Here is a 57671-nt window from a genome sequence, read left to right on the forward strand (position 1 = left end):
TTAACCAGCATATCTGTTGAAGCTTGGGGTAAATCGTAGTCATAGACAATATGAGGGAAGTAGTCTTTATTGTCTCCACTGCCATAAAAGGGAGTTGCTGAAAAATCAATCTGCTGAAAAACTCGGTATGGTGCTGATTCATGACGTTCTTGTTGGCATTGCTTTAAGAAAGTCATAAACCGTCGCCAGATTAGCTCCTCATCTTTTCCTGTGTCAGAATTAGGTTTTTTGGTAGCGTGGACGTGGTGAGCCTCATCATTAAGAACGCAGATATCAGGATATTCAGTCAGTAAGTCTGCAATAATTTCTGCTTTGGGAATTTCCTCACGTTCCCCCATAAATTCTTCCCACAGTGACGGTTTATCCTTGGCAAACCGGAACTGCTGCCAGTTCGTCACCATTAAAAACGGGCCATCGGTGAGAGTAAGATTTTCTCGAAAGTCATCGGGGGTATATAGCTCATAGTAAAAGCGATCGCGCCATCGCGTACCAGGAGGAACGAATAAGGGCTGACTTAGGTCAAATTCAAGAGACACTAAAATTCGTTTCTGTACTTCCCGTCCAGGGGTGACAATCAAAAAACGGCTGGTAAATAAACCAGGACGTTCATCGTTTAGAGCATTGAAGTAGTGCCAGACTATGAGCGCATTTAACACCCAAGTTTTACCACTACCCGTTGCCATTTTTAAGCAGTATTTGGGGAAGCTAATCGGGTTTAGTTCATCCTGCAAAACCTTTGAGCGAGTAACTGCTTGAACTGTGGGATTTTCGGAAGCAAAATTCTCATACAGCTGATACGGGTTTTCAATCCCTAAAATTTCATGGCAGTAGATGATAGTTTCAATCGCCTGCTGCTGGCATTGATGGAACTGCGGGCCGTCTCTGTCCTCTTCAAACCAATAGCTCAAAAGTTCTGATGTAGTCTGTGTAACACCAGCCCAGCCCGTATTTCGCCATCCTTCAACCTCACCTTGCAGCAGCGTCGGAATCAGTAACCCTATAGTGTTGGCAGTATTTGCTCTGCGTTTGGCTTGCACCATGTAAATAATCCCCGAACTAATTTGGCAAATACTTCGCTAGCAAATCCCGCCCTTGTCCGCCTATCTCCCCTAACATCCCCTCAATCTTTTGCATAGCTAAAGATGAAGGCTTGGCACGTCCTTTCTCCCAACGATTGACCGTCGAATAAGTTATACCTAAAGATGCTGCAAACTGTTCTTGCGTAAGACCAGTTATGCCACGGAGTTCGCGGATGAGCTTTCCAACTTCCGGTTGGTTGATTACCAAAGGTTTCTTAATGGTCATCTAGCTCAAATTAATCTGGCGAGTGATATGTATTCCGCTACATCCTATTGGGGCTAATCCTGAATTGATAGGCGAAAATATACTCGAATCTTATACTTGCTTGATTGTTCAACTATGTAATTACACAGTCAAAGTTAGTATATTGTTTTTAACCTGCGTAGGCGCTGCCCACCATAGGCATCGTATGATCCACTCAAAAGTAACCGCTCTATGTTCGTTACTAATGTCACTTGGGTACGATAATTTTGTACCTCTGGCAATACTGCCAAAACTATAAAGAACTCAATTTATGACTGAAGCTATACTGCTTTTTCTAGATATTAATGGTGTAATTGATGTTGAAGAAGACGGTAAAACACCAGAACAGATTTCAAAACATGAGACAGGATACCCTGTCCCTGGAACCAAAGAATTCTTGCAGGTGATAGATAACTGTCCTTGGATTCATCCAATGTGGATTTCTTCGTGGGAATTGCAGTCACACGTTTGGAACAATTGGTCAAAAACCCGCTTTTGGCCTGTTGCTTATTCGCTTAAAGAAACTGAGAAAAAACAAGCAATAAAATTATTCCCAGATGCAAGCGATAAATATTTAGCAGTACGTTGGCATAGTCGAGACTGGCAGCATCGCATTGTATGGATTGAAGATGGATTCTGGCTTTCTATGGGTGCAGGTAGTTCTATGGGAGCAGCAGTGAAATGGGCAGAGTCCAATTCTATAGTTCAATTAATTGACACCGTACCGACTGTCCAACAGCATCGTCAAGGCTACAAAAAAGGAATCAGGCACTGGAATATTGAGCGAATATGTGATGCTTTAGATATTCAGGAAAACCGAGAAATACTGTTAAATCAAATCAAGTTTCTTATTCCAGATTCCACAGATATTTCAAGTCAAAATATAATTCCCTGCATTGAGGAAAATCAAAAAATTATATCAAATCAAATTAACATTTCCACGGCACATTCTGTAGAATCATTAAATCAACAGATAATACATTCAAACAAAGACATTAAAAAATTGCAAAATCCAACATCATTTCTCTTAAAGATTCGTAATCTGTTTAAGTTCAGTAATCACACTTAAAATAAATAAATTGTTCATGAGACTCCTATTTCAAACTCCAAAACACTCAAGACTTTCTCTTCCAAATCTGTCAAATAAGCACGATTCAGCTTCCCCAACGACTCCAAAAACCTCTGCACCGATTCCTCCAGCCCACTCGAATATACCCGACTGATGCGATCGCAAATCACCCGCATCTGCTCACACTCGGCAGGCAGGTAATTGTAAGATTTAAGGTACTGCAAACCAACCGTGTACTCGCTATCCCAGAGTTTTACAGTGCAACTGAATTCGCCCACATGGTTAACGATACCCCAACAGCCACCTTTGCCTCTCAGTTCGGGATTGTCTTTGGTAATGATTTGGCATACTTCGCCCAGTTGGTAGGTATTGGGTACTTTTATCCTTTCCATGATGCGCTGCACAACATCTTTCACGATTCTACCAGTTGGCACTTTCCCGCCAGCTTCTTCCACAGCAGCCTGCTACACCTCCTGCTGTTGTTCTAACGTTTTATGTCAAAATCAGTTCTATACTAAACACACTTCGCCTTAACTGGTAAATGTGCGGATTCTGACTGACTTAACTAAGTTTTTTGGTAATAATATCTATTACTTGAGTTTCTTCTGGAGTGATTACTCCATCCATTTGAGCTATTTTATGGCATTGAGCTAATAGAGGGACAGCAAAATCCCTATTGATTTGATTCAGCAAGTTCTCTAAAGGCACTGGTGATTCAATGTTTAAAGAAATAGCTTCTAATGATGCTGGGCTAAGGTTTAGAGCTTGTAGCTCCAGTAAAATCTGTTGTCGTGTTTTCTCTGGATTACCAGCTAAAACAACATGAACTAAAATTTGATCCATAATCGCTTCTTGTGCGATGGCATCTGTTAAATATTTATTGCTCTGTGCTTGAGAAGCAGCTAGTGTTGCTTGTGAAGTTAAAGGATTAATCTTAGCTTCGTAGAACCGACAAGCACCATATCCCAGCGCATAAATCATTGCTGCATTAGCACTAGCTCCAATTACAGATCCAGCAAACGGTATGCTCTCTAGGAATACAAGACCTGCTTTCATTGCTAAACCCGCTCCAGCTTTTAGTGCTTGACCACAGCCAAGGGACAAGCCAAAGATTGTTAATATCTCTCCTTTTCTTGCTGGATCTTGTAAATCAAGCCCATAAGCACAGGCAATTTGATAGACCATTTCCGCTTGTAACGCACAAGTGGCTAGTAAATCAACTGCAAACAGGGCAATAGCTGCACCAGGAACTGAACTACTGGCAAAACCCATTCCTCCTGCAACAAGTGCTTTATCTAACATTAAACGATGAGCAATTTCGCTTGCTTGTTCTTTAGGGTACTGCTGTTGTAGTTTTCTAACTTCAGTTTCAGCTTTAACAACATCTACTTGATCTATAAGAGAAATTAACCAATCGACCTGTAAAGCTTTTGTTATCTGTTGAAATTGAGGATTATTACCAAACATGCTAATAGCATGGCCTACTCCTTCAGTTGCTTGAGATGCAACACCACCAACGGCACTACCAAAACCCACAGCAGTTTCAGCCACAGCTTGCCCTGCTTGAGATGCTGCACTACCAAAACCTACAGCACTTTCGGTTACAGCTTGTCCTGTCTGAGATGCAACACCACTAACGGCACTACCGAAACCCACAGCAGTTTCAGCTACAGCTTGCCCTGCTTGAGATGCTGCATCACCAACGGCGCTACCGAAACCCACAGCAGTTTCAGTTACAGCTTGCCCTGCCTGAGATGCAGCATTACCGATATTTTCACCTGTCTTAGCAACTGTTTCCGTAGCAGATTGAATTGCTTGTTGAGCAAATTTAAAAAAATCTGTCATAATTACTGAAATAGAAATCCAAGTAGTTTTCTATCTATTAGGGTTCCCTTTTTCAAGTCAAAGCCTTCTATACACAAGTACTCTTCAGCGATCACTATCTGTACAACCACGCTTCAGTTAAGAAATAGCCTGATGTAATCCACTGTGAGCATTAGCTACGCTTGCGATCGCTGCTTGTAAAACCATGCTTTAGTTCAATAATGGCTTGTTACCTTCCAGTGTGGGCATTAGTTAAGCTTGCGATCGCTGTCTGTAGAGCTGTGGTTTTGTTGTTTGACCCTAGTATCGTCTCAGCTAGAGTTTGACTGAGCTTTGCAGATATCTTGAAACCTTATCCAGCAAGTATTGACCACCTTTGTTTGGCAGGCTCCTTGAACTTGCTTTTGTTCCAATGGTTTGACGGTAATAACTGATTTTGTCCTTATATTTAGAAAATTACCTTTGTTCATGAATAAGGCATTTTCTTTTTTGGGAATACTAAAAACTAACGGTTACACCCCATATCCTGAATTGATCCAACTTAAAAACTATATGAGCAAAATTAGTGATTTTAACCCGGAAGCTTTGATTAAACGTTTAGATAAACAACAAGAGGATTTAGCAACAAGAATAGGTAGCGGTCATCGTTTGCTTTCAGGTGTCGCAGGTTCCGGTAAAACACTTATCTTACTGACGCACGCCAGAATCCTAGTTCAACAACATCCAGACTACAAAATTTTGATTTTATGTTATAATATCTGCTTATCTTCTTATATTAAATCTATTTTAAAAGAAGATAAATCATTTGCAGAAAGCACTAGAATTCAAGTTAGCCACTTTCATGAATGGGCAGCAGAAGTTTTACAGTCGAGATATTCAACAATCCGTAATAGGCTTGGTCATAAATTAACTTTGGAATTAGGCCGAGTGCCGACTAGTTTAGAAATTGATGAGAGATGTGAAGATTTTTTAGGAGAGCAGTTATTATTCAAACTGCAAAAGTTTCCTCTAGAGGCTAAATGGGATGCTATTTTAATAGATGAAGGTCATACCTTCTACCCTAACTGGTTTAAATCATGTGTATCTGCATTGAAAAAACCTGATACAGATCACCTCTTAATTGTATCTGATGCTAATCAAAAAATATATAACAGACCCAAGTTTACTTGGTCATCAGTAGGTATAAAAGCTCAAGGTAGAACTTATGGTAAAGACTTTAATTTAGACCAAAACTACCGCAATACTCAAGAAATACTTTCAGCCGCTTGGAGTATTATTCAGCCTTTAACTATAGAAAAAGCTACTGATAATGATACTTTTCCATGTATTCAACCAAAGGCATATTTGCGTCAAGGTTTATCTCCAATGCTTGAGATAGCTGACTCGCCAATTCAAGAAGTAGAGTTAGTTATTAATAAAATAAAAGAATTGCAAAAATCAGGTTATCAATTAGAAGATATAGCAATTTTATATAAAGCTATTACAAAAGATGAAAAAGAGAGTTTTTCTATACTTAGAAAAAAATTAAATGAGTCAAGAATAAATAATTTCTGGATTACAGAGAGCAATCATACAAAAAGAAGATATGGTATTAATACGTCTGGAGTGAGAATTCTTACTACACTTTCGTCGTTAGGGTTAGAGTTTAAAGTTGTAATAATTGTATGGTTGCAACAATTTAATGGGTGCCTTTCTGATAGTTATGATATATCTGCCATAGCTCGAAGGCAACTATATGTAGCAATGACACGCGCACAGAATGAATTATATCTTTATGGATCTGGTAATTCATCTTTTTTGACCTATATTAGCAACCTTAAAACTATTAAACTATCAAAAACTTTAATAATAGAAGATAGCCTTCTTGACCTTAACATTTTAAAAATATCTCAATCCAATTTTCAACAAAGGTTGAAGATTGGTCAATTGATAATTTGTGAAGCTGAAGGTTATCATAAAGAAATAATAGAAATAAAAAATAAGTCTGAATTAGAACTTATCAGTAAATACTCTTGGCAAAAGGTCGATGACTATAAACTAATTAATCACAGTCTTTCAGCAAAAGAAATATATGAAAATAATATGAAGGGTAAATTAGGGGAATTAGCTTTGAAAAAATATTTAGGTAATTTAATAACTTCTATAGATTTTAGTAATAGAGAGTACGGAGACGGAGGTTTCGACTTCGCTTTAACTTCTAATTGTAATATATGTATACAGGTCAAAGCACGTTGTCATAAGGATATTGATAAAGTAGATTGGAAAATAACCCAAAAAGAAATTGATGTAAATGCTGCGTTGGTATGTATTTATATTCCAAATAAAATTGATGAAAGCAAAAATAAATACACTTTAATTTATGCTGGATTTCGCCCAACTAAAGATATTGAGTTAAAGGGAGAAGCAACTTTTCTAAAAATAGATGACTTACTATATATAGGGGGTTTACAAAAATACTTGAGGTTAATTGGTTAAACCCATTCAAGTACTTAAGTTTCCTAGAGCCTGCAAGTTGTTTCAACTCCCTTGCAGGATAATAGTTTGTGGAAACGAAATATTAGATCCTATCCTATTAAATTTTTCTATAAGTGTTTGACTGCCCTTGCAGGGTAATAAGGTGCTGATTACCGAATCATAAGAAGAGTATCCATCTATTATTGAGTTTTTTACAAGCTGCGTCAATCCGTGATTCCGTATTCTTGCTCTATCACACCCAACAGCTTTTCTTCTACCGCAGTCAAATATGGTCGCTTCAACTCCCCCAAGTGCTTCAGCACAGCACGGGCTGCCTCTTCCAAGTTCTCGTTTTCCCGTAATATACTGATGCGATCACTAATCTGCTGCATCTGCCCACACTCCTGGGGCAAGTAGTTGAAGGACTTCAGGTGCTGCAACCCAATCGTGTACTCGCCATCCCAGGTTTTGACCGTGCAACTGAATTCGCCCACATGGTTAACGATACCCCAGCACCCACCCTTACCCCTGAGTTCTGGATTCTCCTTAACAAGAATTTGGCATACTTCGCCAATTTGATAAGTGTTGGGTACTTTCGTGCGCTCCATGATCCGTTGTACTACATCGCCTACAACTCTAGCAGATGGTACTTTACCTCCAGCTTCTTCCACTGCCGTCTGCCATACTTCCCATTGCTGTTGAGGTTCCAGCTTTGTTATCGGTCTAACCTGACGTTCACTCGTAGGCAAAATTTGTGTCCCAATGGGACACATTTCCTCATTTTCAGTTTGTGTCCCACTGGAATAAATTTCCGCATCGCTTGATTCAGTTTCAGTTTGTGTCCCATTGGGACACATCTTCATCAGATTATCAAACACAGCCGAAGCTTCGATTAATCTGTAAGGATGACGACGTTGAAATCCAAACCTGTCTTTGCAATACTCCTCAAAAGTGCTGTGGGTGGAACGGTACAGCCGACGATCGCGCAATTCCATCAGCGCTTTGCCAGCTTCAAAAACTGCTCTTTCTACACGGCGCTCTAAGTGCAGGCGATCGCTTTGTTCCTCGTCGGTCAATTCCTCTACTTCAACAGCACTAAGCGTAATTGTTGCTGTAGATGGATTTTCCTCAACAGAGATATCTTCATTTGCAGAGTTACTGAGTGATTTTGAATTTATCTCTGCGGCAGAGGTGGCTTTTTTACGCCTAGAAGATGGTTTAGCCATCATTCCACCCCTTTAATTCAATAGTATTTGCTCAAAATCAATGGCAAATAGATTAAGTATGTGGTGAGTTATGGTAATAATGCTCTGGGATTGAACTTGGTGGAGCATTATCATCTTCACGAGTCCTCTTGAATTTTCACAATGTCATTGACAGTTACTAACTCTCCAGACAGCACAGAGCAAATCCTTGCTAGTTTTACCAAATTATCGATATCCGCTTTTTTTAGCCTGCCATCACGGGCGACAGTCAAGGTATGTCTAGTGACTTCATTCGGGCTACCCTCAAACTGCCTATGAACTGCGTAGACAGACAAGAGGCTACCATCTTCTGTTTTGGGCCACCATTGCGAAATATCAATATATGCTTCCATCCAAACTGCTAACACGTTTTTAATGATTAACCTCCATTAACGCTTATCTGATTACAGAATAACAGCCAATCAACATACAGGCTATCAATTAACAGAATAACTGCTAATCAGTATATTGACAATCAGTTAGCAGAATAGCATAATATAACTATCACAAAAGGCAACCGCCCTTAGCCTCGGAAACTTTGGAAGCGATCGCCTTTTGAAAAACCCATACATTCGTACAGGGAATTTTAATTATGACTTATATCATCTACAGCCAACAACAGCTGCAACTGAAATCGATTGCCCGTCTGAAGCAAATCTACAGCGAAATTGCCTGCACAGTCGAAGTAAGCGACAAACGCTGTAAGGATGCGTGGATTTCCGCCATTGTTAACTATCAGGCAAGCAAGATTCAGAAAGTCACCCTCGCTGCTCCCGACGAACAAGCCCTCGCCCAAGCCGAACTCGACAACTACATCGCCGACCAAGCCCAAGCCGTAGCCCCCGAACCCCTCACAATAGTCGAAATCTCGTTTGACCATCACGAATATTACGCTGATGACAAACTGGTAGCCAGCATCAGCCATGACGACAACCATTTAACGCAACGCTGGGTAGTCATGGTCAACGACGAAGAAGTATTTCGTGCCAACACTCTAATGCGTTGCGATCGCTTCATCTGCACTCACCACAAAGATGGTACGCTGCCAGTGCAGGAGAAAGAAGCAACACCCCCCACGACTGAAAACCAAATCATGGCGCATATCTTCAACGAGTGCCAGAATTATGGGTTTGAAATTCTCAATGATGGCATTTACAACAACAACGGCGTGAAACTGGGGCAAGTCGGATGCACTGACGGGAACTGGTGGGTGAAGAGGCGTTATTCACGTCAGCAGCAGTATTCTAACTCCGTGCTTGATGCTGTGCGGTCATTGTCGATGGTGGACGTGTCTACTGATAGTAAATCCATTTTTGATGAATATATTTTAGACCAACCGTTAGAACAGCTAACTGGCGATAGATTGCAACGGCTGCTGGAGAGAACGGAGTTAGTCACAGCGTAAGTTTTGGGCTTCGCCTGGGAAAAGGTTAAAGGGTAAGGGGGAAAAGGTAAATTTCTTCATTCCCTTCCCCTTTGCCCTTTCCCCCTTACCCTAATTATTTATTCACCAATCCCCAATTAAATCAATGCAACCAATAATATCCATTCCCCAACACTGGGCATACCCTCGCTTTACTTTGGAACAGCGTACAGAACAAGGCACGATTCTTGGACTTTACTACTACCCATCTGGTACAGAGTTGGCTGAACAATTTGATGATGGTTGGCGTTATGCTCTGATGCCTAACAAGAATTCTGATGAAATATCGTACTTGAAAGAGGATCAAATTAAACCGCTCACACCAGAAGAATTATTTCAGCAAATTACCGCAGAGATTGACTTTTATCAACAACAGATAAGCATTCTCAATCGACAGTTAACCGTATTAACTAAGGGTGCAAACAATGGCTAAGTCTACAGGTAACTTTGACCGTAGAGCCAATCATTTGCTGCGTTCGATTCGGCTTTGTGGCGGTTGTGTTCCATTGCACCGTCTCCAGTGTCAATTCTCCGATTCAGTAATTCAAACTCTGCTGGATAGAGAACTAGTGCAAGTACAGAATACAGGACGCGGCTTTTTGTTGGAGATTGCCGAGGATTTTTAGGTTGTTGACCTTATTGAAATTAAAATCAACGAGGAGAAAGCATGATTGACTACGTTAATACCCTGAAAAATAGTTGGTATATTTCCCCACCTTGGGGCAAAACAATTCCAACGGTTGATGTCAATTTATTAGAAAGAGTTTACCTGAAAACCACAAGAACATTCGGCTATTGTTCTGGTGTGCAATGGAAATATGAGTGTTGGCTTTATACAGTCATCTGTGGTGATGAAATTGTCCACGCTACAGAACATCAAATCATTGGGACTGGGCAGTTAGAAACCCTCACTGTGCAAAAACCTGCTTTCATTTTGGGGCAGAAAGTAATCTTGTGTTCTTATGGTGATGACACAAAACAACGGCTGATTCTGGGGGTTGTACTTATAGATAAGTTTTGGTTTTACCTTGTCGAATTGCTATCGCCAACATTGACTGAAACACCAACCATACTTAATCGCTTTTCGTTGGTCGGTGAAAAAAGTTTGGTGCGCGTAAATGCCTAAGTAATTTTAAAGCAGACAATTATGATATCTAACTTGATAAGTCACCAAACCAATCATAACAGTAGCCCGTTCAACACAATTCGTCACCTAGACGATAATGGCAATGAACACTGGCTAGCTAGAGAGTTAATGGCATTACTCGGCTACAAAAAGTGGGAACGTTTTGTAGATGCCATTGACCGCGCCAAAATTGGTTGTCAAAACACCGGAGTATCAGTACAAAATCACTTTACCGACGCTGGGCTTTATACTAGGGATGTACCCAGTGACTATCGCCTTTCCCGTTATGCTTGTTATTTGGTAGCGATGAACGGCGATCCTAGAAAACCAGAGATAGCAGCAGCCCAAAGTTATTTTGCTGTCAAAACCCACGAAGCAGAAACCCGTTCTTACTACCAAGAAAAATCAACCGTAGCTCATGAAGCTGCACAGTTAGCCCTGCTGGTGGGTGAATTCGCTGGGTTAGAAAAATCCCTCACCGCTCAACTTGCAGTTAACGCTGCCACCAAAGTTAATCCCGCACTTAAACCAGCAGCCGATGAACTCAAGTCAGCGATCGCAATTACCAACCTCAGTGATGACGCATACCTCAAACCTACAGATATTGGCGAGAAAGTTGGAATGAGTGCGGTAGCAGTGAATAACTGGTTGGTTCATGCTGGCTTGCAATACAGAACACTGGACAAGAAAATCCCATATCGTCCAACCGACTCAGGTAAGCAATGGGGGCGAATGGTTTCAGCAATGGCCAAAGGATCAAATCAGACTGTTTTTCAACTGCGGTGGTTGCCAACCATTACACAATTGTTTAATGAACGCAACTGAGGTGAAACAGTGGAAGAACAGATTGATGAAATTGGTAAAGAGATTAGCCTTGCCTACAGATTTTATCAAGGTTATGGCTATTTCCTCTCGGCTACTGTTGCCGAATGGTTAGGTATTGAGTCTTTAGTAAATTGGCAGTACAAAACAATCTTGGATCTGTGTGCAGTCGATTTAATTAGGGATGCTGTTGACAACTTGGGAAATCAACGAGGCAGACGATACCTTTCATACTTCATGCTACATGGAACTTACTCAGGCAGACAAACAGTTTTTGGGGATGGCGTGAATGTAGCTGACATAGAAAGATTGGTCGTTATGATTAACCTGCAAAAAGCAATTGCACCTCAATTTATAAAAGACTTTGAGGTTACGTAACTATGAATAACTGCCCCAAGTGCAAAAGTAAAGAAATTTATAGAAAAGCTCTTGATGATTTAGTAGTTTATTGCGATTGCTGTCATCACTCTTGGGAAGATAAACAATCGAAAAGACCGATTCTTGAAACCAACGTTTACATGAGCCGAGGAGCAATGAAGGGTAAACATAATGTGACAGTTTGGTACTGTCCTACTGACCCAGAACATTATTCTTTTTCTCTAACCTACGGTGGTGGAGTTTGTATGTTTAATGAGTTTTCGGAAGACCCGTATCTAAGCGGCAGTTATAGCACCCCAGAAGAAGCATTAGAAGCAGGTATCGCAGAGGTGAAAAATGATGAATAAATTTCATGACCCAAGAGCAGCAGCGCTGGCCCAACAAATAGACACTATCAACGTAATCGGTTGGGAATCGGCGTGTGACTTAGCATTACAAAACCACATAGTAACAGGCGGACTCTCACCAGTAGAAACAGTATTGCGTTTCGATATGTTTCTCGCTAGATCAAAAGACACAGCCGATAAAAGACAGGCAATTTGGGCTGAACAAATAAGCCAGGGCATTAGCGGAATCGAATGGTACACCGTCAAGTATGGTGGTGTCACTATAGAGATGCCAAGACTGTGCGAGGAGCTAACGCTTGTAGCCGATGACAAGGAAATATTAATGCAGTCCAAGCCAGTAGCCCTCGACTTCCTCACGCACTGGAACATGGTGTTTAAACTGTGGCGTTACGACCGTGAAGCTGAATCACGTTGGAATCAAAGTCGTTGGAGTCAATTTTACACTGAATACTTGCATGGGGAATGGTTAGAACTTTGGGCAGAAGATGAGGTTTGCCAGATTCAATTAAAAGACGGAACACTTCAAGATAAGCCCACGTTTGCCATCAATGCTTGCTGTTGCTGGGGTAATCCGCTAGCCATCCATCGCACCACTGCATACTCTGATTCTGGCTCAAGCTGGTTTCAATGGAATAATTTTACGCCTTGGAGATAAAAAATATGAAAGCCATAGTCACGGTAGTTGAAAAAATCTCATCTGAAGCTCACATTGATATTCCTGAAGGTTTAGCAGAATTAGGCATTAGACAGCACGTTGTAGACCATTACAACAGTGGCGAAATGCTTCCTTTACTGAATATTTTCCACGTTGATTTTGAATCTATGAGCGTTCACCTTGGGAAAAAACTCCAAATCACTTGGCAACCTGGAAAGCCTTGGAGTTCAAAGCGTCCCTATTACTTTTGTAAGCTTGGAAGATTTACTTTGACTCTGTTAACTGACACAGAGCAAAACTTAACTCGTACAGAAGTTTACTTTGGGCATCACAAGCAACTTATTTATACGTCAGAAAAAGAGATATCCAAAGAATTGGCAACAGTCGAACTCCAAAATTTCTTAAGCGGATTAGCTGTTGAACTCCAGATTTTAAGCCACATTGAATTTCCAGAACAAGTTTGAAAATAACAGGAGTTAAACATGAGACTAACAACATTAGAAGGTCAATACCAGTGCATCGTGATTGACCCTCCCTGGTTCTATCGGCTGAGAAATCAGGATAAAACTCACCGAAACCGCATTAACTACAAGCCAATGCACATAGGAGAAATACTGTTATTGCCTGTTCCAAACTTAAGCGATCGCACAGGGTCAGTTCTTTGGCTTTGGTTCACCAACAATCACATGATTGAAGCCGCACACTGCTTAGAAACATGGGGATTTGAACTCAAAACCATCCTGACTTGGGAAAAAGTTACCAAGGATAACACTAAAACACATCTAGGTGTCGGTCATTGGTTGCGGAATTCGACTGAACATTGCGCTTTGGCTGTTCGTGGGAATGTGAAGGCTTTTGCTGGACGGACACTCACAAACCAGTCAAGCATTTTACACTCACCCCGTCGTGAGCATTCACGTAAGCCCGAACAGTTTTTTGAACTTGTAGAAAGGCTGTGTCCTGATATGACCAAGCTGGAGATGTTCGCACGCGAGTCTAGAGTTGGCTGGGATTGTTGGGGTGATGAGGCTCTGAAGTTTGATCGGCCTGTTGAGGAACGTGATGGAGATACTTCGTTAAGTGCTTAATTAGAGCTAATTTAAGCACTTAAAGTGTACTGAACCTAGAAAACTAAATATTAAATTCTTCAATGCTAATTTTCTGGCAGATTGTCAGTTGTAGAGGACTGGTATATTTGACGCAATTCATCGACTGTAGTTGCTGTTTTTATCCCATTTCTCACTGCTCTTAATAGTTCAACGTCTTCCAAAGATGAAATTTCTGGCACTAGGTTTAATGCTTCAGGGCCAAACTTGAGTTCCAAGCCTAATTTTATTGCTTCTACCAATTCTTCCATTCGGGCAATTCGCTCAAATGATGTCACGTACTGCATACGTTGTTCTGCCTCTAATTGTTCTACTTCCCGTTGAAATTCTCGCTCTAAATCTAATGGTAGCGTCAACATCCAGTCAATAAAAGCCAAGAGGTTGACAACAGCCTCACGTTCAAAACCCTGCTCGTATAGCCGACGTACTAAAGCCAGTTTTGATTGCTTTCTTTGTAACCTATCACTCAAGGTTTGCATTGCCGCCAAGTGAGCCATTACCACTGTAGCAAACGGATTATGGCTCTCTTCAAGCTCCGGCAACCTTTGTTGATAGTCTAGCAGCTTGATCACAGGAAACTGAAAATCAACCGTACAGCCAAACAATTCATAACCAAATTGATTTGGTCGCCAGTTGAAGTTTTCATCTCCCAATACCGCGCATGATGCAACAGAACGATTGTAACGATCGAAGATTCGATAGTTGTAGACAAACATACGTCTGGGAAAATCGCTGTCTTCTTGGCTTTGGACTTCGACATGAATCAATAGCCAAGATTCTTCACCCCCAGTGCGGTAAATTTTCACCAATTTATCTATCAGTCGCTTTCCTAGCTCGGCATCACGGACTACCTGTTGGAATTCTTGATCAAGAAACTCAAAGCCTCTACTCCAATCAATTTCACTGTGCGCTTGGGGAAAAAAGAACAACATAAAGTCTTGAAAATACAACTGTAGTATTTGCTTCCACGGAGAGTCGTATTCAGTTTGGGGTGCTTTATTACTCATGGTCGAAAATCTCAAAGTTTAAAGGGCGCTTTACAACAAAAAGATTACTTTAGTAAGTTTATTCTGAGGGTTTTATGAAATTAACAGATTTTTTGATAGACCTTGGTAATTCTGTTGCTTATTATCCAAAACTAGTTGAAGTCACTGGTGGCGTTTTACCAAATTTGTTTTTATGCCAAATGTATTACTGGCTGGGTAAACAAAAAAATCCTGAAGGTTGGATTTATAAAACTCAAGCCGAGATTGAGAAAGAAACTGGACTGACTCGAAAACAACAAGAAACAGCTCGAAAATTTCTTAAAGCCAGAGGATTACTCCAAGAAAAATATACCGGATGTCCCAGACGCTTAGAGTTTTGGTTGGATAAAGATGCTTTAAATCAACGTTGGTCAGCTTTTATGAACAATCTGGAGCTACCAATTGCGAAAATTACTTCATCTTGGACTCGCAGAGCAAAAAAATCTCAGGATAACGCTGATCAAAAACCCAACATAATGCCCAATTCGGGCAATATAGACAGCACCAATAGTGCAATATGTAATGACCAAATAGAGCAATATATATTGCCCCAATCATCCAGTACAGAATGCCCCGATAGTACAAGCTATAATGCCTTCCTTGGACATACTGTAATGCCTCCTTCGGACAATCTATCTATATATACAAAGAATACTTCAAAGATTACTTCAGAGATTACACACAATGCGCCCCTGGCTTCGCCACCCGCGCCCCCCACCCAAGAGAGTGTGTGTGAAAAAGAAGAACTTGATTTAACAACGAAAGAAATTGAACTTGAAAAACCAAGCTTAGAAAAACCAACCCCACAAGAACCAACCCCACAACAACCCACTTCGTTGTTAAAAAATTCCGAGTCTTCGCAACAAACCGATAATCCCTCAAGAGGATCAACTATTGCGGGGGGGTCGTTCGAGAAACGCGAACAATCGAATAAGCGGCAACTAACCTGTCCCTACAAGACAGCCCGGAACGTGAAAGAACTGATTGATGCCTGGCTAACAGACCCGACTGCTATGAGTGATGATTGCGTGCCCCTGCTTGTTAGAGACTCAATCAAGTGGAATTGCTGGGTTTTACCTTGGCGCAATGGAGAGCGAAAACTCAATAACTTGTACCAGAACTTCAACCCGGTAGTCGTGGATTTCCTAGCACAAGAATTAGCCACTAAGTCGAAACGCTCCGCACGACTCGAAATAGATCATGCGATCGCAGTCATGAACACCTGGGAGAAAACCAAGGGTGGGTGGACGAACCTGATGCAGCGCTATAACCAAGCATTGCAAACAGAGAAACAGCCCCTACCTCAACAGCGCACTGCTTTGGCTCACAAAGTAAAAAATATCACTAGCAGTTCGCTCGAAGATGCCTTGGCGCAAGACCGGATACGCCGTCAGCAAGAGCAATCTATTCGGGTTCCATCCAATGGGTATCAACACAGCCCACAAATGCTGGAGCTAAAAGCGAAACTTCAAGCCAAAGCAAATGAGCCAAAAGTTCCGAGCAACACCAGACCATCTTCCACGAATTTGCGAGAAGTTGAAGCGCAGTTAAAATTAGCACTAAGAGCATAAAATTATGCACCCTAATCAAGACAACGTAGTTTCTTTCCATCCTGACAGATCACTTGACAACTTGCCTCCACAAAACATCGAGGCTGAAGAAGCGATTTTGGGCGGGATTATGCTTGACCCAGAAGCAATAACCAGAGTCAGCGATCGCCTAAGCGTTGAAGCCTTTTACATCAGCGCCCACTCATACATTTATCAAGCTGCAACAACGCTTCACGCTTTGTTTCAACCCACAGATTTACTAAGCGTCACCGCATGGTTGTCTGACCACAATTTGCTCAATCGCATTGGTGGCAGAAATAAGTTAGCAACTCTGGTAGACCGCACTGTGTCCGCCGTCAACATTGATGCTTTGGCTGATCTAGTGATGGAGAAATATCGACGGCGGCAGTTAATCAAAGTGGGCAATGAAATTGTCCAACTCGGTTACGAGACCCAAACCGAACTACCACTTATCCTTGGGCAAGCTGAGGCGAAAGTTTTCACTGTAACCCAAAATCAAAGCGATGAACGCTGCAAAGTTTTCTCAGCACAAGACATGGGCATTGAACTTTTTCAAAAGTTGGAGATGGGGAATATGGCAGGTGACAGAGTTGGCTGGTACGACCTCGAAAATATCACCGGTGGCATTTATCCAAGCAGCTTAGTTGTAGTGGCTGCTGAATCCCACATGGGGAAAACTCACTTCATGATTTCTTACGCTTACGAAATCATGACCAAACTTGGAAAACCAGTTCTGTACGTAACTCCAGAAATGGATAAGAATCAACTCAATGCCCGAATGCTAGCCCGAATCACAGGCGTAGATGCTTCTATGATTCAAACCAATACTCAATGCTATTGGGAGCAAATAGCACAAGGTATAGGACAGATGGTGGAACTGCCTTGGAAGGTCTATGAGCATTCCTCCCCTACAACCACAATGATTGCTTCTGCTGTGCGTCGTGCCATTGCCGAATTTGATGGTTCTATTGGTGCTGTGTTTATTGATTATTTGCAGCAGATTCCTTTGGAATCCGGTGGAAACATGGCTTTTGAAGTCGGCAAGATTACCCGCCAGATTCGGGATATTGCCAAGTCTCACAAAATCCCTGTTTTCTTGGGCTGTCAAATCAATCGGGGGAATCAAACTACGGCTGATAAACGCCCTAATCGTCATTTACTTCGCAACTCTGGTGAAATTTTTGAGGTTTGTGACCAGTTAATCATGCTTTACCGGGATGCTGTCTACACAAAAGACCCAAGCGATCGCACTATCGAGTTGATTGTTGAGAAAAACCGCCTTTACGGTAAGCTCGGCACTGCGACCATGCTGTGCGATTTATCCACATCAAAATTTTTGAACTTGGCGAGGTAAATTTGGTACATTCTCTCAATTGGGCACTGATAGATGTATTTCTTACGCTTTCGTAGAAAGTAAAGTTAATATTGCCCCTGTTAAATCTACATTCATTGATTTAAGGAGATAAGTACATTGAAACCAGTAACAATTATTAACTTTGGCTGGAGCAAAAGTAAGCATCGGGAAGGATTATCTTTAGATCAGATGCAAGCGTTTGATTTAATCCATGACTGGTATGGTTCTAACCCTGATATGCCGTTTGTATTGCGCGGTTATGCAGGTACAGGAAAAACGTTTTTAGTACAGCGAGTAATTCAATCGTTTCAGGATTGCTTCAAAACACGAGACTTAGATAAAAAGAAAAATGTTGGTTTAAGAATTGCTTTATGCGCTCCAACGCATAAAGCAAGACATGTATTGGATGCAATGGCTCAAGAGGCAAATCTTACTGTACATATCTCAACTCTCCACAGCTTACTTCATGTTATGCCTGGAGGAGAATATGATGAAAATGGAAAGCAACAACTTAAACCAAATACTTACTCTAGAGAGCCTTATTATCACGAATTTGACTTAGTAATAGTTGATGAAGCTTCCATGTTAGGGCAAGAACTTTTTAAACTAATTCCCTCGCGGATTCCTACTATTTTTATGGGAGATCCAGCACAATTGCCACCGATTGAAGATAATGTTGATTCTTCGCCGATCTTTCAGTTGCCTTTGGGAATGGAATTAACGCAAGTCATGAGATATGAAGGGGCAATCGCTACTTATGTAACTGCACTCCGCCAAAATTTAAATTCTCAATTTCCACCACGATTACAGAGTCAGGGGAATATTGAGAAAATGCAATTTGATACTTGGATAGCAGCAGCTATCGACGCTTATAAGTTTTCTCGCTCCTCAGCCAAGATTTTGGCATGGACTAATAATCAAGTTAACAATTTGAATCAGCAAATTCGAGCTGCACTTTATCCGGGTGCTGAACCAATAGAGATTGGAGAAATTCTTTTTGCGAAAGAACCTATTTTCTTAAATGCCGACTCTGGGGAACAAAAAGAAATTTTTATGCATTCCTGTGCTGAATGCGAAGTAAGAGATTTTAAAGAATACTCTGGTAGTAGGCATCATCTAGTACATAGTCCGTTTAAAACTTATCGGATTGAAATCAAGAATGATCTGGGTAAAGAAGCATCTTTATCAATAATTCACCCTGATTCTTGGGATTTAATTAAATATGCAGTGAATAATGCCAAGAAAGAAATATTTAAGTTAGCTACAAATCAAAGAAGCTATGCTTGGCGAGAATATTACGAGTTCTTAGAGACTTATAATTTATTAGTAAAAGGTAGCTTAATGAATCGATTGCAATACGGTTATGCAATCACTGTACATCAATCTCAAGGGGGAACATTTACTAATTGCTTTGTTGATACATCAAATATCTTTGGCTGCCGAGATAATGTGATGCGTAATAAGTTATTGTATGTTGCTTATAGTCGGGCTTCGCAACAACTTTACTGCTATAGTAAATGGTAAGACTAAAGACTTTACCTAAATTCTGAATTAGCATACATTCTCATGTCTAAACACCTCATTAAGAACATGAGAATGCCTTTATTTTTTAAAAAGCACTTTTCTTTTATTTTCAGGCTAACAGTAATCAAATTCACTATTACATGACTACGAAAATATCTGAATTCCAATTTAAATAATTAGATTTATTTTTTGGAGCATCCACATGAAAGCGCTATCTGTTCGTCAGCCTTGGGCATGGGCAATTATTTATGCTCTTAAAAATATTGAAAACCGTGGCTGGCCCATTCATTATCGCGGCGACATTCTGATTCATGCAGCCAAGACTTGTACCAAAAAAGAGTATCAGCTAGCGAGAGAATTTTGCCAAGGGATGGGGGTAGAAATTCCAGAACTAATCTCTCTACGTCGCGGTCAAGTTATTGGCATTGTCACAATAGTAGATTGCAAGTTTTCACAAGTTGCTTCTGGCTGGGGAATGCCTGAGCAATACCACTGGAAGCTGGAGAACCCGCGAGAAATCACACCAATTCCTTACATTGGGCGATTGGGGATCTTTGAAGTACCCGATGATTTGGTCATGGAGGTGGCTGCATGACTAAATCAGTAATAGCTGAGTTATCTGCAATACCCGAAAAATTCTTAGAGAAAGGGATCAAAGCCTCACAGGGGGAATCAGTCGGTTGTCTTTATCAGTACCTCGAAACTAAAAAGCTACTTGATGGGAAGACTGTTTCTTATCCCCGTGTGATTGGTGAACGTGACCCGAATAATCCCTTTCATTGGCGATGGGCATTCAATTGGAAAGAGAAGATAAACGGGGCATGGAAAGGCAAAAGTATAGGTTCAATTCCCCCTGGCGCTGTTCCAATGATTCGGACACTGCAACAAGAGAGGGCAACGCGTGAGAATATCATCGCCTTTATCAAAAAAGCGAAAACCAAAAAAACATTACCAAAATTAGATGTCTGCAAAAATTTTGATAACACATATAAAAAACCAACACTTCCAGATGATGCACCGATCGCCATAGTACTTTTTGCTGGTGGCGGCGGGATTGAAGCTGGCATGGTTGAAGCCGGGATTCGTCCGGTCATTGCAGTAGAGTTTGACCCAAGTAAACCAGAACTAAGTCGGGCGATCGCCAAAACTCATCACCACAACTTTAGCGAGTATGGCTGTAAAATAATCCAGCTAACAGTCCAAGAAGTAGCACAGTCAGGATTTATAGGTTTTACCCGCCGCCCCGATTACCTCCACGCCTCCCCAGTGTGTGCCAACTTCAGTCAAGCTCATACTGCAAAAGCGGGAAAAGGTATTGAAACGGCTGACGATCTGAGTGCAGCGATCGCTATTGCAGAAGCCATCCGACAGTTGCAGCCACGGGTGTTTACTCTCGAAAATGTCCCGCGCTATCAGAACAGTCAGAGTTTTAGTATCATTCTGCAAGTTCTGGAATCAGAGGGATACTTGGTTGATTACAACGTGGTCAACATGGCTGACTTTGGGTTGCCCCAGGCGCGGCGACGGTTAGTTCTGGTTGCAAGTAGGGGGTTTCGGGTTGCCCTACCTACGGGAGCTACACCTTGTGGTTGGTACGAGGCGATCGCGCATTTCATCCCCGGAATGCCTGATTCACAGCTTCTACCTAAACAGCAACAAGCTTTAGGGACTTCCAAAGAATAAATTATTCCAAAAACAAATGATTATCATTATTGTCTATGGCATATTTTATTTTCTGGAAGTCCCTTAGCCTTGGATGCACTAACCCGGATTATAAGTTTTCCCTGACCACTTTTCATAAGAAGCAATCCGAGATTCTTTTTCTTGAGCAATATTCCGATCTTCGAGGTTTGAAACCTTAAAGGTTACTTGCAGGCTGCCTTCGTTATCCGTACAGTTAGCATCATTAGGAGCCAACCACAAACTATCACTTGGGTCAGCCAAACTAGTAGAAATCTTGCACCAATCACCAACAACAAAGGGCTCGCCATTAGAACCGAGCTTGCCAATCAACTGACCACAGAAGCCACGGGGGCCAGTGTAAGGCCAGTTAATATTTTTATCATTTTCGGTTGACAGCATGTATGTAGCACCGGAATTGGGAGTGCGCCCATTCGCATCACGTCGCCCAAAGGCTGGATCTTTAGTATTCACATTCCATTCCCCCTCCGCCCTGACAATTACCCAGCTCCCAGCATTTTTCTGTAAGCCTGGCTTGTAACCTGTATCTTGCCAACCTTTTGACGCATAGATGTCCATAAGTACTATTTTCCAAAATTATTGTTTTTAAATGTATCAGTTCTGCACAACAATGGTCGCCACAAAACATTAGTCCCGTGCAAAACAATATTGCACCAGCACATATAGTTGCTGGCTGAAAGCGTCTAGCTTGACAAATGCTTTAGCAGAAGCTAATCGAAGTGTATGCCGGTACACTTCATGCCTTTAATATTTCAAAACTTTCATGAGAATGCAAGGAAAGTTAAAGCAGTTAAGAAAGTTAAGCAAACATTTAAATAAATTTCATATAACAGCTTGCTTGCTTTACAAAAACTTTATAATATGGGGTAAATATAGCAAAGACACTGTTGGCGAAATATTTTTTCACATTAAAAAGCGATAAAAATTAATCAATTTGGAGAAATCGTGAGTGACTTCTTGCAGCAGTTTTGGCACCAATCAGAAACTGTCAACCAGAAGTTTTATTTCTTGAATAAATCGATTAAGTACTTTCTGTGCTGCTTTGTAAGCTGAAGCTTGCCGTCCCAACTTCAATTCAAATAAAATGCGAAGCGCTAACGCGCCCCTCCGCTAACGCATATCGCCTCAAAATCTACAACATCATGCACAAAGTTAATGGCTGACCGTTTCTTAAGCTCTAAATTTTCTTTTTGAAGATTCTGTACTTGGGCGATGAGTCTCGGAATCTCCAGATCGTCCCGTGTAATACTCGGCAATGGTTCAGAAAAATTCTGTGTATTAGAAGTAGAAATATTTGAATTCTTCCGTGTAATACATGGGGTCAGGTTACTTCTAACTATTTCCTGGCATCTGTACTGCCATCAGCAAATACATTCTGGAACAATTTGTAGTTTATGACTTGCTTGAGCCGGATGCGTTGCAAAGCGCAAGTCCGCTTCTCTTGGGGCGGGATTATAGCGATATAGTCCTGCTACCCGACCACGGTGATGCCGAGATCGCTAGAGGTCTGGGTAAAAAAGCTGAGGAAGCGATTTATATTTCTATTAAGAAATAGTTCTAATAGTTTTGAGAGTATACTTCTTGCAGAAGTGGGGAAAAGGGGAAGGGGAAAAGAATAAGAAAAAACCTTTACCCTTTTCCCACAAGAGTGCAAAAGTTACTTTTGCAAGAGGTTTAGTGATTACAGAGTGAGCGTTCGCCTTTCTCTACTGCTGTGTTAGTTTTCAGATAATCCTGCATCAACTTGCAACCATAATTCAGTGCATCTAGGTGAAGAATTCGCTGCAAATTCCAAAAAATGAGCGTGTTGTCATCACCCCCTGAAGCTAAAAAACTCCCGTCGGGGCTGATAGCAATTTGCCTAATCGCTGCGGATTGATGCTTTTGTGTTCACAGAAATTAATTGCCGAGAAAATTATTGCAGAGTAAAGCGGATTATATTCTGAGCCTGAAAGAGAATCATCCCACACTGCATCACCAAGTCAAAAACTGGTTTGGGGCACTTTTGCAAGAGTTCTACAGCATTTGCGGTTGGCACTCAGTTGAAACACCCTAGATTCTACTACACAGAAGTTTCAATACAAAGTAAGTAATATTTTGACTAAATAAGTTAACTTAGTCCAATTTTTGCCGTCAAATATTGTAGCAGCAACATATTATAAAGTTACTGTAAAGCAATCAAGCTATTATATGAAGCTTATTTAAATATTACCTTAACTCTCTTAACTTTCTTAACTGTCCTTGCATCTTTGTGGTTATTCTGAAAAACTAGTGACTCAATGTACAGGCGTTAAGAACCACTGTAATAGGAGCAAAGAGTCATTAAGCTTCTATATCTTGGCAGTACTATCGTATCTTTAATTCTCAATGGGTTGTTAGAGAGTTAAATAATCTTTACTTTCTCACCCCCTAAGCATTAAATATCATATAGGTCAACTTAGATTACTAAGATTAATCTAGTAACTTTTCAGGATAATCCTGTTTTGTCATTCTTGGAAAACAATAATCTTAGTTAAACTCTGAGGCTTTGATTTCATCAATATTTAAGGCTTTATTTTCTAATATAAACTCAAATTTATAGCCAAGAGATGAAAGCTAAAGCCCCACAAGCCTTTGGGTTATTTAATTCTTCAAAAGTGACAAAACAGGGACAAACTCTAAATTCCCAATCACTAGCTTTTAAATCATGTTCTGATGCTGTAGTACTCCTTGATCATGTTATTAACGCATAATGCCGTAAATCTAATAAAAAAGTGATGAAAAAATTCTTCAGTATCTATAAAGGGCAAGGAAAACGATTGTGGAGCAAGACTAAATTACTAGCTACGGTTGGTATTACTTTAGTATCAGTTAACACGCTATGTCTTACCTTAAGTAACAGAAGTAGTACTGCTTCGGAAACGACAAATTCCTCTTCATCGGGAGACTTTTTAAAGACGGCAGGTATTCCGCCTCTAGGAGCGAATAATCCTGCTTGCCGACCGGATGCTGCTCACCCTCAGCCAATAATACTCGTACACGCCACTGCCACAGTTATGGCTCAGGACTGGTCTGTACTTTCTCCAGCACTGGCAGCTAAAGGGTACTGCGTATATGCTTTAAACTATGGGAACCGTGCAACAGGCCCGATCGAAGATTCAGCACAAGAACTTGCTGTCTTTGTAGATAATGTGTTAGCTCTAACAGGCGCTCAAAAAGTTTCCATCATTGGTCATAGTCAAGGTGGAATGATGCCCCGTTACTATATAAAGTTCCTTGGTGGTGTAAATAAGGTTGACGACTTGATTGCGCTTGCTCCTTCCAACCACGGTACGACAGCTGATGAACTACGCTTTTTATGCGCCAGGGTGAATTTTCCTCTTATAGGCCCCGCTTGCGACCAACAGGTGACAGGCTCCGCATTTATGACAAAGCTGAACCAAGATGACGAGACCCCAGCACCCGTCTCCTACACAGTAGTTACTACTCGTTACGACGAGATAGTTATACCCTATACTTCAGCTTTTTTAAATGGGCCGTCTGAGCGGGTAACAAATATTACTTTGCAAGATTACTATCCGCTAGATATTACAGGTCACGTAGCTATATCTTACGACCTTAATGCCTTCAAATTTGTGTTTGATGCACTGGCCCACCCAGGCCCAGCAGCAGTTAACAATAGGTAATGATGGAATGGTATTAGGGCGTGCCGTCAATTGAGGCAAATCACAGAAGCGGCATATTTTGTTGCTGACGCAGCCAAAAAGCCGCCCCCATTATACCTATAAGAGCCAACGCAGTGGTAGTGCTTGGCTCTGGAATGTTTTTCAAAAACACCTGAATGGTTCCACTGACTTTTGATTTGCCTGTGGTAGGGATATTTGGGTCTAGACTGTATCCTAACCTGCCTAACCAAACGGTTGCCCCCAGCGCTTCCAGTTTTCTTGTTGAAAAGTATAGCCTTAGCCCGCACTTCTACTATTCATAGTTCAATTATGCAATGCCTTAATAGTTATTAAAGTGATTGCAGAGTGAGCGTTCGCCTTTCTCAACTGCTGTGTTAGTTTTCAGATAATTTTGCACTAACTTGCAACCATAATTCAGTGCATCTAGCTGAAGAATTCGCTGCAAATTCCAAAGAATAAGCGTGTTGTCATCACCTCCTGAAGCTAAAAAACTCCCGTCAGAGCTGATAGCAATTTGCCTAATCGCTGCGGTATGTCCTCTAAGAGTAGTTATTTCTGTACCATCAAGTTTCCAAAGTTTGACAGTAGCATCTACGCTACCAGAAGCAAGTATTTTTCCATCGGGACTAAACGCAACTCCCCAAATTGCAGCACTGTGACCAATGAATGTTTTCAGCAACTTTCCATCCAGCGTCCACAACTTAACGGTATTGTCACCACTTCCAGTAGCTATCATTTTGCTGTCAGAGCTAAATGCAACTCTCCATACTGCCGCCGAGTGCCCTACAAGGGTTTTGAACAACTTGCCATCAAGTGTCCATAGCTTAACAGTACCGTCGCCACTGGCAGAAGCAATGAATCGACCGTTTGGACTAAATACAACTTGCCACACTTCTGCAAGATGTCCCTTGAGAATCTGGGGCGCAAGTTGATTGCGTTGCCATATTTTAACAATTTTGTCAGCATTTGCCATTGCGATGGTTTGACCATCAGGACTCAATACTGCTGTCAAGAGCTTACTCTGAGAATCTTTGTAAGTAGCAACATTAGTGCCGTCTGGCTTTTTGAGTTTTACAATATCATTATCAATGGCAAGAGCAATTAACTTATTATCTTCACTGAATGAAACCTCAAAGACCATGCTTCCAGGTTCAGTTAAAGTTTTGAGCAACTTGCCTTGGCGATTCCAAAGTTTAATAGTATTTTCGTGGCTGGCTGTAGCGATGGTCGAACTATTGGAGGTGATAGAAATTGACCAAATCCCGGCTTTATGGGGAATAATAGAGTGTTGAAATGGGTTCTTACTCTGCCAGAGTCGGACAACGTTTTCTGTGCCTGCCGAAGCAATAAAGCTGCCGTCAGGGCTAAAAGTTACTCCCCAAACTGATGCAGTATGTCCTCTAAGCGTCCTCTGTTTTGTACCATCAATGTTCCAAAGTTTAATCGTTTTGTCGAGACTAGCAGTGGCAATCGTTTGACCATCGGGGCTAAAAGCTACTCCCCAAACACCGGCACTGTGACCAATAAATGTTTTATACTGCTGGTAACCTCTTCCTATGCTGTCTCGCTGCCAAAGTTTGACAGTTGTGTCTTCACTCGATGAAGCAATAAAGCTACCGTCAGGGCTGAAAGCTACTCCTATAACCCAACCAGTGTGACCTTCCAGGGGCTTTAGCGGCTTGGCGTTTTGCCATCCTGAAATGTCTCGTTTCCACAGTTTTGCTGTTTTGTCTGAACTTGTGGCAACAATGATTTGACCATCGGGGCTAAAAGCTACTCCCCAAAACGCCGCTTTGTAATCTTGAAATGTTTTTAGCAAAGTGCCGTCACGTTTCCAGAGTTTCACCGTTTTATCCCAACTGGCAGAGGCAAGAAACTGACCATCGGGGCTAAAAGCTACTCCCCAAACTGAAGCCGTGTGACCTTTGAAAGTGTTGAGCAAGGTACCGTTACGCTTCCAGAGTTTGATAGTGCCATCTTCACTGGCCGAAGCGAGTATCTTACTGTCAGGGCTAAAATCAACCGCCCTAACTGTTGCGGTATGATCTTTGAGAGTTGCTACTTCTGTACCGTCACGTCGCCAAAGCTTAATTGTTTTATCTGTACTTGCTGAGGCAATCAGAGAACTGTCAGGGCTAACATCTACAGCTAAAACAGCTGCTGTATGACCCGAAAAACGGTTGTATTCATCTGCTCCATACACAGATTGCCGCAGTACATCTTCCACTTGATGTTCAATATTTGTGTTTGCAGCACCTAAGTTTTGCAGTCTTTTTTTGGCTTTAATGGCTTCTATGAGTGCATCTAATCGACGGTTTGAAGAGAATAGTCCCTCCGAAGAAGATACAAGCGCTTGAATTTCGCTGATTTTAGCTTGAGTTTCGCTTTCTTGAGTCAGGCGATACAAAGTGAAAGTTCCTATTCCCAAACTAATAGAAACGAGTAAGCCAATACTTACTGCAACTAGTAAATATCTCTGTAATAAAGCCGTTCTTTTCTCTTGTACTAGCCGTGCTTTTACTTCTTTTGCGGTTTTTTTCTCTTGTGCTAGTCGTGCTTCTACCTCTAGTACCCGTGCTGCCTCCAGTACCATTTGCACTTCTTGGCGATCGCATTCAACACTTGCAGCTAAAAATTGATAATCCAAATCGCTTAGACTCTTGCCCTGCGACCAATTTTGAGTATCTTTTAAAGCTTGCCCTCGCAACAGACGCGATTCATCTTTGTAACCTGATGCCACCCAAGCATTAAATGTTTGCGAGTAGGGACGGAGATTATCTAGTTGTCTCAACACCCATTGGGCATTAAAAACATTCCGATAAATAGGATTTTTAATTTTGAGATAGCCGTTGTGTCTTTCTACTAAACCGGACAACAACAGTTGTGTTTGTTCTCGACTATCATCACTCGGAACGCAATGAAGAGGCGGAGGGGGAAACTCTTCTCCCACACTCTCCATCTCTTGATCCTCTTCTGCTTGCAATACCTGTTGATAAATACCCAACAACCGCCCTGCCTGTTGTTCGTCGAATAAAAGGCGATCGCGAATAGTACGCAAATGTTCAGGTTCGTCTTGTGACTGCCAATTTTGAATAATCTGCTTAAGCACTAATTGCTCTACCCACAATGCTTCTGTATCTGGAGGTAAGGTAATCTTCCCTCTAGTAGTTTCAAAAGCAACTTCAGTAATTAAGTCACAGAGTTTTTGTGTCAAAAAGGGTTGTCCGCCTGTCCAATAAATAATCTCTTGCAGTATTGCTTGTGGCTGGCTGACTACTTTTTCTAATCCTAGAAGCAAAGGCGTGGCTTCATGCAGTCCAAAGCCTTGTAACTCAATTGCTTTACCAAGGTTAAAGGGCGTGCGGCGTTTATCAGCAATCAAGTCAGAGGGACTAGCTACACCAAATAGTGCAAATCCCAAGCGTTCAAAGTTTGAGTTATGTGGCCGTAGATTATAGCACTGACGCATCCAAGCAAAAAAGTCGTTAATTGGGAAACTTAAACTCAGCAGGCTATCAATCTCATCAATAAATATAAAAATGTGTTTGGTTTTGCCGTCTCGTAGAAAATCATTTTTGAGATTTGGTAGTAATATATCTTCAATAAATAGCTGTAGTTTTTGCACTGAGGAAATACCTGATTGCATTTCCCACCAACGCTGAAAGTCAATTTTTGACCCTAATTTTAAACTATAGAATAAGCTGATAATAATACCTTTGTACCATTGCTCTGGTGTAGTATCTTCAATACCCAAGCGAGTCATATCCAAGTAAACACAGCTATGCCCTTCTTCTTTAAGACGATAACTTGTGCGTTGTAGTAATGATGACTTGCCCATCTGACGAGAGTTGAAGACATAACAAAAATTGCCAGCTTTCAAGCTAGCATAAAGCTGTTCATCTGCCTGACGGGTAACGTATGTGGGGTCGTCGCTGCGGAGACTACCCCCTACTTGATATCTCATATCTAAGTGTAATTATAGATGCGTTTAAATATTCTCAGCATCCTGAGATGCTTAGATTGGGCTGCGCCTATGCGATACTTGATATTGAGTTAGTGCCTTACTGTTGCTCTATGAAACAATTGTACATAGTTGTTTCGCAAAATAGGCACGGTAAAGTTCGCAACGTGGTAAAACGCGATCCCCTTCAAAGCAAATTAATCCCAAACTTTCAAGCTTGTAAGTATCAAAAGGATTGAAAAAAATATCTTGCTTTCCTGCCAGAATTTCAGCATAGACCTTTGCCAGTCTAGGATTTTCTTGCAGTTTTATCAACTGTCGCCATAAATGATCGCGGTAGATACCACCATTGACGATCGCTTCCTCTATTATTTCTTGCAGGGCTATTTCTTGAGACCGAAGATAGTACAAACTAATCTGAATTAGTGCTGGATGTCCTCCTACTAGTGACATTAGTTGGGCAAAATCTTTAGCTTTAAACGAGTCTAAACTATACCGCCTAGCTAAATCTTCTACTTGTGGTTGAGTAAAATCGTTCAGACGAATAGGTAGACCAATATTAAAAGGAGAGAGGTTAATATCCATAGAGATGTACTCTTCGGTTGAGTAAACCATTACTAACCTCAGCTTTTGCCAGTTGGGATTATGTCGTGCTTCTTCACACCATGATCGCAACAATGCAAAAAACTCGTGACAAATGTGAGGATACTCAAAAAAACGGTCAATTTCATTCAACACTAAAACTACTGGGCTTTGACATTGTTCGAGCAAATAGTTTTCTAAATAGAAGCCGCTACTCAAGTTGTAGCCAATTTGTTCATTCCACTTTTCCTCGATATTGGGGTCAATACCTAACCCTGTTGCAATTTTCCAGCAAAGACGACGCAACAGTTTATTTAAATCAGTTAAACACTCACTATCGAATTGGTAGCAATTCAGATTTACAGTCTGATACCCAAGTTTCTGTGCAAAGGCGCAAAGCCTCAACACAAGAGAACTTTTACCCATCTGTTTGGGGGATCTAATCCGAATCACACAGCCACTAGTAGTTATTTCTCGATAAACTTTTCTCTCTAGTGGAGGACGTTCAATATAAAAGTGAGAATCTAAAGGTACGGGGCCATCCGGGTATGACCAAAGATTTTCTATTTGTTCAGTTTGTGTGTGATCTTTTCCGACAAATGAGGTTAATTCGGAACATTGAGATAAATCTTCTTCTATATTTGCAATAGATAATAACTCAGATGTTTGAGTCTCATTTGCTTTATTAACTATGGTGTAGTCTTCACTGTGTAATTCTAGATTAAAAGCGCTAAAGCAGAGTTTTATAGTTTTTTGATCTACACTTTCACTTAAAGACCATAATTTACTCAAAGTTCTAGTAGAAACATGAATGCGCGAGCTTATTTCTTCTAAACTTAAGTGTTCGCCTTTATTTTCTACTATCTCCACAGAATGAATTGCTGATTGTAACCGTTTAATCCCTGTGGAAGTTAGTACAACTCCTCGCTTACGTTTAGTTTTATACATTGGTGTCCCAGGTATTTATGATCAATGAGTGTCAGAACATTTCTTTTTACATACTGAAACTATAATTTAATGTGGCAATCTTTGATACATTTTATTTCATTTTCTCCTAAGATATATTGGAATTCTAACAAACAAGTTACATTATACTAGCTTGATAGTAAACAATGGCATCAGTTATCTATTCATCCTACTTTTCCTACTTCTTTACTGGGTATTTTGATGGTTGTCTTGCAAAAACTCTCTAAAGAAATGAAGTCTTTGTATTTACCTGAACTTGTACAAATGTGATTTAATAAATAATGTAATATTTTTAACTTGTATAATTTATAACTTTTTTGTTATTGTATTTTAAAAATTTTATCGCTTCAGTAGAACTTTAAGTACTGAGTACTAATAGTTGTGAAACTCCTTTTAATCAAGACTAGGTTGAAAACTTCGCAGAAATTATGCACAACTAAAGCCCAAACATATACGAGTAGATGATATATTATTTAGTAATAAATTATACTTGTACATCAGTTAGACAATGCAGAACTTATCTAACAGATGTATTTTAATTACTAGCTCCTACCAAGAAAAGGGAAGATTTTCTAACTGTCTTGATACCCATTGAGGAGTGAAGACACTCCGGTAAATCGGATTTTTAACTCTCAGATAGCCGTTATAATTTCCCACCAAACCAGATAGCAACAGTTGCGTCTGTTCTTCACTATTATCGGCTGGTATTAAGTTATCTATCGGGTTCCTATTCCTTAATTCCTCTACTTGTAAGACCTGTTGATAAATGTTTAATAACTTTCCTGCTTTGTGTTTGTCAAAAAGTAAGCGATCTCTTATGGTACGGAGATGTTCAGGTTCATCTTGAAATTCCCAATGTTGAATAATGCGCGATCGCACCAATTGCTCTACCCAATATCCTTCAGCACCGTTCGGTATGGTAATTGTTTCCTTATAACTTTCTAAGGCAACTTGCACAACTAACTGACAAAGCTTCTGCGTGAGAAATGGCTGTCCTTTTGTCCAATGAATAATATACGCCAATATTGCCTGTGGGTGGCTAACTACTTCTTCTAAACCTTCAAGTAGGGGCATAGTTTCATGTAATTGAAAGTCAGATAACTTAATTGCTTGACCAATGTTAAAGGGAGTTCGATGTCGATCAACAATTAGGTTAGATGGACTGGCTACACCAAACAAAGCGAAACCCAAGCGTCGAAAACTTGGGTTGTGTGCTTGCTGCTCATAACAGTAACGAATCCAGATAAAAAAATCGTTGATCGGGAAATTCAAACTCAGCAGGCTATTAATATTATCGATAAAGATGAAAATACGATTATTTTGAATTTCTTTCAGCAACACCTGTTCAACAAATTGATACAGCCGTTGTACAGGATCAAGCTCTGATTCTTGCTCCCACCAACTTTCAAAGTTGATTCGCTCTGTCAGATTTAACTTGTGAAACAAACTGAAAATAATACCCTTGTACCATTGTATAGGTGTAATTTGATTAGTACCTAATAAAAATGAATTTAGATGAACACATATATAATTTTCTTTTTCTAAGCGATGAAGAGTCCTGTGTAATAAAGATGATTTGCCTGTTTGGTGGCAGTTAAAGACGTAGCAAAATTCTCCTGTCTTTAATCTAGTATAAAGTTGTTCGTCTGCTTGACGGACAATATATGTAGAGTCATCATACTTCAGGCTACCACCGACTTGATATCTCATATTCAAGTCAATCATTTTAAATAGGGACACTTGTAATCTTTTAACCAATACTATATTTAAATACAACAATCCTCTGATAATATTTAACTATAATTTTCATCATTTTTACTATTAATTGGATTTAAACTATTTTATCTATTGTTAGATTATTTAATGGCGTTCGCCCTGCCTTATCACTTTCAAAAAATAGTCGCATCTTAACTTTTATCTTATATGCCGAGCTTTCTCAATCACTGCGCTTACTTCCTTTTTATTGCGTTTTTGAATTTAACTTTGATAAATCTAGGTTGAGATTTTTAGCGATGGCGTAACTGCTCAGTGTAGCTAATTGCAAAATATAATTTTAACTAAACTTATTTTGGTTAATAAATAAAGTTTTGTGATAAATAGATGGACATAAATAAAGTGGAGATAGGGCAGGCGAGACAGATACATCACAAGAGGTTCATTGTTTTTGTAAGATAGGCATTATACCTACCATACTCAGTAAAAGAGTATTTAATATTTAATTAAGTTTATCTACTTATTACCAATGCAAACAAGAATGCGAATCAACATAGTCCATGACTTTTCACAGCAGACGTGTAGTGAGAGATGACAACTAAATTAGTCTATGAATAAAATCGATTTTTGGAGAAAAATTATATATTTTTAGATGATTAAAGAGCAATCGCCCAAGAGATAGTGCCAAAGTGAATTACTATATCATTTGCAGACTTATCTTCTCTTAGCTACAAATAAAAGTCAAGGAAAGTTAAGACATTTAAGCAAATTCTTAAGATAGTTGAGACAGGAATACTCCTTGGTTAAGGAAAAAAGTAGGCTCAAACCCTTGAAATATCCTTATCTATAAAGCCCAAAAGAGCTTAAGCGAGCAGTATTAGTTAAGCCAGTTAATAAAAAAATAAGTTGTGTTTTGAAGTAAAAAATTATTAAAATAATGACCAGCCATTCTAAATCAAGAAAATGCGATTATTACCAAGTAACAAAAAGCCTAAAGTTACTCAAATTTATAACTGATCTTGAAATTTCTTTTTTGACATTTTGTTTTAGTAACTATTACACTTTTTAATCCATTAAGTGATTTGAAAATTGAATCTATTGACTACAGGCTCATCGCTATCACCAGACAAACTAAGCTGTTGTTACTGGTGAGTCCAGTCGGCGGTGTCGGTTTCCGTCCCGTCGAACTGGCATTAGCGAGCCTGTAAGCATCAACTGTAAAGCGCTTCGGGCATGGCTTCGCTTAACGCGCAGCGTCTTTGCTAGGAGAAAGGCAAAGAAAGATTTCTTTTTTCACTGACTTTGCTTGTGGTGATTTCTTGCTCAATAGCCGTTGCAGCGCTGCCTCTATTGCTTTTAGTAAATCATTGCTTTGTATAATTGGCGACAAAAGGGAGAAGTCTTTGAGATACACTACAGTTTATTCTTACTCTTGATTAGAATTCCTAATTTACAAAGTTTTGAGCTTTACTGAATCGTATCGAATTATAATCTGACTTTTCCTGTTAAGTCTCTTTTGCCAGCTGCCAGCCCTCATAGAGGTGGTGCAATTTTAACCAACCTCGCCACAGTAACTGAATCTCAATGAGTGTTTTACTTCGATGTTCTAAGTAGCTGCCAAAACGAGCAACGGCTTCAACAGCCCAGCTAACTGTTAGTACTTTAGGAAGTTTAGGGGACTTAGCTTTTAAAATCCTAAGTTCAAGGGGGTTAAGAATCTCAATAGCAGGATTAGAGCATAACCTATCGACATCGCACGCTCATTCAATCGGCGGTAAGCGTAGCCATGCCGTCAGGCTTATCGCCTAACTCACAAGTTGCAAAATTTTTCTCCCACCAGTCCAGCATTGCTCGTCACCTTTAACACTAGATTTTTATTACTTTACCGTATATACCGTGCTGTCTCTTAAATCCTTTACCAGCAAGCTTTTTGAGACTTAACGGGAAAAGTCAGAATTATGATTCATTAAATATTTTAAATATCTATCTGCTTAACTTTCTTAACTTTCTTAACTTTCTTAACTTTCTTAACTTTCTTAACTGTTTTCTTAAATGTCTTCTTAAATGTCTTAACTGGTATTGCCTTCTATTGAAAAAACTGGGATTATTTATCTGATATATCTACTGGATAGTAAAAAAATAATTATGATTTTGCTTATATTTTGCTTATAATTAATAATAATAATAATTTTAATTAATAGTAGGGTTGTAATTTTAGCATTCAACGATGTGTCCGACTGTGGTGTAGGTCAAACAACACCACAGCGATATCAAAGGTAGGATAACACTTGGAATAGAACAATTTTAAGGAGTTCTCATGGATAGAATTATAAAAACAAGTTACCCACTCTCTTCTGGCCAAAAAGCAATGTGGTTTATCTACCAAATTGCTCCAGAGAGCGTTGCTTATAATATATTTATTACCGCAAAAATTAATTTTTATTTAGATATTAATGTTGTTAATAGTGTATGGAAAAAAATTTTTGAAAACCATCTTATTCTCCAATCAACGTATAGCACACACGAAGGTAAAACCGTTCAAAAAATTAATCAAAAACAGAAGTTTAAAATTGAAGTAATAGATGCCAGTAACCAAAGTGAAGATGGCTTAAAAGAGAAAATTTTTGCTGAAGCTGACCGACCTTTTAATTTAGAAAAAGATATAGTTTTCAGAGTTAACCTATTTACTCAATCAGCAAAAAAACATATTCTTATGCTAACAATGCACCATATATCTAGCGATATGTGGTCTTGTGATTTACTACTCAATGAATTTAGGGCTTTATATACTACCGAAATTAAAGAAGTTAGTCAAGAGCATACAGAGACAGCCAATAATTTTTTGAAAAAAAATAAATCTTATGCAGATTTTGTGCAATGGCAATCAGAAATGCTATCGGGTTCCACAGGAGAAAAACTCTGGCAATACTGGCGAAAACAATTAGCTGGCGACTTACCAATTTTAAATTTGCTTACCGATAAACCCCGCCCCCCAGTACAGACTTATCAAGGAGTATCATATATTTCAAAGCTAGATGAACAATTAATTCAAAAACTAAAAAATTTAGCTCTATCTTTTGGAACAAGCGCTTATCAGATTCTGCTCACAGCATTTTACGTGCTACTTTATCGCTACACTAATCAACAAGACATCCTCGTAGGCAGCCCAATGAGGGGTCGGAGCGGTAAAGAATTCAAAGAGATTATCGGCTACTTCGTTAACCTGACAGTTTTACGAGTTTCTGTTGATAAAAACGCTACATTCAACGAACTTCTTACTAGAGTCAGCAAGACAGTTAGAGAAGCCCAAAAACATCAAAATTACCCTTTTGCTCTTTTAGCAGAACAACTTCAACAACAGCGAGATCCCAGTCGTCCGCCTTTGTGTCAAGTTATTTTTACTTGGCAAGCACAGGGTTGGTGTGAACCAAAAGAGAATTCATTGCACATTCAAGAGCAAGTGCTTCAGATGGAGCCATACTTGCTTGGACAACGGGGTGCAAATTTTGATCTGAATCTAATGGGGATGGAAGCTCCGGGTGAGTTGCAACTCTGCTGGCAATACAATACTGACTTGTTTGAGGCTACTACAATCATGCGTATGGCAGGACATTTTGTGACCTTGCTTGAAGGTATTGTTGCTAATCCACAGGAGCAGATTTGGCAACTACCTCTGCTGACGGAAGTTGAGCAACAGCAGTTACTAGTGGAGTGGAACGATACTTTTGTAGATTATCCTCAAGATAAGTGCATTCATCAGTTGTTTGAGGAGCAGGTAGCGCGTACCCCTGATGCAGTAGCGGTGGTATTTGGAAATGAGCAACTGACTTACCACCAGTTAAATTGTCGCGCTAACCAGTTAGCGCACTACCTGAAGTCTTTGGGTGTGGGAGCAGATGTGCTAGTGGGTTTGTGTGTGGAACGCTCATTAGAGATGGTTATGGGAATGCTTGGAATACTCAAAGCAGAAGGGGCGTATGTACCACTTGACCCAGACTATCCTACTGAACGCTTGAGCTTTATGATAGAAGATGCTCAAGTTTCAATACTTCTGACACAACAGCAACTCCTGGAAAAGTTGCCTGGGCATCAAGCGCAGGTTATATGTTTAGATACTGACTGGCAATCTATTTCTCAGCCCAATCAGGATAATGCGTTAGTGCAGCTTACCGTAGGTATCGCCTCTGTAAAACCAACTAACTTAGCTTATGTGATTTATACTTCTGGTTCTACAGGTCAGCCAAAGGGAGTGATGCTTTCTCACCGCAATCTTTGTAACCATATGTTTTGGATGCAATCAACATTCCCCCTGACTGTAAAAGACAAAGTGCTACAGAAAACTCCCTTTAGCTTTGATGCCTCAGTTTGGGAATTTTACGCTCCTTTGTTAGTAGGCGGACAGTTACTATTAGCTCAACCAGGAGGTCATGCTGATCCTGCTTACCTGTTAGAGTTGATTTCTCAACAGCAAGTCACTACCGTTCAATTTGTACCATCTCTGTTACAAATACTCATAGAACAGGGAGGACTCGAAACTTGTCATTCCCTCAAAAACATCTTCTGCGGCGGTGAAGCTTTACCTGTTGCTTTGCAAGAGAGAGTGTTAAGTAGTCTCAACGTGAACTTGCACAATCTCTATGGGCCGACGGAAGCTTGTATTGATGCCACCTTCTGGACTTGCAAGGAAGGAATTGAGCGGCAAGTTGTCCCCATCGGCCGTCCAATAGCCAATACGCAAACCTACATTTTAGACGAGTATCTGCAACCATTACCCATTGGTGTACCTGGAGAATTGCACATTGGCGGTGTAGGATTAGCCAAAGGCTATCTCAACCGTCCTGAGTTGACAAAAGAAAAATTCATCCCTAATCCATTTGAAGAGACAGGAGAGAGTAGACTGTATAAAACTGGGGACTTAGCACGTTATTTACCAGATGGCACAATTGAATACCTGGGACGTATTGATAATCAGGTAAAAATTCGGGGATTTCGCATTGAGTTGGGAGAAATTGAAGCCATACTCAACCAACATAGCGATGTGCAGACATCTTGTGTAATTGCCCGCGAAGATACCCCAGGACAGAAGCAGTTGGTCGCTTACGTAGTAGCATACCTACAAGTGACACCTACAATCAGTGAACTGCGTCACTCTCTAAAAGCAAAACTTCCAGAGTACATGATTCCCCAGGCGTTTGTGGTGTTAGAGTCTCTACCACTAATGCCCAACGGGAAAGTAGACCTCGGCGCACTGCCAAAACCAGATTTACAGAGCCAACCTAAAGACCAATTTGTCGCGCCTCGCACCTCCACTGAAGAAATACTGGCACAAATTTGGTCACAAATTCTGAGAATAGAGCAGGTAGGTGTACATGATAACTTCTTTGAACTTGGTGGCGATTCTATCCTCAGTATTCAAATCATCATTAGAGCAAGGCAATCGGGATTAGAATTAACTCCCAAGCAATTATTTACCCATCAAACTATCGCCAAATTAGCCACCGTGACAGGCACAATCACGGAAGCCCAAATAGAGCAAGAGTTGGTCAATTGTTCTTCTTTAGAAACTGATAATTCTACTCCAAATGATTTCCCGTTATTACAAATTAATCAATTAGAACTAGAACAAATATTATCAAATTTATGAAATCAGAAATTAATAGAACAAACAGAGAAAATATAGAAGATATTTATCCTCTATCTCCGATGCAACAGGGGATGCTGTTTCATAGCTTGTACGATCAAAAATCAGACGTATATTTTGTCCAATTAAGTTGCACCTTGAAGGGAGAATTGGATGTAACAACCTTCGAGCAAGCTTGGCAGAAATTAGTAGAAAGATATTCCATCTTTCGCACAGCTTTTATTTGGGAGTCTTTGAGCCAGCCTGTACAAGTAGTATATCGACAGGTGCAGATTGCTGTTGAAACCTATGACTGGAAAAAGTTAACTTCACAGGAACAGCAACAGCAATTAAAAGCTTTTCTGGATTTTGATCGACAAAAGGGCTTGCAATTGTCTCAGGCTCCATTGATGCGCCTACATCTGTTCCAATTGGACAGCAATACTTATCAATTTGTTTGGAGTAGCCATCATTTATTACTTGATGGCTGGTCTTTATCTTTGGTAATTAAAGACCTCTTAAAGGTTTATCAAGAAAATTATCAGAATCAAACTTTCAGTTATCAACCATCTGTCAACTATCGCAACTATATTGCTTGGCTACAGCAACAGGATCAAAAACAAGCTGAAGAATTCTGGAAACAAAAACTTCAAGGTTTTACGGCACTCACTCCATTGACAGTAGAGAAACTGTTACCAAACCAAGAAAATAGCAGCGTCAGCTATGGGGAACAAAAAATTCAGTTCACATTGTCAGCAACAACCACACTTCAGTCTTTTGTCCGACAGCATCGCTTGACTCTCAATAATTTAGTGCAAGCAACTTGGGGATTGTTGCTGTCTCGCTACAGCCAAGAAACAGATGTAGTTTTTGGTGCAACTGTATCTGGTCGGGAGCCATCTATTGTTGGCATTGAATCAATGGTGGGACTATTTATCAACACCTTGCCAATGCGAGTTCAAGTTGCAGCAGACACCCAAGTGCTGACTTTAATTAAGGATTTACAAGCACAGCTACTTGAGTCTGAGCAATACTCATATAGTTCCTTGGTAGATATTCAAGGCTGGAGTAAAATACCCAGGGGTACATCTTTATTTGACAGCATTGTTGTCTTTGAGAATCTTCCAGTTGATACTGCTCTTAGCTCACACAATAATAGTTTTCACCTAGAAAATATTCAGGTTTCTCAAGAAAGTAATTATCCTCTAACATTAATAGCTCTTCCTGGTGAACAATTAGAGATAAAAATTAGCTACGATACTCGCCGATTTGATGATACAGCGATCGCTCGAATGTTGGGTCATTTCCAAACATTGCTTGAAGGTATTGTTGCTAATCCCCAAAATTGCATTTCTCAATTGCCAATGCTGACAGCAGTTGAGGAACAACAGTTATTAGTTGAATGGAACAATACTCAGGCGGACTATTCTCAGGATAAGTGTATTCATAAGTTGTTTGAGGAGCAGGTAGCACTTACTCCTAATGCTGTGGCGGTGACGTTTGGCAATCAACAACTGACTTATCAACAGTTGAACACCCAAGCTAATCAATTGGCACATTATTTGCGCTCATTGGGAGTGAAAGCCGATGCGCTGGTGGGTATTTGTATAGAACGCTCACTCTTAATGATTGTGGGCATACTGGGTATTCTCAAGGCAGGTGGTGCTTATGTGCCGCTCGATCCTGAATATCCCCAAGACCGCTTGAGCTTTATGTTAGAAGATGCTCAAGTAGGAGTACTGTTAACTCAACAGCAATTAGCCAACAAGCTACCTGAGCATCAGGCGCGAGTCGTTCGCTTAGACACCGATGGGGAAACAATAGCTCAAAACATCTCCTCAAATCTGGAAAACACCGCTACAGCCGATAATCTGGCTTATGTCATTTACACTTCAGGTTCTACAGGTAAGCCCAAGGGTGTTTTAGTCAACCACTCTAACGTAGTGCGTCTGTTTGCAGCGACAGACTCTTGCTATAAATTCAACTCTCAAGATGTGTGGACAATGTTCCACTCTTATGCATTCGACTTCTCTGTTTGGGAAATCTGGGGTGCATTGCTGTATGGTGGACGATTGGTAGTGGTTCCGTATTTAGTGACGCGATCGCCTGAATCCTTTTATGAGCTATTGTGTCAAGAACAAGTCACTGTTCTCAATCAAACACCTTCAGCCTTCCGCCAGTTAATTCAAGCCGATCAATCTATAGGAACTGCTAACGACTTAAGCTTGCGCTTGGTAATTTTTGGTGGAGAAGCCTTAGAACTGAAGAGTTTGCAGCCTTGGTTTGAGCGACACGGCGACTCCTCACCCCAGTTAGTGAATATGTACGGGATTACAGAAACTACCGTACACGTTACCTATCGTCCCTTGAGTAAAGCTGATTTGCATGATACGGCTAGTGTCATTGGCCGCTCAATTCCTGACTTACAGATATATCTGCTAGACCAAAATTTACAGCCAGTGCCAGTTGGTGTCAGGGGTGAGATGTATGTCGGTGGTGCTGGGGTGACTCGTGGCTATTTGAATCGTCCTGAATTGACTCAACAAAGGTTTATCTCTAATCCTTTTGCGGAAGTAGGAGGGAGTAGATTATATAGAACAGGAGACTTAGCTCGTTATTTACCTAATGGCGAGTTAGATTATTTAGGGCGTATTGATAACCAAGTCAAGATTCGCGGCTTCCGTATTGAGTTGGGAGAAATTGAAGGATTGTTGGCGCAACACCCAGCCATTTGGGAAAACGTGGTGATTATCACTGAGGATGAACCGGACGACAAACGTTTAGTTGCTTATGTAGTGCTGAAGGTGGAACAATCAGCCACAGTTCCAGAACTGCGTCAGTACCTGGGCAACCAACTGCCAAGCTACATGATACCCAACGCCTTTGTGTTGCTGGAATCTTTACCTCTTACCTCTAACGGAAAAATCGATCGCCGCGCCCTACCAAAACCAGACTTAGACAGCACACTATTAGAAAAATTTGTTGCACCACGCACTCCCATTGAGGAAATGCTGACACAAATTTGGACACAAGTGCTGAAAATAGAACAGGTAGGCATTCATGATAACTTCTTTGAACTAGGGGGACATTCCCTACTAGCAACGCAACTGGTTTCACGCATCCGTAACCTTTTCAAAGTGGAACTACCATTGCGTGAGTTATTTACTAATGCAACAGTAGCCCAATTAGCGCGATCGCTCCAACAGTTGCAACAACAAGATATCGCCCTGACTTCTGTGCCTATCCTCAAGCGAATGGAGAATGTAGAACTACCACTGTCATTCGCTCAACAGCGTTTATGGTTTTTAGACCAGTTCGAGCCGAATAGTCCCTTCTATAACATATCCTTAGCTTTACGTTTAGCAGGAAATCTCAAAATTAGAGCTTTAGAACAAAGCTTACAAGAAATAATTACCCGTCACGAAGCTTTACGCACTAACTTCATCACTGTTGATGGAAAAGCTTCACAAATCATTCAAACACATATAAATTGGCAAGTTTCTGTTGTTGACTTACAACATCTGCCAGAGAGTGGACAAGAACTAGTCACACAGCAATTAGCACAAGAACACGCTCTTCAACCCTTTGACCTAGCAACACAACCATTAATCAGGGCGACATTAGTAGTGCTGTCTCATACAGAACACATATTGTTAGTCTGTATGCACCACATTGTCTCTGATGGCTGGTCAATGGGTGTATTTGTCAAAGAATTAGACACTCTTTACGATGCCTATGCTCAAGGTAAATCTCCCAATTTAGCACCACTACCGATTCAGTACGCAGACTTTGCACTATGGCAGAGACAGTGGTTGCAAGGAGATATACTACAAAATCAATTGGATTACTGGCAACAACAACTCAAAGATGCACCAGCTTTATTAGCATTGCCCACAGACCGACCCAGAGGGTCAGTACAGACTTTTGCAGGCGCACACCACAAGTTTGAACTGTCTGTTGATCTAACTAGTAAGGTGATAAAACTCAGCCAGGAACAAGGTTGTACCCTCTTTATGACGCTATTAGCAGCTTATGATACGCTGCTCTATCGCTACACAGGTGTAGCAGATATTTTGGTCGGGACACCAACTGCTAACCGCGATCGCATTGAAATAGAAGGGTTAATTGGCTTTTTTGTCAATACTTCAGTAATGCGTACTAATTTGGCAGGCAATCCTAGTTTTAGCGAATTATTGGGTCGCGTTCGGGAAATGGCAATGAATGCCTATGCTCATCAGGACTTGCCTTTTGAAATGCTGGTGGAAGCATTGCAGCCAGAACGCAGCCTCAGTCATAGCCCACTGTTCCAAGTGTTGTTTGTACTGGAGAATGCGCCTATATCAACTGTGGAGTTAACTGGATTAACTGTCAATCTACTCAAGGTAAAGAGTAAAACTGCCAAGTTTGATTTGACTTTGGCAATGGAGAACACTGCTACTGGACTGGTGGGTGTGTGGGAGTATAACACTGACTTGTTTGACGCAGGCACTATTGAGCGGATGGCTGGTCACTTTGTAACATTGCTAGAAGCAATTGTGGCAAATCCACAACAGCGCATTTCCCAATTGCCCTTGTTGACACAACCTGAGCAGCATCAACTGTTAGTTGAGTGGAATGATACACAAGTAGAGTATCCCCAGGATAAATGTATTCATCAATTGTTTGAAGAGCAGGTAGAACGCACCCCCGATGCAGTAGCGGTGGTGTTTGAAAATGAACAACTTACATACCAGCAATTGAATTGTCGTGCTAACCAGTTGGCGCACTTTTTGCGGTCTTTGGGTGTGGGAGCTGATGAGCTAGTAGGGATTTGTGTAGAGCGTTCCTTAGAAATGATTGTGGGACTGTTGGGCATTCTTAAGGTAGGCGGTGCATATCTGCCACTTGACCCAGAATATCCAACTGAACGTTTACACTTTATGCTTGAAGATGCTCAAGTGAAAGTGCTGCTGACCCAGCAACCATTAGTAGAGTTGGTTCCTGAACATCAGGCGTGTAACATTTACTTAGACACCGATTGGGAAAAAATAGCTCAAAACAGTAAATCAAACCCAAAAAACTCTCTAACACCCGATAATCTGGCATACGTCATCTACACTTCTGGTTCTACAGGAAAACCTAAAGGCGTTTTAGTTAATCATATTAGCGTTGTTAACCTGTATACAGATTTTCAAACAAAAAAACCTTTAAGTGTTAGCGATCGCTGTAGTTTATGGACTAGTATAAGTTTCGATGTCTCAATCTATGAAATCTTTTCAGCGTTATTAGCGGGAGCGTCACTATACATCGTTCCAGAACTCGCACGTCTTGATACCATCACATTCACCAATTGGTTGGATTCCCAGCAAATCTGTAGTGCCTACATTCCACCTTTCATGCTCAAGGATTTTTTGGCTAGGCTCTCAAAAACACCCAACAAGCTTTCATTGCAGAGATTGCTGGTAGGAGTAGAACCAATTCAAGAGCAGCTGTTAATATCGCTAAGTCAGCGAATTCCTGATCTGTGCATCATTAATGGTTATGGGCCCACAGAAACAACTATTTGTTCAACCTTATACCCGCTTCAGTTTCAAAGTATTGGTAACAGAAATACGCCAATTGGCAAACCAGTACAGAATACAGACATTTTTCTGCTAGATGACCAGATGCAGCCGATTCCTGTTGGCGTGATTGGCGAAATTTACATCGGTGGTATTGGTCTAGCGCGAGGCTATCTCAACCGAAAAGAGTTAACACAAGAGAAATTCATCCCCAACCCTTTTAGCGGTGAGCCGCATTCCCGACTCTACAAAACTGGAGATTTAGCCCGCTATTTACCCGATGGCAATATTGAATACATAGGACGCATCGACAATCAGGTAAAAATTCGTGGTTTCCGCATTGAGTTAGGAGAAATTGAAGCAGTACTGAACCAAAATGTTGATGTGCAAGCATCTTGTGTTATTGCTCGTGAATATATCCCTGGACAGAAGCGGTTAGTCGCCTACATAGTGCTACATCAGCACTGTACACCAGCAATTAGCGAACTGCGGCAATACCTGAAGGCAAAAGTCCCAGAGTACATGATACCCAATGCTTTTGTAGTGCTGGAGTTTCTACCAATAACACCAAACGGTAAAGTAGACTATCGTGTCCTACCTATGCCAGATTTGCAAAGCAACATAGGTAAATATGTTGCTCCACGCACTCCCACCGAAGAAATGCTGGCACAAATATGGACACAAGTGCTGAAACTAGAGCAAGTAGGCATTCATGATAACTTCTTTGAACTGGGGGGACACTCGCTACTAGCAACGCAACTGGTTTCACGCATCCGCAAGATTTTCCAAGTGGAACTACCATTGCGTGAGTTATTTGCCACAGCCACAGTTGGCGATTTAGCGCAATCAATTGAGCAATTACAGCAACAGGATTTCGCTACAGCTCCACCCATCTTGCCAAGAGCCGAAAATGTAGAAATACCACTGTCATTTGCTCAACAGCGTTTATGGTTTTTAGACCAGTTCGATCCTAACAGTGCTTTATACAACATTCCTTTAGCTTTGCGTCTAGTAGGAACTCTGGAGAGAACTGCCTTAGAACAGAGCTTACAAACAATAATTGCGCGTCACGAAGCCCTACGCACCAACTTCATCACCGTTGATGAACAAGCAACACAAATTATTCAAACCCAAACAAACTGGCAAGTTTCAATTGTTGACTTGCAGAATTTACCCTTAACTGACCAAGAAATAGCTGTACAGGAATTAACGCAACAGCAAGCTTTACAACGCTTTGATCTAGCAAGCCAAGCATTAGTTAGGGCAACTTTACTGGTGGTGTCAGAGACAGAACACATATTGTTAATGTGTATGCACCACATTGTTTCAGATGGCTGGTCAATAAGTGTATTTGTCCAAGAATTAACAGCTTTGTATAACGCTTATATTCAAGGTCAGCCTACCACTTTAGCACCACTACCTATTCAGTATGCAGATTTCGCCATCTGGCAGAGACAGTGGTTGCAAGGTGATGTACTTCAAAGTCAATTGGATTACTGGCAAAAAAAACTCAAAGATGCACCAACTTTATTACCGCTTCCCACAGACCGACCCAGACCATCTGTGCAGACATTCGCTGGCGCAACTCAACAGTTTGCACTCTCTGTTGAGTTAACTAAAAAACTGACAAAACTCAGCCAAGAGCAAGGTTGTACTCTCTTTATGACCTTGTTAGCAGCTTATGATACATTACTTTTCCGCTACACAGGTGTAGCAGATATTTTGGTGGGAACACCAATTGCTAACCGCGATCGCAGCGAAGTAGAAAGGTTAATTGGCTTTTTTGTCAATACATTAGTTTTGCGGACTGATTTATCAGGCGATCCCAGCTTTAACGAATTACTGGGTCGGGTTCGGCAAATGGCAATGGATGCTTATGCTCATCAGGATTTGCCATTTGAAATGTTGGTAGAAGCATTGCAGCTAGAAAGAGACCTCAGCCATGCACCACTATTTCAGGTAGATTTTCTGCTCCAAAATGATCCTTTATCAGCAGTAGAGTTGACTGGATTAACTGTCAGTTCATTGCCAATAGAAAGTGCAATGGCAAAATTTGATTTGACTTTAGCGATGCAGAATACTCCTACTGGACTGGTAGGTGTGTGGGAATACAACACTGACTTGTTTGACCATAGCACCATCGAGCGCATGACTGGTCATTTTGTAACCCTGCTGGAAGCAGTTGTGGCTAATCCCCAAGAACAAATTGACCAATTACCATTGTTAACAGCAATTGAGCAACAACAGTTACTAGTTGAGTGGAATGATACTCAAGCTGATTACCCTAGAAATCAATGTCTGCATCAGTTATTTGAGCCGCAGGCAAAACTTACGCCTGATGCAGTGGCAGTGGTGTTTGACAATCAACAACTGACCTATCAACAGTTAAACATCCAAGCTAATCAATTAGCACATTATCTACAATCTCTGGGCGTGGGGCCAGAGACTTTAGTGGGGATTTATTTAGAGCGTTCCTTATCAATCATTGTGACATTGTTAGCTGTCCTCAAAGCTGGCGGCGGTTATGTTCCCTTAGACCCTGACTATCCCCAACAGCGATTAGCTGACATATCGGAAGACTCACAAGTTTCCGTAATGATCACTCAGCAGAAATTGCTCGATTCCTTGCCATTCCAAGGGGTGAAAGTCATTGTCTTAGACGCGGAGTCTGAAAAGTTAGCGTCTCAAAGTCAAGAAAATCTGGTGACTCAGGTAAGACCAGAAAACTTGGCTTGTTTATTGTACACTTCTGGGTCTACAGGCAAACCCAAAGGAGTGATGCTGACTCATACGGCTTTGGTGAATCATAGCAGTGCCATTAGTGAAGTATTTAGACTGACTAGCAGCGATCGCGTTTTGCAGTTTGCTTCCCTCGGCTTTGATGTAGCTGCCGAAGAAATCTTTCCCACTTGGTATAAAGGCGGAACCGTGGTCATCAGACCCGTGCAAATGTTCCCTGACTTTGCCAATCTTGCTCAATTTATTGAACAACAAAAACTAACTCTCTTAAATATTACCCCAGCCTATTGGCATGAATGGGCGTTAGCGGTATCCCAATCCGATGCAACCGTGCCGCAATGTTTACGGTTAATAGCTGTGGGTGGAGATGCAGTGCTACCGGAAACTGTGACAGTATGGCGGCAATTGGTAGGCGATCGCATCACTTGTCTGAATGTCTACGGCCCCACTGAAGCATCAGTAACAGCAGTAGTCCACGATCTGTTACATCCCGAATCAGGAAAAACCAATACAGTCCTCATCGGTCGTCCCATTGCCAATACGCAAATCTACATCCTCGACCATAATCTCCAGCCAGTACCCGTTGGCATTAGAGGCGAACTGCACATTGGCGGTGTGCGTTTAGCCAGAGGCTATTTCAACCGCCCTCAATTGACACAGGAGAAATTTCTTCCCAACCAATTTAAAGATCCCGAAGTAGATCGCATCTACAAAACCGGGGATTTGGCACGTTATTTACCCGATGGCAACATTGAGTGCTTCGGACGCATCGACAATCAAGTAAAAATCCGCGGCTTCCGTATCGAGTTAGGAGAAATCGAAGCCGTACTTAACCAACATCCTCATGTGCAGACATCTTGTGTCATCCTCCGCGAAGATTCAACCAGGGATACTTGTACTGAGCGACTCGTGCCGAGCAAAGCCGAGGTAAGTCGAAGTAAACGCCTAGTAGCTTACGTTGTACCGTATTCTCAAGAGATACCCGCAATTAGCGAACTGCGTCAATTCCTCTCCAATCGTCTGCCCCTTTACATGGTGCCAAATACTTTCGTGATGCTGGAGTCCCTACCGCTAACAGCACACCGCAAAGTAGACCGTCGCGCCCTACCCGCACCAAATTTACAGAGCGAACAAATAGACAACTATGTTGCACCGCGCACCCCCACTGAAGAAACGCTGGCAGAAATTTGGGCGCAAGTGCTGAAACTAGAGCAGGTAGGAATTCATGATAACTTCTTTGAACTGGGGGGACACTCCCTACTAGCAACACAACTGGTTTCCCGCATCCGCAACATTTTCAAAATAGAACTACCATTACGTAGCATTTTTGCAGCAGCAACAGTTGCCGCATTAGCGGATTTGATTGGGCAATTGCAGCCACAAAATTTAGAAGTAACTTCTCCACCCATCTTGCCAAGAGCAAAGGATGCGGAATTATCACTGTCATTCGCTCAACAGCGTTTGTGGTTTTTAGAACAGTTACAGCCAAATAGCGCTTTATATAATATTCCCGAAGCTTTGCGTCTGGTAGGAACACTGAATCAAGCTGCCTTAGAACAAAGCTTGCAAGAAATAATTGCGCGTCACGAAGCCTTACGCACTAACTTCATCGCCGTTGATGGACAAGCAAGGCAAATTATTCAAACACACGCAGATTGGCAAATTTCTGTTGTTGACTTACAACATCTGCCTGCAAACGAGCAAGAAATAGCTGTACAGCAACTAGCGCGACAACAAGCTTTGCAACCCTTTGACCTAGCAACGCAACCATTAATCAGGGCGACATTACTAGTGCTAAATGAGGCAGAACACATATTGTTAGTGTCTATGCACCACATTGTCTCTGATGACTGGTCAATGGGTGTGTTTGTCCAAGAATTAACAGTGTTGTACAATGCTTACGCTCAAGGTCAGTCAGCCACTTTACCACCACTACCAATTCAGTATGCAGACTTTGCACTATGGCAGAGACAGTGGTTGCAAGGCGATGTACTGCAAAGCCAACTGAATTATTGGCAAGAACAACTCAAAGATGCACCAGCTTTATTAGCACTGCCCACAGACCGACCCAGAGGAGCAGTACAAACTTTCTCTGGCGCACACCAAAAGTTTGAACTGTCACCCCAGTTAACCGAAAGGCTGACACAACTAAGTCAGCAACAAGGGGCAACTTTGTTCATGACCCTGTTAGCAGCTTATGATACTCTGCTGTACCGCTACACGGGTGTAGCAGATATTTTGGTAGGTACACCAATTGCTAACCGCGATCGCAGTGAAATAGAAGGGTTGATTGGCTTTTTTGTCAATACCTTAGTCATGCGGACTGATTTATCTGCAAATCCCAGTTTCTGTGATTTACTAGATAGTGTTCGAGAAGTAGCGCTACAAGCATACGCTCATCAGAATTTGCCCTTTGAAATGCTGGTAGAAGCATTGCAACCAGAACGCAACCTCAGTCATACACCACTGTTCCAAGTAGCGTTTATCCTTCAGAATGCACCCAAGTCTGAAGTAGAAATGACGGGGCTAACTCTCAGTCACATATCAACAGCAGGTGTAACTGCCAAGTTTGATTTGACTTTGGCAATGGGCAACACTGACACTGGATTGGTGGGTGTGTGGGAATACAATACTGACTTGTTTGATGCAGATACTATTGAGCGCATGGCTGGTCATTTTGTCACACTGCTGGAAGCAATTGTGGCAAATCCCCAAGAACGCATTTCCCAATTGCCATTATTGACAGCAGTCGAACAGCAATTATTAATCGACTGGAATGACACACAGGTAGATTATCCCCAAGATAAGTGTATTCATCAATTGTTTGAAGAGCAGGTAGAGCGTACACCGGATGCAGTAGCAGTAGTGTTTGACAATAAACAACTGACCTACCATGAATTGAATTGTCGTGCTAATCAATTAGCGCACTATCTACGCTTTTTAGGCGTAGGAACCGATGTACTGGTGGGGTTGTGTGTAGAGCGTTCTTTAGAAATGCTAGTGGCACTGCTTGCTATTCTCAAAGCAGGTGGAGCTTATATGCCACTTGACCCTGAGTATCCCCAAGAGCGGTTACAATTTATGCTCGAAGATGCTCAACTTGGCGTGCTACTGAGCCAAAAGCAACTGCTAAATAAACTACAACACCATCAAGCGCGGCTAGTCTGTTTGGATGATATCTGGTTACAAATTGATCAAAACAACCAAGATAATCTAACTGGAGTCGTGACGGCTGGTCATTTGGCTAATGTGATTTACACGAGCGGTTCTACAGGTAAACCGAAAGGGGTGATGGTTAAGCATACCGGATTTGTGAACTTAGCCCAAGCTCAAATTCAAACCTTTGGCGTAAACTCCCATAGTCGCATTCTTCAGTTTGCCTCCTTCAGTTTTGATGCTTCGATTTGGGAAATCATTATGGCTTTGGCGTCAGGGGCAACACTTTACTTAGGTACAAAAGACTCCTTAGCACCAGGTGAGCAATTACTGGAGCGATTACGCAACTATGGTATTACTCATGTCACTCTACCACCATCAGCACTCTTCGTTATGCCTGCTGAGGAACTGCCCGGACTGCAAACAATAATTGTTGCTGGTGAGGCTTGTTCTCATGAATTGATGAAACAATGGTCTGTAGGTAGGAATTTCTTTAACGCCTATGGCCCGACTGAAACAACCGTTTGTGCTGCGATCGCCAAATGCACTCCTGACGATGAAAAAATCTCTATTGGTCGCCCCATAGCCAATACGCAAGTCTACATTCTCGATCGATATTTACAACCAGTTCCCGTTGGTGTGCCTGGAGAATTACACATTGGGGGTGTTGGTTTAGCACACGGCTATCTCAACCGACCAGATTTAACTAATGAGAAATTCATCGCCAATCCTTTTGATAAGGCAGGAGAGAGTAAATTATACAAAACTGGAGATTTGGCACGCTATTTACCAGATGGTAATATCGAATACTTGGGACGAATTGACAATCAAGTCAAAATTCGGGGCTTCCGTATCGAGTCGGGAGAAATCGAAGCCGCACTCAACGAACATCCCCATGTGCAGACATCTTATGTCATCCTCCGCGAAGATACGCCTGGAGATAAGCGCCTAGTCGCCTACGTTGTACCCTATTCTGAACAAATACCGACAATTAGCGAACTGCGGCAATTTATCTCTAATCATCTGCCGATTTACATGATACCCCAGGCTTTTGTAGTTCTGGAGTCTTTACCGCTAACACCAAATGGGAAAATAGATCGCCGAGGCTTAAATGCACCAGATTTACACAGCGAACAAAAATATTATGTAGCCCCACGCACCCCTACCGAAGAAGTGCTAGCAAAAATCTGGGCACAAGTCCTAAAAGTTGAGCAGGTAGGCATTTATGATAACTTCTTTGAACTAGGCGCACATTCCCTACTCGCTACCCAAGTAATTTCTCGTTTGCAGTCAGCTTTTGGTACTTCATTACCGTTGCGTTATCTATTTGAATCACCGACAGTTGCCGAGTTAAGTGAAGCGATATTAGCTCAACTTGAAACTGGTTTGAGCTTGACCATTCCAGCGATCGCACCCGTTTGCAGAGACGCAGACATACCCCTATCTTGGGCGCAGGAACGGCTGTGGTTCGTGAATCAGTTAGAAGGCGAAAGTGGAGCATACACCATAGATTTCACCTTGCGTTTGCTAGGGAATCTCAATGTCAAAGCCTTAGAACACGCATTTAGGCAGATAGTACAGCGCCATGAAGTTCTACGGACTCGCTTTGAGATTAAGGATAACAAGCCAGTCCAGGTAATAGATACTAATACAACCATTACGTTACCAGTGGTGGATCTCCAGAATTTGCCAGACTCCGAAAAACTTGTAGAGCAACTGACCACAGAAGAAATCTGCAAACCATTCGATTTGGCTAATGGTTCAGTGCTGCGAGTCAAGATGTGGCAAGTTGCGACTGACGAATATGTATTGGTATTAGCAATTCACCATATTGCTGCTGATGGTTGGTCGATGAGCGTTTTGATCGCTGAACTGTCAGCTTATTACCGAAGCTTTTTAACGGGTAGTTCTGTTGATTTACCAGAGTTACCCATACAGTATGCCGACTTTTCTGTGTGGCAGCGTCAGTGGTTGACAAATCAGGTACTAGAGCGTCAATTAAACTACTGGAAGCAACATTTAACGGGAGCGCCACCTCTATTAGAATTACCCACAGACCGCCCCCGTCCAGCCGTACAGACTTTCCGAGGCGGTACAGAGCAACTTCGATTAGATCCCTTGGTAACGCAGCAACTGAAAAAGCTATCTCAAGAGTCTGGAAGCACTCTGTTTATGACACTGCTGGCGGGTTTTGTGGTGTTAATGTCTCGCTACAGTGGACAAACAGATTTGGTAGTTGGTTCACCGATCGCAAATCGCAACCGCACAGAAATAGAAGGGTTAATTGGATTTTTTGTCAATACTTTGGCACTAAGATTTGATTTATCCCAAGAACCGAGCTTTGAAGCTTTCCTGGCGCAGGTACGACAAGTTACCCAAAACGCCTACGATCATCAAGATTTGCCCTTCGAGATGTTAGTCGAAGAGTTACAACTTGAACGTCACCTAGATCGCAACCCATTGGTGCAGGTAATGTTTGCTCTCCAGAATGCTCCCTCCTCCGATTGGGATTTGCCTGATGTCAAGGTTGAAGGGATGGCTTCAGGACTTGACTCAGTTCGGCTTGACCTAGAAGTTTACTTATGGGATGCACCTGAAGGACTTGGGGGCTTTTGCTCTTACAACGCCGATTTATTTGATGCGGCAACGATCGCTCGCATGATGCAACATTTCAAGACTTTGCTTACAGCGATATGCTTACAGCACGCTGGCGCGAACGCTACAAATCCCCACCAACCAGTAACATTACTTCCCTTGCTTACCGAGCCAGAACGCCATCAGCTATTACTGGAGTTGAACGATACTCAGGCAGATTATCCGACAGAGTGTATTCATCAGTTATTTGAAGAACAAGTAGAGCGTACCCCTGATGCAGTGGCGGCGGTGTTTGAAAACGAACAACTTACTTACCACGAGTTAAATTGTCGTGCTAACCAGTTGGCGCACTACTTGCGGTCTTTGGGCGTGGGAGTCGATGTACTGGTTGGGTTGTGTGTAGAGCGATCGCTGTTAACTCTAATTGGACTTTTGGGAATTCTCAAGGCAGGTGGTGCTTATGTACCCCTTGACCCCGATTATCCGACTGAGCGTCTGGGCTTTATGCTCGAAGATGCTCAAGTTTGGGTACTACTAACCCAACAGCGCTTAATTGATAAACTTCCCCAAAATCAAGCAAACACAGTCTTTTTAGATGAAATCTGCTCACAAATTGCCCAAAATAAACAAGATAACCTGACTGGGATCGTCACAGCTTTTGATCTAGCGAATGTGATTTACACGAGCGGTTCCACAGGTAAACCAAAAGGGGTGATGGTTGAGCATAAAGGATTGTGCAACCTAGCTCAAGCTCAAATTCAGGCTTTTGGCTTGCGAAATTCAAGTCGTGTTCTTCAATTTGCTTCCTTCAGTTTTGATGCTTGCATATCAGAAATCTTGATGACTTTGGGAGCGGGAGCAACACTTTACTTAGGAACAAAAGACTCGATAATGCCGGGTACGCCTTTAATTGAGCGATTGCGCGATTATGGCATTACCCATGTCACCCTACCACCATCGGCATTAGCAGTTATGCCAACTGAAAAACTCCCGGCACTGCAAACATTGATTGTCGCTGGCGAAGCTTGTTCTGTTGAACTGATGAGGCAATGGTCTGCTGGGAGAAACTTCTTCAACGCTTATGGGCCAACAGAAGCTAGCGTGTGTGCTGCGATCGCCAAATGCACTCCTGACGACCAGAAAATTACCATTGGTCGTCCAATTGCCAACACCCAAATCTACATTTTAGACTCGCACTTACAGCCAGTACCCATTGGTGTACCAGGAGAAATGCACATTGCTGGTGTGGGATTGGCAAGAGGCTATCTCAACCGAACAGAGTTAACACAAGAGAAATTCATTGATAATCCCTTTGAGGATAGCGCAGCGTTAGCGAGTCCGCGAGCGTCGGCAGGAGGCAGTAAATTATATAAAACTGGAGATTTAGCCCGCTATTTAGTTGACGGTAATATCGAATACTTAGGACGCATCGACAATCAAGTTAAGATTCGCGGTTTCCGTATTGAATTGGGCGAAATTGAAGCAGTTTTGAGCCAACACTCCTTGGTACAGGAAAGTGTCGTTATCACTATTGATACCTCTGGTGACAAAAGTCTGGTGGCTTACTTAGTACCCGGTTTCAAAACTCAAGTACTACCCCAGCAGCTAGCTCAATGGCAGAGCGAGTACGTTACTGACTGGCAAAAGCTCTATGAACAAGCTTATGGTCAACCTCAAGCATCCACAGACGATGTAACATTTAATATTACTGGTTGGAACAGTAGTTACACCAGGCAACCTATTCCAGATTGGGAGATGCGGGAGTGGGTTGAAAATACGGTGAGCCGAATTCTGGCGGTTGAACCACAGCGAGTATTAGAAATTGGTTGCGGAACGGGGTTATTGCTATCTCGCATTGCTCCCAACTGCCAACAGTATTGGGGATGTGATTATTCCAGCGCCGCCATACAGCACGTTGAGCAGGTATGCAGCACAGTTGAGGGTCTAGAACATGTGCGGCTACTGCACCAAATGGCGCATAACTTTGCAGCTATTCCCCAAGGAGAATTCGATACTGTAGTGATCAACTCAGTAGTCCAGTATTTCCCCAGTGTTGAGTATCTATTGCAGGTACTTGAGGGAGCGATTGCAACAATTGGTCAAAAAGGTACGCTATTCGTGGGCGATGTCCGCAGCTTACCTCTGTTGGAACCGTACCATGCAGCCGTGCAGCTAGCCCGCGCCGAGTCGCAAAGAAGTGTTGAACAATGGCAAGCTCAGGTACATTCTAGTATTGCCGCCGAGGAAGAATTGCTCATCGACCCCAGATTTTTCATTGCCCTCCAGACACGCTTTCCCCAAATTACTTGGGTAGAGATTCAGCCTAAACGCGGCCATTCTGAAAATGAATTAACTCAATTCCGCTATGATGTCACGCTACATCTTGGTACTGATGTCAAAACAAAAGTAGTTCCTTGGTTAAATTGGCAATTAGACCAACTTTCCTTTAGTCAGATTCAAAATCAGTTAGTTGAGGAGCAACCAGAACTGTTGGGAATCAGATGCGTACCCAATCAACGGGTGCAACAAGCACTACAGACTTGGGAATGGTTGTCAAATCCCCCTGGTGTCGAAACAGTCGGGCAACTGCGGGAAATACTAGCACAACAGCCAGTAACCAGTATTAATCCAGAGCAGTTTTATGAACTGGGGCAGCAGCTGGGCTACAGTGTTCACCTGAGTTGGTGGGGGAGTAGTCAGGATGGTTGCTATGATGTGATGTTCTGCCACAATTCAACGCCAGCACAAGGCGCTTTTTGGGATAGTTCAGTCGCTGCTAAACCCTGGACAGACTACACTAACAATCCCCTACACGGCAAGTTAGTTCAGAAGTTAGTGCCGCAAGTGCGTGAATTTATCCAACAAAAGCTACCCAATTACATGGTGCCGCAAGCTTTTGTCCTGCTCAATGCCCTGCCCTTAACACCTAATGGCAAAGTGGATCGTCGGGCGCTGCCAAAACTTGATACAGCTTCCAGAAATCTCTCAACTAGCTTTGTTTCACCTCAAACACCTATTGAAGCTCAACTGGCGCAAATCTGGAGTGAAGTTTTGGGGCTGGAACGGATTGGAATCAAGGACAATTTCTTTGAAATAGGGGGACATTCTCTGCTAGCGACTCAAGTCATTTCCCGGATCAACTCAGCTTTTGGACTTGATTTATCTGTACAGAAAATGTTTGAGTTTCCCTCAGTAGGTGCGATCGCATCCTACATGGAAGTAATGGATTGGGCAGCAGAAGATTTAGCGGTTACAGAAGTCAGTGGCGAAATAGTGGAGTTTTGAGTAATGACTAAAAGCACTTTTGAATTCCTTTGTCAACTAAAAAGTTTGAGTATTAACTTAGAGATTGATGGCGTTAGCGGAGCGCCTCTGGAAGAGGTTCGCTTACGTTGTCATGCCCCTGATGGGGTGTTAACTCCAACACTACGCCAGGAAATAGCTGGGCGTAAAACCGAAATTATTTTCTTATTAAAAGAGGCAAAGCAGCTTAAAACCTCCGAGCAGTTGTCAATTCAACCCGTGCCACGGAACGATAAGCTACCACTGTCTTTTGCCCAACAACGACTCTGGTTTGTCCACCAGATTTCACCTGACAGTACTGCTTACAATATGCTGGAGGCTCTACGGCTAGATGGTTCGCCCAATATAGTTGCACTGGAGCAGAGTCTTAATGAACTTATTCGCCGTCATGAGGTCTTAAGAACTACTTTTTCCACGGTAGATGGAGAACCAATTCAGGTAATTGCCCCGGATACTGCCTTAAATTTGCCAATCCATGACTTGCAGGGGTTGTCTACCGAGGAGCAAACTGAGCAAATTCGACAAATAGCGAAGTCTGTTGCATCCAAACCCTTCGATCTGGCTGTTGGGCCATTAGTACAATTCATCCTCCTCCAACTCAGTAACCAGGAATATGTACTGCTGTTGAAGATGCATCACATTATCTATGATGGTTGGTCTTTAAACATCTTCTTCGGTGAGTTATCTCAGCTATATGCAGCTTTCAGTCAAGGATTGCCCAACCCACTACCCGAATTGCCCATCCAGTACGCCGACTTTGCAGTTTGGCAACGCCAGTGGCTAACTGGTGAAGTCCTCGATCGCCAACTCAATTACTGGCAAAAACAGTTAGCGGGTGCGCCTCTAGTATTAGAACTTTGTGGTAATCGACAACGTTCCCCAGTTCAAACCTTCCAAGGTGGAATTGAGTCTTTTAAACTCGATCGCGACCTCGCGCAACGCCTCAAGCAGTTGAGCCAAGAGTCAGACACAACCCTGTTTATGACCTTACTGGCAGCTTTTTTAGTCTTGGTCTCTCGTTACAGTGGTCAGTCAGATATTATTGTTGGCTCCCCGATCGCTAACCGCAACAGTCCCGCGATCGAGAAACTAATGGGATTTTTTGCGAATACTCTAGCATTAAGGGGCAATCTCTCTGGAAATCCTAGCTTTGCTGATTTCTTAGCACAAGTGCGGCAAACCACGTTGTCAGCTTATGCCCATCAGGATTTGCCCTTTGAGATGTTAGTGGAAAAGTTACAGCCAGAACGAGATTTGAGTCGTAATCCTCTGGTACAGGTGATGTTTTCCCTCCAGAATGCCCCACAGTCTTCTGCTAACTTGCCTGGTTTGAGTATCCAGAATATCCCCTTACCCCTTGATGTCAGAGCTAGATTTGACCTGGAAGTGAACTACTGGGAAATTCCCTCCGGTCTAGAGGGCGTTTGGTGCTATAACACTGATTTATTTGATGCCGCTACAATTACCCAAATCGGCCAACATTTTCAACCTTTAATTAAAGCAATTGTCGCCAATCCGAAAGCACGAATTTCTGAATTATCACTGTTGAGTGCAGCAGAACGTCATCAATTGTTAGTCGAGTGGAACGATACTCAAACAGACTATTGCCAGGATAAATGTATTCATCAATTATTTGAGGAGCAGGTAAAACACACACCTGATGCAGTGGCAATTGTATTTGAAAATCAACAACTGACTTATGGTGAGTTAAATTGTCGCGCTAATCAGCTAGCTCATTACTTGCGCTCTTTGGGTGTGGGAGCAGATGTGCTAGTTGGGTTGTGTGTGGAGCGAACTGTGGAAATGGTCGTGGGATTATTGGGAATTCTCAAGGCGGGTGGAGCATATCTGCCACTTGACCCAGAATATCCGACTGAACGCCTGAGTTTCATCTTAGAAGATGCTCAAGTTTCAGTGTTGCTGACTCAGCAATTACTTCAGGGCAAACTACCACAGCATCAAGCACAGCTTATTTGTCTAGATACCGACTGGCATTTGATTGCTGAGTGTAATCAGAATAATGCGATCGCAGATGTCCAAGCGACTAACTTAGCTTATGTGATTTATACTTCTGGTTCTACAGGTCAGCCTAAAGGAGTTGAAGTTGTTCACCGTGGCGTTAATCGTCTTTTGTTTGGCGTAAATTACGTTCATCTCGATGCAACTCAAAGATTTCTTCAAATTGCCCCAATTTCTTTTGATGCTTCCACATTCGAGATTTGGGGAGCTTTGTTACATGGCGCAAAATGCGTTCTTTTCCCAGAAAGTATTCCTACTGCTAAAAGTCTGAGGTATGAAATCCACAAACATGGCATTACTATTTTATGGCTGACGGCTGCTTTATTTAACTCCATAATTGATGATGATCCCCAAGCCTTAGCAGGAATTGAACAGCTACTAATTGGTGGGGAAGCACTTTCGGTTGCTCACGTTCAGATAGCTTCTGAAGCTCTGCCATCTACACAAATCATTAATGGCTATGGGCCGACAGAAGGCACAACTTTTACTTGTTGTTACCCCATCCCTAGACAGATTGACACAACTATAAAGTCAATCCCCATTGGACGAGCGATCGCAAACACACAAGTCTACATCTTAGACGAGTATCTGCAACCCGTTCCTGTAGGTGTGCCAGGCGAATTACACATTGGTGGTGCAGGATTAGCACGCGGCTATCTCAACCGAAGAGAGTTGACCGATGAAAAATTTATCCCCAATCCCTTCAGTTGCAGCAAGGGCGCAGCACTTCTCTACAAGAGAGTGACCGAGGGGCAGGGGAGCAGAGGGGCAGAAATTCTTTCCAATTCCCAACTTTATAAAACTGGAGATTTAGCACGCTACTTGCCAGATGGCAATATCGAATACTTAGGACGCATCGACAATCA

Annotated in this window: 32 protein-coding genes and 1 pseudogene (1 of these 33 running past the window's edge); 21 read left to right on the forward strand and 12 right to left on the reverse strand. The window is 41.8% G+C overall.

All coding sequences use genetic code 11. The features are described 5' to 3' along the window. Together VB732_RS22125 and VB732_RS22130 are read right to left on the reverse strand one after the other, a co-directional pair. Window positions 1–1040, reverse strand: a 1040-nt coding sequence (locus VB732_RS22125; RefSeq protein ID WP_323233051.1) for a DEAD/DEAH box helicase family protein, incomplete at its 3' end; no start/stop codon positions are given. A 16-nt stretch (window positions 1041–1056) separates the two neighbouring features. Next, entirely contained in the window at window positions 1057–1305 is a 249-nt protein-coding gene (locus tag VB732_RS22130; RefSeq protein WP_323233052.1) for a helix-turn-helix transcriptional regulator, read from the reverse strand. A 289-nt stretch (window positions 1306–1594) separates the two neighbouring features. Here VB732_RS22130 and VB732_RS22135 point away from each other — a divergent pair, with 289 nt between their 5' ends. After that, window positions 1595–2392: a hypothetical protein gene (locus VB732_RS22135; protein WP_323233053.1), complete on the forward strand. Its 798-nt coding sequence runs from the start codon at window positions 1595–1597 to the stop codon at window positions 2390–2392. A gap of 14 nt (window positions 2393–2406) precedes the next feature. Here VB732_RS22135 and VB732_RS22140 read toward each other — a convergent pair whose 3' ends face one another. Further along, on the reverse strand, window positions 2407–2847 hold the full coding sequence (locus VB732_RS22140) for a hypothetical protein (protein WP_323233054.1): 441 nt from the start codon (window positions 2845–2847) through the stop codon (window positions 2407–2409). A 106-nt stretch (window positions 2848–2953) separates the two neighbouring features. Further along, complete coding sequence (locus tag VB732_RS22145; protein WP_323233055.1) at window positions 2954–4237, reverse strand: hypothetical protein; 1284 nt, start codon at window positions 4235–4237, stop codon at window positions 2954–2956. 447 nt (window positions 4238–4684) lie between these two features. On the opposite strand from VB732_RS22145, the gene VB732_RS22150 reads away from it, so the two are divergent. Then, window positions 4685–6691, forward strand: coding sequence for a DEAD/DEAH box helicase (locus VB732_RS22150; RefSeq protein WP_323233056.1), 2007 nt, complete (start codon window positions 4685–4687; stop codon window positions 6689–6691). A gap of 203 nt (window positions 6692–6894) precedes the next feature. Here the strand turns inward: VB732_RS22150 and VB732_RS22155 are convergent, their stop codons facing one another. Together VB732_RS22155 and VB732_RS22160 are read right to left on the reverse strand one after the other, a co-directional pair. Further along, on the reverse strand, window positions 6895–7896 hold the full coding sequence (locus VB732_RS22155; RefSeq protein ID WP_416235769.1) for a hypothetical protein: 1002 nt from the start codon (window positions 7894–7896) through the stop codon (window positions 6895–6897). 116 nt (window positions 7897–8012) lie between these two features. Continuing rightward, a complete protein-coding gene (locus VB732_RS22160) occupies window positions 8013–8282 on the reverse strand; it encodes a hypothetical protein (RefSeq protein ID WP_069070655.1) in 270 nt (89 codons plus the stop codon). 224 nt (window positions 8283–8506) lie between these two features. Here VB732_RS22160 and VB732_RS22165 point away from each other — a divergent pair, with 224 nt between their 5' ends. From VB732_RS22165 to VB732_RS22210, 10 genes are all read left to right on the forward strand, one after another. Next, window positions 8507–9319 carry a hypothetical protein gene (locus VB732_RS22165; RefSeq protein WP_323233058.1) on the forward strand — a complete coding sequence of 271 codons (813 nt, stop codon included), beginning with the start codon at window positions 8507–8509 and terminating at the stop codon, window positions 9317–9319. Window positions 9320–9443: 124 nt separating this feature from the next. Further along, window positions 9444–9770, forward strand: a complete 327-nt coding sequence (locus VB732_RS22170) for a hypothetical protein (protein WP_323233059.1) — start codon at window positions 9444–9446, stop codon at window positions 9768–9770. Next, window positions 9763–9963 carry a hypothetical protein gene (locus VB732_RS22175; protein ID WP_323233060.1) on the forward strand — a complete coding sequence of 67 codons (201 nt, stop codon included), beginning with the start codon at window positions 9763–9765 and terminating at the stop codon, window positions 9961–9963. Before VB732_RS22170 ends, VB732_RS22175 begins: the two co-directional genes overlap by 8 nt. A gap of 41 nt (window positions 9964–10004) precedes the next feature. Beyond that, on the forward strand, window positions 10005–10463 hold the full coding sequence (locus VB732_RS22180; protein ID WP_323233061.1) for a DUF1392 domain-containing protein: 459 nt from the start codon (window positions 10005–10007) through the stop codon (window positions 10461–10463). A 21-nt stretch (window positions 10464–10484) separates the two neighbouring features. Continuing rightward, on the forward strand, window positions 10485–11288 hold the full coding sequence (locus VB732_RS22185) for a BRO family protein (protein WP_323233062.1): 804 nt from the start codon (window positions 10485–10487) through the stop codon (window positions 11286–11288). A gap of 9 nt (window positions 11289–11297) precedes the next feature. Further along, window positions 11298–11663: a hypothetical protein gene (locus VB732_RS22190; protein WP_196522734.1), complete on the forward strand. Its 366-nt coding sequence runs from the start codon at window positions 11298–11300 to the stop codon at window positions 11661–11663. A gap of 2 nt (window positions 11664–11665) precedes the next feature. Continuing rightward, window positions 11666–12010, forward strand: a complete 345-nt coding sequence (locus VB732_RS22195; protein ID WP_323233063.1) for a hypothetical protein — start codon at window positions 11666–11668, stop codon at window positions 12008–12010. Continuing rightward, window positions 12000–12665 (forward strand): hypothetical protein, encoded by a 666-nt coding sequence (locus VB732_RS22200; protein WP_323233064.1) that lies wholly within the window; start codon window positions 12000–12002, stop codon window positions 12663–12665. Before VB732_RS22195 ends, VB732_RS22200 begins: the two co-directional genes overlap by 11 nt. 5 nt (window positions 12666–12670) lie before the next feature. Further along, entirely contained in the window at window positions 12671–13129 is a 459-nt protein-coding gene (locus VB732_RS22205; protein WP_323233065.1) for a hypothetical protein, read from the forward strand. 18 nt (window positions 13130–13147) lie between these two features. Continuing rightward, window positions 13148–13753, forward strand: a complete 606-nt coding sequence (locus VB732_RS22210) for an MT-A70 family methyltransferase (RefSeq protein ID WP_323233066.1) — start codon at window positions 13148–13150, stop codon at window positions 13751–13753. A 65-nt stretch (window positions 13754–13818) separates the two neighbouring features. On the opposite strand, the gene VB732_RS22215 is transcribed toward VB732_RS22210, so the two are convergent. Beyond that, window positions 13819–14778, reverse strand: a complete 960-nt coding sequence (locus tag VB732_RS22215; protein ID WP_323233067.1) for a cytosolic protein — start codon at window positions 14776–14778, stop codon at window positions 13819–13821. A 74-nt stretch (window positions 14779–14852) separates the two neighbouring features. On the opposite strand from VB732_RS22215, the gene VB732_RS22220 reads away from it, so the two are divergent. The 5 genes from VB732_RS22220 (at window position 14853) to VB732_RS22240 (ending at window position 20928) form a co-directional block, all read left to right on the forward strand. Next, a complete protein-coding gene (locus VB732_RS22220) occupies window positions 14853–16367 on the forward strand; it encodes a hypothetical protein (RefSeq protein ID WP_323233068.1) in 1515 nt (504 codons plus the stop codon). Between the two features lie 4 nt (window positions 16368–16371). Continuing rightward, window positions 16372–17721 (forward strand): replicative DNA helicase, encoded by a 1350-nt coding sequence (locus tag VB732_RS22225; RefSeq protein ID WP_323233069.1) that lies wholly within the window; start codon window positions 16372–16374, stop codon window positions 17719–17721. 117 nt (window positions 17722–17838) lie between these two features. Next, window positions 17839–19245 carry an ATP-dependent DNA helicase gene (locus VB732_RS22230; RefSeq protein ID WP_323233070.1) on the forward strand — a complete coding sequence of 469 codons (1407 nt, stop codon included), beginning with the start codon at window positions 17839–17841 and terminating at the stop codon, window positions 19243–19245. A 202-nt stretch (window positions 19246–19447) separates the two neighbouring features. Further along, window positions 19448–19840 (forward strand): ASCH domain-containing protein, encoded by a 393-nt coding sequence (locus VB732_RS22235; RefSeq protein ID WP_323233071.1) that lies wholly within the window; start codon window positions 19448–19450, stop codon window positions 19838–19840. Continuing rightward, complete coding sequence (locus VB732_RS22240) at window positions 19837–20928, forward strand: DNA cytosine methyltransferase (RefSeq protein ID WP_323233072.1); 1092 nt, start codon at window positions 19837–19839, stop codon at window positions 20926–20928. The genes VB732_RS22235 and VB732_RS22240 overlap by 4 nt, the downstream gene beginning before the upstream one ends. Window positions 20929–21006: 78 nt before the next feature. On the opposite strand, the gene VB732_RS22245 is transcribed toward VB732_RS22240, so the two are convergent. Both VB732_RS22245 and VB732_RS22250 read right to left on the reverse strand, forming a co-directional pair. Next, complete coding sequence (locus VB732_RS22245) at window positions 21007–21504, reverse strand: hypothetical protein (protein ID WP_323233073.1); 498 nt, start codon at window positions 21502–21504, stop codon at window positions 21007–21009. A 1116-nt stretch (window positions 21505–22620) separates the two neighbouring features. Further along, window positions 22621–22815, reverse strand: a pseudogene (locus VB732_RS22250) (hypothetical protein); the annotation flags it as partial. A gap of 887 nt (window positions 22816–23702) precedes the next feature. Between VB732_RS22250 and VB732_RS22255 the strand changes: the two are divergent. Further along, the gene (locus VB732_RS22255; protein WP_323233074.1) at window positions 23703–24611 is read left to right on the forward strand and encodes an esterase/lipase family protein; all 909 of its coding nucleotides are present in this window, start codon (window positions 23703–23705) and stop codon (window positions 24609–24611) included. Between the two features lie 319 nt (window positions 24612–24930). Here VB732_RS22255 and VB732_RS22260 read toward each other — a convergent pair whose 3' ends face one another. The 3 genes from VB732_RS22260 to VB732_RS22270 form a co-directional block, all read right to left on the reverse strand. Next, a complete protein-coding gene (locus tag VB732_RS22260) occupies window positions 24931–28575 on the reverse strand; it encodes an AAA-like domain-containing protein (RefSeq protein WP_323233075.1) in 3645 nt (1214 codons plus the stop codon). Window positions 28576–28683: 108 nt separating this feature from the next. Beyond that, complete coding sequence (locus VB732_RS22265) at window positions 28684–30102, reverse strand: AAA-like domain-containing protein (RefSeq protein WP_323233076.1); 1419 nt, start codon at window positions 30100–30102, stop codon at window positions 28684–28686. Window positions 30103–30669: 567 nt separating this feature from the next. Then, on the reverse strand, window positions 30670–31860 hold the full coding sequence (locus tag VB732_RS22270) for an AAA-like domain-containing protein (protein WP_323233077.1): 1191 nt from the start codon (window positions 31858–31860) through the stop codon (window positions 30670–30672). Between the two features lie 2290 nt (window positions 31861–34150). Between VB732_RS22270 and VB732_RS22275 the strand changes: the two genes are divergently transcribed. The 3 genes in view from VB732_RS22275 to VB732_RS22285 are tightly spaced (at most 3 nt apart) and all read left to right on the forward strand, a layout consistent with a single transcriptional unit that may run on beyond the window. Then, a complete protein-coding gene (locus tag VB732_RS22275) occupies window positions 34151–37477 on the forward strand; it encodes an amino acid adenylation domain-containing protein (RefSeq protein ID WP_323233078.1) in 3327 nt (1108 codons plus the stop codon). Further along, window positions 37474–54768 (forward strand): non-ribosomal peptide synthase/polyketide synthase, encoded by a 17295-nt coding sequence (locus VB732_RS22280; RefSeq protein WP_323233079.1) that lies wholly within the window; start codon window positions 37474–37476, stop codon window positions 54766–54768. Before VB732_RS22275 ends, VB732_RS22280 begins: the two co-directional genes overlap by 4 nt. Window positions 54769–54771: 3 nt before the next feature. Beyond that, window positions 54772–57671: the 5' portion of an amino acid adenylation domain-containing protein gene (locus VB732_RS22285; RefSeq protein WP_323233080.1), read on the forward strand. It continues 1480 nt past the right edge of the window; the window shows 2900 of its 4380 coding nt (coding positions 1–2900); the start codon lies at window positions 54772–54774; the stop codon falls past the right edge of the window.

Origin of the sequence: Nostoc sp. UHCC 0252, assembly GCF_034931145.1 — a bacterium.
Taxonomy (GTDB): Bacteria; Cyanobacteriota; Cyanobacteriia; order Cyanobacteriales; family Nostocaceae; genus Nostoc.

Coding starts and splice junctions, on each gene's coding strand:
- VB732_RS22130 (WP_323233052.1), bottom strand. CDS start 1,305: ATGACCATTAAGAAACCTTTGGTAATCAACCAACCGGAAGTTGGAAAG.
- VB732_RS22135 (WP_323233053.1), top strand. CDS start 1,595: ATGACTGAAGCTATACTGCTTTTTCTAGATATTAATGGTGTAATTGAT.
- VB732_RS22145 (WP_323233055.1), bottom strand. CDS start 4,237: ATGACAGATTTTTTTAAATTTGCTCAACAAGCAATTCAATCTGCTACG.
- VB732_RS22150 (WP_323233056.1), top strand. CDS start 4,685: ATGAATAAGGCATTTTCTTTTTTGGGAATACTAAAAACTAACGGTTAC.
- VB732_RS22155 (WP_416235769.1), bottom strand. CDS start 7,896: ATGGCTAAACCATCTTCTAGGCGTAAAAAAGCCACCTCTGCCGCAGAG.
- VB732_RS22165 (WP_323233058.1), top strand. CDS start 8,507: ATGACTTATATCATCTACAGCCAACAACAGCTGCAACTGAAATCGATT.
- VB732_RS22170 (WP_323233059.1), top strand. CDS start 9,444: ATGCAACCAATAATATCCATTCCCCAACACTGGGCATACCCTCGCTTT.
- VB732_RS22175 (WP_323233060.1), top strand. CDS start 9,763: ATGGCTAAGTCTACAGGTAACTTTGACCGTAGAGCCAATCATTTGCTG.
- VB732_RS22180 (WP_323233061.1), top strand. CDS start 10,005: ATGATTGACTACGTTAATACCCTGAAAAATAGTTGGTATATTTCCCCA.
- VB732_RS22185 (WP_323233062.1), top strand. CDS start 10,485: ATGATATCTAACTTGATAAGTCACCAAACCAATCATAACAGTAGCCCG.
- VB732_RS22195 (WP_323233063.1), top strand. CDS start 11,666: ATGAATAACTGCCCCAAGTGCAAAAGTAAAGAAATTTATAGAAAAGCT.
- VB732_RS22200 (WP_323233064.1), top strand. CDS start 12,000: ATGATGAATAAATTTCATGACCCAAGAGCAGCAGCGCTGGCCCAACAA.
- VB732_RS22205 (WP_323233065.1), top strand. CDS start 12,671: ATGAAAGCCATAGTCACGGTAGTTGAAAAAATCTCATCTGAAGCTCAC.
- VB732_RS22210 (WP_323233066.1), top strand. CDS start 13,148: ATGAGACTAACAACATTAGAAGGTCAATACCAGTGCATCGTGATTGAC.
- VB732_RS22215 (WP_323233067.1), bottom strand. CDS start 14,778: ATGAGTAATAAAGCACCCCAAACTGAATACGACTCTCCGTGGAAGCAA.
- VB732_RS22220 (WP_323233068.1), top strand. CDS start 14,853: ATGAAATTAACAGATTTTTTGATAGACCTTGGTAATTCTGTTGCTTAT.
- VB732_RS22225 (WP_323233069.1), top strand. CDS start 16,372: ATGCACCCTAATCAAGACAACGTAGTTTCTTTCCATCCTGACAGATCA.
- VB732_RS22235 (WP_323233071.1), top strand. CDS start 19,448: ATGAAAGCGCTATCTGTTCGTCAGCCTTGGGCATGGGCAATTATTTAT.
- VB732_RS22240 (WP_323233072.1), top strand. CDS start 19,837: ATGACTAAATCAGTAATAGCTGAGTTATCTGCAATACCCGAAAAATTC.
- VB732_RS22245 (WP_323233073.1), bottom strand. CDS start 21,504: ATGGACATCTATGCGTCAAAAGGTTGGCAAGATACAGGTTACAAGCCA.
- VB732_RS22255 (WP_323233074.1), top strand. CDS start 23,703: ATGAAAAAATTCTTCAGTATCTATAAAGGGCAAGGAAAACGATTGTGG.
- VB732_RS22260 (WP_323233075.1), bottom strand. CDS start 28,575: ATGAGATATCAAGTAGGGGGTAGTCTCCGCAGCGACGACCCCACATAC.
- VB732_RS22265 (WP_323233076.1), bottom strand. CDS start 30,102: ATGTATAAAACTAAACGTAAGCGAGGAGTTGTACTAACTTCCACAGGG.
- VB732_RS22275 (WP_323233078.1), top strand. CDS start 34,151: ATGGATAGAATTATAAAAACAAGTTACCCACTCTCTTCTGGCCAAAAA.
- VB732_RS22280 (WP_323233079.1), top strand. CDS start 37,474: ATGAAATCAGAAATTAATAGAACAAACAGAGAAAATATAGAAGATATT.